Genomic DNA, 57,671 nt, shown 5'->3' on the forward strand with positions numbered 1-57,671 from the left:
CAGAAACCGACGGTAAGACTCGGACGTTACTTAAAAGAATTTCAAGCTATTAAAGATTATTCCGATAAGCATAGTGGAGCCTCTATTAGCCAGTTATGCCAATGACTTGGAGTGTCTCGATCAGGTTTATTATAAGTGACTTAATCACAAAGAGACTACATCTGAGGAGACAAAAATGGTGTACAGATGTGACTTTCTTACAGTATGGACGAGGTTGTAAAGCTTATTTAAGTGCTATTAAAGACCTTTATGATGGTTCTATCGTGGCTTACCATATCAGTAAGCATAATGACAATCCTCTTGTCATGGAGAACCTAAGAAAGGCTATGGAATCTAATCCAGATGCCACACCAATCATCCACAGCGACAGAGGAAGTCAATACACTTCACGGGAATACCGGATGGTAACGCCCCAATGTCAGATGACACGCTCTAGGTCACGAGTTGGAAAATGCATTAACAATGCGCCAATTGAGAGTTTCTTTGGTCACTTTAAGACGGAGTGTTATGACTTGAAAGCTTACAAGACATTTGAGGAATTAGTTTATGATATTGATTGACTATATCTATTTTTACAATAACGAACGATTTCAAGAGAAGCACAACGGCCTTGCCCCTCTTGAATTGAGGGACAAGGCCGTTGCTTAATCTTTTATTATTTCATTGTCCACTTGACAGGGAGCAGTTCATTATGATAGTGGTCTTTTTTTCTTTATCTGCTAACATTTTTCACAAAAGATACCATGGAATCCTCGTTTTTCTCTGCCCTTTAATTGAGATGATGAATTACGATTGGAAAGGTATTTCAAAAGATAGGCATCAAATACCTCCTGTCTATATTAATTATTCCCCTCAGTTACCCTTACGTAATGCTGATTATCAATTTAGATAGTCCTTTGCCTTATACTACACCATTTGCATCTACTTTTTAGTAGCAATCTATATTATTTACTTAATAACTGAATAAGCACACCAGTTCTTTTTTATTATTCTATTGAATCATATCACAATCTTTGGATTGTTTTAGTTTTTCACCATTTTATATTTTTAATCACATTAATAAAAGAAACTAACTACAAAGTCTTACTATAGCAAAGATAAGTTCCTCTTTCTTTAAACCCTAAAGATCTTAGCAGCTCGTATTCCTTTTCATCACTAAAAAATAATATTTGTCGAATACCTGACTGACGTGCTCCTTCTATAAGAGTATAAAGTAACTCACGAAGAATATTTTGAGAGTCATTAGCCATTTTTTCAGCAATCACATAGCCATAAATCTCCATTTGTCTATCACCGAATGGCCTTGCCCAAATAGCACCTTTATCAGCAAATAAGTATATTACCCAATGGTCCAATTCCTCTATCAACCGTTCTGGTGTCCAATAGACATTATCAGGGTTATCCTGTGGAAACAGAGATTGAAATTGTAACTGATTAGAATGGCTGACACGGATAATATTTGACTTAACAGCTCTTGGTTCACATCTTATAAACGGTTCTTCTAACAGATTGATGACTTGAGGTGCTTCTGCAATCCATCCCATATCCTTTAAAACTGATTGATAAGTCGCATTTCTCGCATCAATGCCAAAAAGTATCTGAAAATCTTTAAAATGTGATTCTAAGTGCTCAACCAACTCAGTAAGATGTATGTCAGCATGATAAGATAGATTTAACAAATCAACTTGCAAATACCTGTCATCAGGCAGGTAAAAATATCCAACAATCCCTTCTACTTGCCCTTTAAACTCTGCAATCACTAACCTACTATTCTCATTTTCTAATCGCCTCATCAACACTTTTTCAAAGTCATCCTTAGTCTTTGTCCCATCAAAATAGGCTGGGTAACCTGATGTCAATGGATTTAAACATAGTTGATAAAAAGTCTCACCATATCTTTTAATATCACTAAGATCAGCTTCTCGTAGCATAATATCTCTCCATTTCTAAGACACATTATAGCATAGGGAAAAATAAGCGTCAAAAAACCAGCCAGTTGGCTGGTTTGCATGCTAATCACAAATTAGTCTTTTGCACCAAGTGCTGCCATTGTGATGTAGTTGTATGGTTTGTTGAAATGTGGCAAGAAGAAGATATCTGTCAATGCCAATTTCTCAATAGTAACACCTTCTTGGATAGCAAGTGAGAACATGTGGATCCCCATAGAGATATCTTCACGTGCAGCCATTTGCGCACCAAGGATACGCCGTGAATCTTTATCGTAAACGATTTTAAGTGTTACTGGGAAGTTACCATGCTCAATAAATTCTGGTTTTTGATTGTCAGTGTACTCAGTTACAGCAGCATTGATACCAAGACGAGTTGCTTTTTCAAGCGTTAAACCAGTTGAAACAAGGTTAAGACCATAGATTGAGATACCGTTTGAACCTTGTACCCCAATACCTTCAAGGTCAGTTCCACAGATGTTATGAGCTGCTACGATACCTGTACGAACTGCGTTTGATGCGAGTGCGATGTAACTTGTGTCACCTGTAGCGTTGTCATAGATTGTCGCACAGTCACCGATAGCATAAACATCTGGAATTGATGTTTGTTGGCGTTTGTTTACAAGGAATGCACCATTGCGGAAGCGCTCAATACCTTCACCAGCGAAAGCAGTGTTTGGACGGAAACCAACAGCAAGGATTACCATGTCAACATCGTATTCGTTTTTATCAGTAATGATTTTTTCAACTTTACCAGCACCAGCAACTTCCTTAACAGTTTCACCGAAAGCAAGTTTGATACCATGCTCTTCCATGTTTTTCGCCATAAGATCAGACAAATCACGGTCATAGTAACCAGCAAGACAAGTATCAACAACATCGATAAGAACAACTTCCTTACCTTTGCGTTGGAAAGCCTCAGCAAGCTCAACACCGATATAACCAGCACCTACAACAGCAACACGGTTGATGTCTTTGTTCTCAAGTTTTTGAATGACGTCTGCTGAATTTTGGTACAATTTAACAAATTGAAGATTTTCAAGAGTTGCTTCGAATTCAAGTGAACCTTCTTTGATTTCAGCACCTTTAATTGGCGGCAAGATTGGTTGTGAACCTGTCGCAAAAAGCAATTTGTCGTAGCTTTCAACATGCTCTTTACCATTTACAAGAGCGGTAACAGTTTTAGCTTTATAATCAATAGCTGAAACTGGTGATTCCATATAAACAGTTGCACCGAGTGATTCAAGTTCTTCTTTATCTGAGTAGAACAATCCTTCTGGACCAGAAATTTGTTCACCGATCCAAAGAGCCATACCACATCCTAAGAATGAAATATTTGAGTTTTGATCGAAAACAACAATCTCATTAGCATCACCATAGTTTGTTAACATGGTTTTAATAGCAGCTGTACCAGCATGGTTGGCACCCACAACAACGATTTTAGACATAGTAAAATCCTCTTTCAAAAATATATTATTTTACTACTCTATTCTATCACATATTACAAGCGCTTTCCATATATTTGCTCACTATCACGTAGCAAATTAAAAAATATTTATACACTACTTAGCCCTACTAAATTATTTTACTAAAATCCACAGTAGAAAATCGAATAAAAGGTTATCTCAAAGACTATGAGCGCAAACTAGACATATTAGATAGCATTCCATGAATAGATCAGATTACAGTTTCTGTTTTTATCGTTTAATTTGGTAATTAAAATCTAAAAGAGGACCACAAAAAGCAACTATAGCTATTGCTCATTAGTTACTCAAACTAGCTTATATTCTTTTGTCTTATCAATTAACTTATTCTGAATTTTGCCAATAAAAAAGATTGTTAGAGACGAGCTAACAATCCAAAACTAAAAATTTTTCACTTATATTGTAACATAGGGAGTCCTTTTTGCACTTTTTTGAAGTTTGCGTATAAAAAGTCGTGATATCTAAGTCTTGGCTTCCCTTAGCTATTTTATTTCTAAGCTCAGAACGAAACTGTCCGCTAGACGATTTCATTCTCACATCCGTACAGTTTCAAAGGTCTGGAAGCCCTTTGGAGGTTAGAAATAAGATGAGCGACATTCATCACAGTCGATAGTATGACCGCTATGCTTGCGTGGTACTAAAATAGTCCATCGGACTATTTTTAGGTTCAAGCTTGAAAACGAACGAGTGACAATAATCCAGTCAATGTTTTAGTTGGAGACTTGAAAATGAAGAAGTGTCCAGTTTAGAACTTTCAATTAGCCACTGCGTCAAATTATTGCTACCCTAAAATTTAGAAGACTTGGCAAAAAGTCTTCTAAATGGTAAATGGCTTAGAATAACGTCGTCAAAAAACGTTGATTCTAAGCCATTTATTTTGTTCAATTTTCAATAGCAAGGCTAAATTTTGAGTTTTGTCCCAACCTCATCTTAGGATTATTTAGTTTTAATATAGTTGACACCATCTGCTTTTGGAGCGACAGCTTTTCCGAAGAAAGCAGCCAAGGCAATAACGGTAATCAAATAAGGAGCCATTTGAAGATATACCGTTGGAATATTTTGTAAACCTGGTAATTGACTTCCTATAACCGCTAAACTTTGCGAGAGACCAAAGAATAGACTTGCAAGCATTGCACCTAACGGGTTCCATTTACCAAAAATAACAGCCGCAAGAGCGATAAATCCTGAACCAACGATTGTCGTTGCCGAGAAGTTGATATTTACAGATTGAGCACTTACTGCTCCTCCAACTCCACCAAGGAATCCAGCAATCATAACACCAGCAAATCGCATCTTGTATACATTGATACCAAGAGTATCTGCCGCCTGTGGATGTTCACCTACTGAACGAAGGCGCAGACCAAAGCGAGTCTTATACATAACAAACCAAGCAATAAAGGCTGTCAAAATGGCAACATATCCCATCAAGCTGGTATTTTTGAAAAATAAGTCACCCAAAACAGGAATTTTTTCCAAGCCTGGAAATGAGAATTTACCAAACGATTGGCGAATAGAGTCTGTTTGTCCCTTACCATAAATAACTTTAACTAAAAATACCGAGAAAGCTGGAGCTAAGAGGTTTAATACGGTACCAGATACAACGTGATCTGCCCTAAAAAGCACTGTCGCAGTAGCATGAATCAACTGGAAAAGAATACCAACAAGTCCACCTACTAGAACTGCTAAAAGCGGTGTCATTGTACCAAATTGCTCAGCGAATTCGATATTGAAAACAACACCAGCAAATGCTCCAATAACCATTGTTCCTTCCAGACCAACGTTTACAATACCAGCTCGTTCAGAGAAGACCCCTCCAAGACTGGTGAAGATTAAAGGTGCAGAGTAGATTAACATCTGCGAAATCAGTAAAGCTAATAAGTTCAAACTCATACTACTTACCTCCTTTCGCAAAACGTTTTGACCTTAGCATCTGTTCAAAAATAAATTTCACACCAATGAAGAAAATAATTGATGCTGTAACAACGTTAACTAGTTCAGGTGGAATTTGAGCACGAACCATACCTGAAGAACCAACTGATAATGCACCAAACAGGAAGGCTGCAAATGGAATACCTAGTGGTGAATTTGAGGCCAGAAGGGCAACAGACATACCATTGAAACCAATATCCAAATTGGCAGATTGGATATAAACATTTTGGAAGGTGCCTAAACCTTGTACAGCTCCTCCCAACCCTGCTAGAGCACCTGAGATAATCATTGATAGAACAATAGTACGTTTGGTACTCATACCAGCATAGTCAGCTGCATTTGGATTAAGACCTGCAGCACGAATTTCAAAACCAAGTGTTGTCTTAGCAAACAAGAACCAAATAAGCACAACAGCAATAATGGCAAAGAAAATACCAATATTCATACGTGAATTATCTGTCAAAGCTCTAAGCCATTCTGTCTGATAAGAAGCATTTGCAGAAACATTAATACTTGAATCTGTATTTTTCATCAATTCATCCGAAAAAACATCACGGATAATATGGTTTGAAAAATAGAGCAAAATATAGTTCATCATGATTGTTACGATAACTTCACTTGTCCCAAGAAAAGCTCGTAAAAATCCAGGAATGGCTCCAGCAAGACCACCTGCAATCATAGCAATAACAACCGTTGCTAAAACTAATAGTGGTCTTGGCATGTCTGGATTAGCAAGAGCAAACCAGCCGGCAAAAACCCAACCAACAAGAGCTTGACCAGATAAACCAACATTAAAGAACCCTGCACGGCTAGCAACAGCAAATCCCAATGCAGTAAAAACTAGTGGAGCCACCGCTCGGAAAATTTCTCCGACACTTTTAATAGAACCAAAAGCAGTATATAGAAGCTCTTCATAACCCCAAACTGGGTCATAGCCAAAGATTAGCATAATCACTGCCCCAAGTAGCAGACCTGAAAAAACTGCCAGCAAGGGAATCAGGATACTTTCGTATTTTTTTAGCATAATGATTTCCTTTCTTACTTGAGATGATCCCCAGCCATAAGTTTACCAAGTTCTTGCTTGGTAGTCTCAGCTGGTAACACAATTCCATGAATACTTCCATCGTGAATAACTGCAATGCGGTCTGAAACATCAAGAATTTCATCTAATTCAAAACTTACAACAAGCACTGCTTTACCTTTATCACGTTCAGCAATCAATCGTTTACGAATATACTCAATTGCTCCGACATCAAGTCCACGTGTAGGTTGACTGACAATTAACAAGTCTGGATCGCGATCAATCTCACGAGCGATAACTGCTTTTTGCTGGTTACCACCAGAAAGGGACTTACCTGGGATAAGTTCTCCTGCACCACGAACATCGAATTCTTCCATTAGTTGTCGTGCTTTTTCATTAATCTTAGAATAATTTAGGATACCATTTTTAGAAATTGGCTCTTTATAATAAGTTTGCAAAGCAAAGTTCTCAGCAACTGTCATATCCAAAATCATACCATCACGATGACGATCTTCTGGAACATGACCAACACTTAGTTCTGTAATCTTACGAGGTGAATAATGTGTGACATCTTCTCCTTTTATCGTAATTTTACCTGATTTAACTTTACGTAGTCCTGTAATAGATTGAATTAACTCACTCTGCCCATTACCGTCAATACCTGCAATTCCGACTATTTCACCGGCTCTAACATCCAAGGAAAGATTTTTAACTGCTGGAATTCCACGATTTTCATTGACAACAAGATTTTCGATTGATAAGATAACTTCTTTAGGATTAGATGCAATTTTCTCAGTTTTAAAGGAAACTGAACGACCAACCATCCACTCTGCTAAATCATCATTTGTAGCACCAGCTACCTCCACAGTCTCAATAGACTTCCCACGGCGAATAACCGTAACACGATCGGCAACTGCACGAATTTCATCGAGTTTATGAGTAATCAGAATAATTGATTTTCCTTCTGAAACCAAAACTTTCATAATTTTTAAAAGTTCTGCAATTTCATCAGGAGTCAAAACAGCTGTCGGTTCGTCAAAAATGAGAAGATCTGCTCCACGATAGAGAGTTTTTAAAATTTCAACACGCTGTTGCGCACCAACTGAAATATCAGCCACTTTGGCAGTTGGATTAACTTCAAGACCATATTTCTTTGAAATTTCTGTAATTTCAGCAGTAGCCTTTTTAAGGTCAATCATACCAGCTACATTGGTTGTCTCACTACCGAGAATGATATTTTCAGTAACCGTAAAGGCATCTACCAACATAAAATGTTGGTGAACCATTCCGATACCTAGTTGCGCAGCTTTTGAAGGTGATTCAATCGTAACGGACTTACCGTTAATAATAATTTCACCACTCGTTGGTTCAAGAAGTCCTGCCAACATATTCATAAGGGTAGATTTACCTGCACCATTCTCTCCGAGAAGAGCATGAATCTCACCTTTTTTGACATTTAAATTAATCTGGTCATTTGCAACAAATTCACCAAATCGCTTCGTTATGTCTCTCATCTCGATGACATAATCTTGTGTCATAGTTTATTCCTTTCCAAACTGTCTTTTTTTTCAGCAAAACCTATCAAGAAATGATAGGCTTTACTGAGAGAAAATCTCCCAGTTCCCTAAAAAGAGCGACCGATGTCAGTCGCCTTTTCGGAAGTTTCTAATATTTAACTATTTTTCATCATCTTTTTTAGGTTTTTCTGGAACTTCAACTTTTCCATCAAGAATAGCTTTTTTAGCATCAGCAACTGCTTTAGAAGCATCTTCTGAAAGGTTTGTTTCAGCTAATTCTACACCTTTATCTTTAAGAGAGTAACGAACAATTTCACCACCAGGGAATTTGTCTTCTGATGCTTTAGTTGCAATATCTTTAACTGCAGCACCAACTTGTTTCAAAGTAGAAGCCAATACAAAGTTAGATTCTTTACCATCTTTAGAAGTGTAAACACCCTCAGCAGATTGGTCACGGTCAACACCGATTACCCAAACTTTATCAGCTTCATTACGAGTTTCATTTTCTGCTTTAGCTGCTGCAAAAACACCGTTACCTGTACCACCTGATGCATGGAAAATCACATCCGCACCTGCTGCATATTGAGCTGAGGCAATTGTTTGACCTTTAGCTGCATCACCAAATGAACCAGCATATTGAACATCAATCTTGATTGATTCATCAACTGATTTAACACCAGCTACAAATCCTGCTTCGAAACGGTCAATAACTTCACCTTCCATACCACCTACGAAACCAACTTTTTTAGTTTTTGTTGATTTTGCAGCTGCAACACCTGCAAGGTATGACGCTTCATGGTCAGCAAATCCAACGCTTGCTACGTTATCTTGATCAGCAACAACACTATCAACGATAACATAGTGTGTATCTGGATTATTTGGTGCTACTTCAGCAATTGCTGATTCCAAAGCAAAACCAATACCAAAGACAACATTATAGCCGCCAGCTACTGCTGAATCAAGGTTAGTAATGTAATCTGATTCAGAAGCTGATTGGAAGTAGTCGTAACCCTTACCTTTTGAAAGACCAGCTGCGTCACCCCATTCTTGAAGTCCTTCCCAAGCTGATTGGTTGAATGAACGGTCATCAACACCACCGATATCAGTAACGATAGCAGCTTTTAAGCCTGTTTCTTCTTTAGCTGAAGAAGCATCATCTCTTTTAGCCGTACGGCTTCCACATGCAGCTAGTGAAAGAGCTGCAACAGTAGCTAGACCAAGTCCAACAAATTTTTTGTTCATTTTCATGAACCCTCCTAAATATTTTTGTGCAACCAAGTTGCAAGAATAAGATAACCCGAAGGTTAAAGACAGATTAGGTCAAATCTGTAAAAGAGTATGGCAACAACTCACCGACCGTCGTCTCGACCGTCTGACCATTTTTAGCAATTAAGATAACTTTTGCGGTAGGTTCAAAGAACTCTACCATAACTTGACGACAAGCACCGCATGGAGAAATAGGTTCAGCAGAGGTACCATAAATCGCAATTTCTTCCAACTTTTGATGACCATCTGAGACAGCTTTAAAGATTGCAGTACGCTCACCACAATTCGTTAGGCCAAAACTAGCGTTTTCAACATTACAACCTGTATAGATAGAGCCATCAGCTGTTTTTAAAGCTGCACCAATTGGAAAATGTGAATAGGGAACATAGGCGCGTGAACTAGCCTCAATAGCTAACTCAACAAGATTAGTATCCTCCATTTACCGTTTCTCCCTTGATAATAGCAACACCTGAAGAAGTTCCTAAGCGAGTTGCCCCTGCTTCAATAAAGGCTTGTGCATCTGCCAATGAACGAGCCCCTCCTGCAGCCTTAACTCCAACATTTGGACCAACAGTTTGACGCATCAAAGCCACATCAGCTACAGTTGCTCCTCCAGTTGAAAAACCAGTAGACGTTTTCACAAAATCAGCACCAGCTTTCACTGAAAGTTGACAAGCCTTCACTTTTTCTTCTTCTGTCAATAAACAAGCCTCGATAATAACTTTGACAATCTTATCTTCAGAAGCCTCGACGACTGCTCGAATATCTTCTTCGACTAGATCAAAATTACCAGATTTCAGAGCACCAATATTGATAACCATATCAATTTCGTCAGCTCCGTTTTCAATAGCATCTTTAGTCTCAAATGCTTTAACTGCTGGCGTTGTTGCTCCAAGAGGGAAACCAATTACTGTACAAACATTGACATCAGTCTCAGCAAGAGCTTTTGCTGAGTAATTTACCCAAGTTGGGTTAACACATACACTAGCAAAATCATACTCTTTTGCTTCAGAGAGCAACTTGTCAATTTGACTTTGAGTACTTTCTGGTTTTAATAGAGTGTGATCAATATATTTATTAATAGACATCAATTTTCCCCTTTTCCTACTACTAGCTAATAATTCTTAAAATTTCTTGTGACTCAATACGTTCATCACCTATTTTAACATTTTTTTGGAATTCTGTAAGCATTTTATTACTTAAAATTTCGTTTGTATAGATTTTGGCAATTATTTCACCTGCTTTTACAGCATCTCCAACCTTTTTATCGAACACTATGCCAGTTTCATAATCTAAAGAATCGTTTTTTACTGATCTTCCTGCTCCTAGACGCATTGCAAAAAGGCCAAACTCTAATGCCGGTAATTCCGTAACATAACCATCCGTTTCTGATTTAACTTCAACAACGAATTTTGCGTTTGATGGACGATGTAAATCCACTAAATCTCCACCTTGAGCGACAATCATTTCTTCAAACTTTTGCAAGGCTTTGCCATTGACCAAAGTATCATGAATATCGTCTAAGGATTTATCAACATTCGCTAAATTCAACATAATCTGAGCTAATTCACAAATAAAATGCGTGACATCTTCACGTCCCTTACCTTGCATGATTTCAATAGCTTCAAGAACTTCCAAACGATTACCGATAGCACGACCGACAGGTTGAGTCATATTGGTAATAACAGCAATCGTTTTTCGTCCCACTTCATTTCCCAGTGCAACCATTGTTTCAGACAATTTTACTGCGTCCTCCAATGTTTTCATGAAGGCACCATCACCGACTGTAACATCAAGTAAAATACTATCAGCACCTGCTGCAATTTTTTTGGACATAACTGAGCTAGCAATCAATGGAATAATATCAACTGTAGCGGTAACATCTCGAAGCGCATAAAGCAGTTTATCAGCTTTTACCATATTATCAGATTGCCCAATAACAGATAAACCGATATCTTGTACTTGCTTGATAAATGCTTCTTGTGTGCGTTCGATTTGATAGCCTTTGATAGCTTCCAATTTATCAAGTGTCCCGCCTGTATGTCCAAGGCCTCTTCCACTCATCTTAGCTACAGGAACACCGAAAGCTGCTACTAAAGGAGCTAAAATCAAAGTCACTTTATCTCCTACCCCACCTGTAGAGTGCTTATCTGTCTTAATTCCAGGAATAGCAGACAGGTCAATCTGTTCTCCAGAAGCTACCATGCTCATGGTTAAATCACGCGTCTCACGCATGCTCATCCCACGAAAAAATACTGCCATAGCAAAGGCTGCCATCTGATAATCAGGAACGGTTCCCTTGGTATAGCCCTCAATTAACCACTGGATTTCCTCAGTTGATAGCTCTAAGCCATCTCTCTTCTTTTGAATTAAGTCAACTGTTCTCATCATATAGTTTAAGCTCTTTAACTCAACGGAATACTTTGTTTCTAGAAAAAAGCTAATCCATTCGAACTATCTTATATCTATATATAAAACTTGTTCCGTATTCAGTTCCTTTCTTTAGAGTAATTTAGGTTAGAAGTATCAGTTTTCTTTGATGCTTCTTAGAATATAATATCCCTTATCTTTTTTGACAACTTCGCAGTTCCCAAAGACATCTTCCATTTTAGCCTTTGCCGATGGAGCGCCTTGTTTCTTCTGGATGACAATCGTTAAATCGCCCCCATACACCAAATGATTGTAAGCTCCTTCTAAAACTTCGTGTACTACTGATTTACCAGCTCGAATAGGAGGATTTGAAATAATGTGGTTAAAAATTCCCCCTACCTTTTCATACAAATTTGACTGGAAAATAGATGGTGTTACATGATTTATTGTTGCATTTTTCTCTGCCAACTCTAAAGCTCTATTATTGATATCAACCATCGTTGCCTCAACTCCTTGAACCTTGCTTAGTGCAATTCCCAACGGACCGTATCCACAACCAACGTCTAGCAAAGTATCTCCTTCTTTAAAATCTAAACAATTCAAAAGAACTTGACTGCCAAAATCAATCATTTTTTTAGAAAAAACACCCGAATCAGTCATGAAGGAAAAAGATTCCCCTAAGAGTGTTACCTTCAACTCATGGAGGTCATGAGCACTATCAGGATTTTCTGCATAATACATATTAGCCATATCTTCTCCATCTAACAATAATTTATTGGAAATAACAAGTCATCTCCTTTTGGGGCTGGAAAATAATTATATCACACCTCGTAAACGGTTGCAATCTCTCAATTTTAATTTCTCTTTCAGCAATTTCCGAACTTTATCAATCAATTAATGTCAAAAAAATCATTTGAATCATAAAAGTTGTTTGTTTTCCTTTAAAAAACACCTTATAAACACAGAATAGTTAAGAAAAATGCTATAATAACTCCATGACTAATGAATTTATTAATTTTGAAAAACTTTCTAGAACTCGTTGGCAAGAGCTTCACCAGGCGACGACTCCTCCTTTAACTGAAAAAGAATTAGATAATATCAAATCTTTAAATGATAAAATCAATATTCAAGATGTTATTGATGTCTACCTTCCCTTGATTAGTCTGATTCAAATTTATAAACACCACCAGGAAAATCTAGCTTTTTCTAAAGGGATTTTTCTCCAAAAAAATGCCGGCAAACGTCCCTTTATCATTGGCGTTTCTGGTTCTGTCGCGGTCGGAAAATCAACAACAAGTCGCCTACTACAATTATTACTAGCCAGAACTTATCCCAATAGCCGTGTTGAATTGGTGACAACAGATGGTTTTTTATATCCTAATGATAGCTTGATTTCACGGAATATTTTGGATAAAAAAGGGTTCCCAGAAAGTTACAATATGGAACTTCTTATTGACTTTTTAGACGCCATGAAAAGTGGTTCTGATGCTTCTATTCCCGTTTATTCTCATGAAATTTATGATATTGTTCCAGATGAAAAACAAACCCTATTATCGCCAGATTTTTTAATCGTTGAAGGAATAAATGTTTTTCAAAATCCACAGAATGAACGTCTTTATATGACCGATTACTTTGATTTTTCAATTTATATAGATGCTAATAGTAAACATATTGAAAATTGGTATCTAGAAAGATTTCAAGCTTTGCTCTCCTTAGCTAAAAAAGATAAGACAAACTATTATCATCGCTTTACCGAATGGCCGTTTGAAGAAGCACTCGCTTTTTCTCAAAATATATGGAAAACTGTTAACCTTGTTAATTTAGAAAAATATATTGAACCAACGCGAAATCGAGCTGAGCTCATTTTACACAAGTCCAAAGATCATAAGATTGATGAAATTTATTTGAAAAAGTAATTTAGACTTGCCAAATTAATGCTTTTTCTATATAATAAGATGGTTAGTAAAAATGGAGGTAAGAATATTGGCAAACATTAAATCAGCTATCAAACGCGCTGAGAAGACAGTTCAACAAAATGCTAAGAACTCAGCTCAAAAATCAGCTATGCGTACTGCTATTAAAGCATTTGAAGCAAATCCAAGTGAAGAGCTTTTCCGTGCTGCTTCTTCAAGCATCGACAAAGCCGCTACTAAAGGTTTGATTCACGCAAATAAAGCAAGCCGTGATAAAGCACGTCTTGCTGCTAAACTTGGTTAATTTTAAAACGACCTTTCGGTCGTTTTTTTGTCCACTTTTATAAGGAAGGTCTATGAAAATTGTTATTATTGGCCATAGTGGATCAGGTAAATCAACCTTAGCTAAAAAGCTATCCTCCCATTATGACATTTCCTGTCTCCATCTAGATACGTTACAGTTTCTACCAAACTGGGAAAGTCGTACTCCTGACGATTTTATCAAGCAATTAGCCACTTTTTTATCTCTAAACACCTCTTGGGTGATTGATGGTGTTTATTCTAAGTACCTTTTTGAAGAACGGCTTACTCAAGCAGATTATATTATTTATCTTAACTTTAATCGTTGGAATACTTTTTTCCGTATTTTGAAACGCTACATCGTCTACCGTGGTAGAGATCGGTCTGATAGGGCTATCGGTTGTCCAGAAAAAATGGATTGGAACTTTTTATACTTTGCACTCTTTCATTCTCGCAGACCTAAACGGATGCAATTCTTTGAAGTAATCTGTCAAAAGTATCAAGATAAATCTATTATCCTCACTAATCAAAAAGCCATTAATCAATTTCTGAAAAGCATCACAGTTCAAAAGGTCTGAAAATAAAGCGAACAAGATTAATCACAATCGTATACTTCAGAATGAAGAGGTATTAAGTTGCAGACCTCCAATCATCTATTGCGTTAAAGGATCCTTACATTAAAATTTAAGAGGCTGAGACATAAATATCTCAACCTTCTCGTTCTAATAGTAATAACAGTTTGACGCAGTGGTTGATTGGGAGTCCTAAACCCTTGCTCCGCAATCGTTAGCGGCCATCTTAATCAACTGTGCGGAGGTGAGACGACAAAATCGAAATCGTCATTTTTTGACGATTTAACGATTTTTGTCTCACTCTCTTTTTTATTGATTTTCTTATAACTTAACTTCAAAAATAGTTCCTTTAGGACTATTATCTTTTATCATAATCTGCCCTCCAAGTGAATCTGTAATTTGTTTAGCTAAAGACAACCCCAAACCAAAGCCACCCTTTTGACGAGTCCTTGCCTTATCTACTCGATAGAATCTATCAAAAACCTTCTTTTTATCTTCATCTTTGATACCATATCCGTTATCGATTACTGTAATAAAGAAATGCTTATCCGTTGTCTTTACTTCAAATTGAATTTTTCCATCTGAATCCGTATATTTAACAGCATTATCAAATAGTATGGTCATCAACTGTTTAATTAGCGTTTTATCCGATTTGATTGGCCTGTTGACCAAATTATTCCAATTAAACTGTTTACCAGCATCCTCAGCAATTATCTGATAATTTTCAAAAATATCATCAAAAAAACTAGAAGAAATGTCAGAAATTTCTAGAAGTAAGCCGTCATCTCTGCGTGCCAGATTCAGAAGATTGGTGGTTAAAATCCTCATATTTCGAACCTCTTCCAAACTAGAAGCTATATTTTCACTATTTTCTAATACCGTTGACTCTGGCTTTCGAAAGAGGGTCTCTAAACGATTTTGTAAAACTGCTAACGGTGTACGCAACTCATGGCTTGCATTTTCAACAAAACTTTTTTGCTTTTCATAACTTTCCATAATTGGCTTTCGTGACCAATAAGATAAATAGACACTCATGCCGACAGAGACAAACCAAAATAGAATCATAACCGTAATAATAATTGTAACGGAACGTTGTGTAGACTCTTTAATTTGTTTGATGCTGACTAAAAAAGTAGCATACTTCACTTGAGGATATTGACTATTAGCAACAGCTACCGTAACTGAATGATAACTCTCGACCTGTCCATAAGGGCTAATCGTCTCCCCTTCTACAATCTTTCTCAAATGACGCCTATTGAGAATGACATTAGAAAAACTTGAAAAAGCATCTGCAGTATTAAAAAGATTGCCGTCTTCATCATAAAAAAGTGCATCCACGTTCATCAATTTTACTTTAGGTTTTTCGTTGTTAGGAAACGATTCAATAACAACACCTGTATCTATATTTTCAAAATATAATTTTCGTGTCATTGCCATATTAACATAGGTGTCTACAGAAGCTACTGCATTCTCAAGACTAGTATCTACCGAAGAATAGATACCCATTCGAATAATTTGAAGAATAATAGCTGTCATAATAACAAAAATCCCTGTAAATACAGATAAAAATCTGAAAAATGTTTTGGGATTTTCTTTATCTGTTCGCCACAAAGCTAGTGCTCTAACCATTTTTTAATATATACCCCACGCTTCGTAAGGTTTGGAGATTTTCTACAAAATCAGAACCTTTTAATTTTTTACGAATTTTCGAAACATACACTTCGACAACAGAGATGGTTGTATCACTATCAAACCCCCATAAACGATCAAATATTTGAGTCTTAGGTAAAATGACATTTTGATTTTGTAAAAAATAGATAAGTAGTTCAAATTCTTTTCCAAGTAACTCCACCTCGGAACCATCAACAAATGTCCTATTAGTTGACAACTCAACTGAGACATTCCCGTAAACAAGATTATTATCAGTTAGTTTCCCTGCACGTTTGAGCAGAGCTTGAATACGCATTTTTAGTTCTTCCAAATAAAAAGGTTTGGTCAAATAATCATCTGCTCCTAATTCGAATCCATGTCCTTTATCATCGAGGCTCTCTTTAGCAGTCATAATCAATACAGGCGTTGTAATGCCTTTGGCACGCAGTTCTTTTAATACTTGAAAACCATCTTTCTCAGGTAACATAAGATCAAGAAGAATGAGGTCGTAAATCCCTGACTCTGCCTCATAAATCCCCTCAGCACCATCAAAAATCTGCATAACGTCTGCAAATCCATCATCTAAAAAATCAAAAATTGAATTTGATAAACTCAAATCATCTTCAACAAGTAAAATTTTAATCATCAAACCACCTCTTTTTTTATTCAAGTTATTATAACATTATTGATCCTTTCGCAAAAGTGAAAGGACCAACAAACTTCTTAATTAAGTATATGTTATTTTTCTTAAAAAGAACTAAAAAGACTAGGCTATAACTTAAATAGCTCCATTGTCATATACTGTGTGAAAAGTATACGCTACTGTTCTTATAAAGGAAATCTTTTCTTATAGCAAAAAAGAGCAAAAAAAGTCGGAAATTCAAAAGGTATTCATTCAAGTTTAAATTGCAGTTCGTCAAGGACTACCTCAGTACCCAAAGTTGCGAACCGAGTACCATTGCTAAGAAATATGGCCTTCAATATAAAACGCAGATTCGTGAAGGGGTCAAAAAATATCGGGGAAATCCTCCCTTACTCCACTGAGATTTGAGAGGTTCTAGGTAAAGTAAACAAATAAATCTATCTGACTAAGATGACCATAAAAGAAAGCCATGAAACTAAACTGAATTTCATAGCTTTTTTCTATATGGTTGCTAATCTTCCTGCTTAACCGTTTGAATGTATTTATAAATGCTAACTTCTGACATACGAAAAGCCTCAGCTACTTTAGAAACAGCATCTTTCAAATCAAAAAATCCTTTCTGATAAAGAGAACGAACAATAGAAATTTTCTCTAAACGAGTCAAATTATACTTGTTAAGGTCTTTTCCCTGTGTTTCTTGTATAATGCTTGCTTCAATCAAATTCTCAGCAGTAGAATAAAAATTCTCAATGATTGGTTCCGTTTGACTCTCCGTTGATGGACTATCAATCATCAGTGCTTGGTCTAAACTCTCTATGCTAGCTACAAAGAGTTGTCTCAAGGCCAAAAGTTTAGATTTATCCGAATTGATACAAATCATACCTAGCAGTTTTTTATCCTCATCCTTGATAAAATAACTAGATGAGAATAATTCCTTTCCTGCGATTGTTTTTGTCCGATAATTAACCAGATAGTCCTTTTCTTTGTAAATTTTAGACTTAAACACATCTAAGACAAAATCTGTGGCTGGTGCACCCGCGTCACGTCCTGATAAATTATTTTTTATATAGACTACAGAATGATCTAACCCATCTGTGAAATCTTGCAATACAATTTCGGTGTCTTTTCCCAAGACTACAGCTAAAAAATCAATGAGTGGAATATAGGATTTTAATTGTAAATTCATGGCCACCTCCAACTATAGTTGTATCACATCGCTATTTTTTTATCAACTTATTGCTACGCATTCTAACATCCCTATCACTCTAGTATGTTCTACAGGTTAATTCATATAGGGCCTGTGCATACATAGCACAGGTAGCTAAAAGATGATCGACTAAAATATATTCGTTTGCTTGGTGCATGGTATCCTGGGCATCTGGAAAAAGTGCACCAAAGGCTACACCTTCTGGCATGAGACGAGCATAGGTCGCTCCTCCAATGACACGTTCGTATGCAGGTAAATCTGTTTGCTCATGATAAATCTTCAAGAGAGTTTGTACCAGAGGATGATTCCCTGGAACATAATGCGGTTCTTGGTTGTCTGTCACTTGGACTTGGATCATCGCATCTTTCTCTTTCAATTTTTGTAATAAGTAGGGATACCAAGAAGATACTTGCACCCCTCGTGGATAACGAATGTTTAGCGTAAGACTCCCTCCTGTTTCATCATTATACGTAGCCAAACCTAAATTACTAGTCAAACGCCCCATACAAGCATCCTCATAAGCAATACCTAATTTTTCACCCCAGACATCTTGGTGTAGAATCTTAGTTATAAATTCTATCCATTTATTAGCCGATGAACGATTAAACTTATAACGACTCAAAAAAAGTGCTAGGTAACTTGCAGCATTCGTTCCCACATCGGGTTTAGCACCATGAGCGGATTTCCCATGAATAGTGAGTGAAAGATTCTGTCCTTCCACCTCAGCCTGACCTTGAATTTCTGGATGAACTTGTAAGAAATCCGAAAAATCTTTGGCCAATATCAATAGTCCACGTCCACTGATACAAGCAACCGCCTTATCAGGTACCATGTTTTCTCGTAGACCAGCTTCAAAACTATCTAATACCAGCTCAGATGATTCTCTAGTGTCACTAGCAAAACGAATCACAATAGAAGCATTACCTTTTTCTCCATTAACAATAGGAAAATAGGCATCTGGGACAAAACCAGTTTTTGGCAACTTTACTTGTGTTTGATAATATTTAAGGCACTTCCATTCACTTTCTTCATCCGTTCCCACAATCATGCGAACAGTCTTATGTGGTTCAAATCCCATTTCCTTTAAAAGTTTCATGGCAAAAAATGCTGCAACGAGTGGACCCTTGTCATCCAGAGCCCCACGCGCAATCAACTTACCCTCTTGATAAGTAGGAGAAAAGGGATCACTATCCCAGCCGTCTCCTGCTGGCACCACATCAACATGACCTAAAAGTCCAAATAATTCCTCTCCTTCCCCCCAATCTACATGGGCAACTAAAGGGCCAAAGCTTTGATACGAAAAGCCATTTTCTTGGGCCATTAAGAGAAATTCATCCAAAGCAGCTTTGGGACCGGGTCCTACTGGATAAGCAGTGGTGACACAGTCATCTTCCCTAACAGAGTCAATACGTAAAAGTCGCTCAACATCTGCTAGTAATGCTTCTTTTCTTGATACTACTTCTTGATACCAATCAATTGTCATAATTCCTTCTTCTAAGAGAGTTTTTGAAGTTCTCTCAACTCATTTAAAAAAATCAGAGACAAGCCCCTAAGGAGCCTATCTCTTGAAATGATAATGGATTAAAAGTTTAAGGCTTGTTCAAAATCAGCTAATAAGTCTTCGATATTTTCAATACCACAGGACAAGCGTAAGAGCCCATCAACTATTCCTTGTTCAACTCGTTCTTCAGGTGTTAAGCAAGCATGAGACATCGTTGCTGGATGCGATAGAATAGACTCTACACCACCTAAACTTACTGCTAAAATCGGAATTTGAATCCGTTTTGTAAATGTTAATAAGTCTTCCTTTGATCCCAATTCAAAAGACAAAACAGCACCACCATTCTTCGCTTGCATCATATGAATATCATGATTAGGATGACTAGTCAATCCTGGATAATAAACATGCTTAATTTTAGGATGATGTTCCAAAAATTCTGCAAGAGTTTGAGCATTTTTGACTGCATGGTCTACACGAATTCCCATAGTTTTCATACCACGAAGAATCAGCCAAGCATCTTCTACCCCCAAAATTGCTCCAAAATTCTTTTGGAATAATTTCAGTTGGTGATAGTAGTCTTCATTATTGGTCGCCGCCAAACCAGCTACAACATCACTGTGTCCATTGATGAATTTAGTAACACTTTCTACTACAATATCCACACCTAGAGCCAAGCAATCTTGGAAAAGAGAGGTCATAAAAGTGTTATCCGCAACTGTCATAATCCCCTTTTGGTTAGCAAGAGATACCAGCGCCTTAATATCACAGACTTTCAACAATGGATTGGATGGCGTTTCCATATAAATCATACGGGTATTCGGCTGAATAGCCGTAGCCACTTCATCCACATTTGCCAGATCAACAAAACTCGTTTTTATCTGATATTTCGGCAAAATAGTAGTCGCAAATTGGCAAGTTCCTCCATATACTTCTTTAGGAAAAATGACATGGTCTCCCGCATTCAGCAACATGAGTACATTTGAAATAGCCCCCATACCAGAAGCAAAACTTACAGCATATGCTGCATTTTCTAAACAACGAAAGCCATCTTCAAGAGCATCTGTTGTTGGATTTGAAAAACGTGTATAGAGATGTTTTTGCTGCGCGCAATAGAGTTCTGAATTGTTAAAAGTAGATGTTTGATAAATCGGTACAGAAGCTGCACCAGTATATTCATCCAAAACAGTATAGCCATGGAGTAGTTTTGTATTATCTTTCATGAGAGAACCTCAGCGATTGCTTCAATTTCCACTAAAGCTCCCATCGGAAGATTCCCTACTTCAAATGCCGTCCGAGCTGGAAAACCATTTTGGAAAAAGGTCTGGTAAACACCATTAAAAGAATTAAAATCAGCGATATCGGCTAGGTAAACTGTCGTTTTAATAATCGCCTCCATGGACGATCCATTATCTTCTAAAATAGCTTTTATATTTTTCAAAGATTGCTCCACCTGCCACTCAATAGATGTTGGCTGATCAATTTTCCCAGTTTCAGCATTGATGGGTAATTGACCTGATGTAAAAATCAGGTTCCCCACCTTGCTAGCCGATGAATAACTGCCTACAGCTGCTGGAATTTTTGTACTTGTTAAACGTTCAATCATATTTTCACCTCATTTATTCAGCAGGAATTAAGTTTCCCCTCTCCCTGCCTTGTTTTTTCTATTGCGATTTTTTTTTTTTCAATCATTTGTTCCTGCGTCTGTTTACGCATGTGTTGCCAAATCATCAAGATAAATGGCAAGACAATATAACCAATCACCATTGCCACAATCGCAAAGGTATTTGGAAGTACACTTCCATCTTCAAGAACAATCGTAAATTGTTGCGTCCAGCTAAAATTGTAGAGTAAAACAACTGTTAAAATCACGGCAATTCCTGGAATAATCACATCTACAACAAAGTTTTTCTTAACATCTTGAAGGGCTTGCCCACGTTCCCGTCCAAAATAGAATACCATGACTGCTAACGGTACAACGATAAACTGGATAAAACGCGAAATAGAGCTCAATACCATGATACTTGTCATATCAAATCGGAAGGCCATTGGCAATAGAATGGCGATTCCAATTGTTATGAAGAAGGCTACCACTGGAAAATCTTTATCTGTACGTTTCGCAAAGAAAACTGGAATCTGTCCTTGAAGAGCCATCGCCTCTAAAATACGTGGAGTGTGGAAAGAAGCTGCAACATTTATACCAAACATAGACACCAAGGCTCCGAGAATAATGACACTACGGATGATCGGATTGCTAAAAACATCTGCCAAGGCAACAACTTCTGTTGTACTAATAATAGCTTGTGGATTAATCATCATAGCAACACCTACAATACCAACATAAATAGCTGCTACAATAGCAATTGCAAGTGGAATAGCACGTGGAAGATTTTTTTCCGGTTCTTCCATATCTTCTGCTCCACTTGCCACACTTTCAAAACCTGTAAAGGCATAAAATGCTGCAATTACCGCCATTACCCAACTAGAAATATCCATATTATAACCAAGTGGCACACCAGCAGCATCTGTCAAAGTGTGAATATTGCCAAATTCGTTGACCTGTGTAAAGAGGACAATTCCTAAACCAACTACAATAGTTGTAATCAAGGCACCCACCTTCCCAAGCGTTGATAGATTATTAATAATCTCAAGGAATCGAGTACCTGCTAAATTAATAGCTAATAGAATGCCCATCAAACAAATAAAACCAACTGTTACCAATAAAAGATTACTGCTATCTAACTTGAAAATGCTAAGAACCGTTTTGACAACACCCGTTCCCATAACGCCCCAGGCAATACTTGCTGCGATGTAGCGCGTAATTCCAACATAAAATCCGAGATTATCGCCAAAGGCTGCCTTAGTATAAGCATATGCAGCCCCACCTTTTGAAACATACTTGGCAGCTGCCGCAAACGTAATCGCTAATACCGCCGCAAAAATAGCTGCAAAAGAGTAAATCAATAGCGCTTTGTCGCCTGATTTGGCCACTACCGCACCAGGCGAAAGGAAAATTCCTGTCCCAATAATAGAGTTAATTGTCAATAATACAATAGAATAGAATCCTAATTTCTTTTTCATGATAAAAACCTGTACTTTCTAACTAACCAACTCAGTCGCTTTTTCAACACGAGCTACTGGTTTAACCTTTGCTTCCTCAATAAATGCTTTAAAGAGCTGATTCATTTCTAGTATACTCTTATGTAGCATCTCTGGATGCCACTGTACGCCAATCATAAAACGATAATCAGTATGTTCAATAGCTTCAACCACACCATCCATCGCGCGTGCGACAACTCGCAAGTTCTCTCCTACTTCACGTACAATCTGGTGATGGAAAGAATTAACTAACATTTTTTCCTGCCCAAAAATCTGCATCAAGAGCGAGTCCTTTTCCAGAATAATAGAATGTGTTGCTAAATCTGGATAATGCTCCTGCCAATGCTTCAAAAAAGGTTGATTGGCATAAGATAAATCTTGCCATAGAGTCCCGCCATGGTTTACATTGATAATCTGAGCTCCACGACAAATGCCTAAAATAGGAATATTTTTCTCTTTAGCTTTTTCAAGCAAAGCAAAGTCAAACTGGTCACGTGCTGGGAAAGTATCTCCCAATTTTGGACTTGGTTCTTCACCATAGTTCAACGGACAGATATCATGCCCGCCTGATAATAACAAACCGTCAATCCCTTCCATATAACCATCTAAAACTTCTCGATCAGAAGAAACCGGTAGAATCATCGGAATTCCACCATTTTGCGTAATCGAATGAACGTAGTCTTCATTAACATAGGCACGGTGGTAACCAGGAAACATCCCTCCTTGATCTACGATAATACTGGCAGAAATACCAATAATCGGTGTTTTTTTATAACACATATCCATCTCCTTTATAGATATTTATTTTTTTATAATTTTTTATAAATACATCATACTACTTTTTGTTACCGTTTGCAATATATTTTTATAATTTTTTTTAAAAATATAATTATCTATATTTTTTGATGGTTCTAAAACTAAGTTATCGACTTTAAGAGCATCAAAAAAACATCTCAGAGAGATATAATATAAGTTCACTACAAACATATTTAGAAGCTTTCTCTGAGATGAAATATCATTTATACTAGAAATCAGACACTTGACAATCACGGAACAGTATCCGATTGAATATTGGAAACGGTAAAGGAAAATCCAATTGACAAATAGGCAAATTGCTAAGGAAAGCACCGGAAAAGATTCATAATAGAATCAAACGAGGTCCCCATCATCCAACCAGTCCATAAACCGCTAACTGTACTCAGCTTATCTACAAGGGTAATAGATAGAGTTCAGTTCGCAAGTTTTATCTGAGATGTTTTATGAGTTTGAGAACATACTCCAGTCTTTTGAGAACTTGGAAACAGCGATTACAGATTACATTTTTTATGACAACAACAAACGTATTAAAACTAAAAAGACTTAGTCCTGTACAATGCAGAACTAAATCCTTTCAATAACTATTTCTCTAACTTTTCAAGTCAGTACTATGCTAATCCTTTTCATTATTTTGCTAAAAGTTGAGCTGACACAGCAGCTTTATTAGCCTCAATTAGTGCTACACGCGCTGAAATCTCTTTAATCCCCATAGAGATATTGCGACTCAAAGACATATCAGATAATTGTGGCTCAAAGAATGCTTTATATTCTGCTAAGCGTCCTTCTGTCCTAAAGATTGCTGCTGGAATGATAACAAATTTATCAAAACTCATATCTCCACCAAGAGCTCCTTTTATCCAATCCCAATCTTGACGAGCCCACGACCAAACTGCCTCTTGTGCAAATGATTTACGAAGGAAAGTCGCATACCACGTTGAGAGATCCTGAGGCTTAATAATATCTTTATTTTCAAACGCTTCAATAATTGTTTGAAGTGTCTGGATATCCTGCGTCTCAGTAAGCGCTGCTGCTAATTGACGTTGGAAGACACCATCTGTTGTTTCAGAATAAGTATTTAACAATAGTTTTGTCAATTCAGCGGTCTCAGCATGTCTCACCTGGTTAATCAAAACAAAGGAACGAACTGCTGCTGGAATATTCGCAATATTATCTTTATATTCTTCAAAAATAACTTTTGCTTTTTCAATAGCCGTAGCATTGTCTGCATAAAGCATATTTGCAATAGCATATTGACGAACAAACTCATCTTCGTCTGTCTCACCCTCTTGTTTATCAAAACCAAGACGCTCATAATTTCTATGGAAAATGCTCTCTATCATTGATTTGAAAGCAGTTTCTTCTTCACTACCTTCTTCGATAAAACGTTTTAATCCATCTAAAACATAGTTAATCGCATCTAGAACGGTATAATCTGTTTCTTCCGTCAACTCAGCTACTAATGGAATTAATTCACTGTAAGAAATAACACCACTTTCAGCTAGGAAACGACGTTCTTGAATCACTTGAAGTTTTGAAATTTTATCTAAACTTGGCCAGTTAAACATAATCCTATCAAGTAATTCTCCCTCATATTTGCTGAGGTAGTGCGCTGTATTACCGGTATTAAAGAGCAAAGCTCCTTCGTTTTGGCTAGCTAGCTCACTAAAGTTTGGTACCGTTACCGATTCTTCTGTTAACGTATCTGGTAAACCAGTCCAACTGCTATTGAGTGGCACTTGCCATAGACGACCACTTTCCTCATTTTCACCAATAAAGAATTGTTTTTGGGAAATGGTTAATGTATCATTTTCAACGGTTGCACTTACTAATGGATATCCTGGTTGTTCTAACCATGAATCCATAAAGGCTGCAACATCACGCCCTGAAGCTTCTGAAAGGGCATTCCAAAGGTCACGTCCAATAGTATTACCATACTGATGACGTTCAAAGTAAATTTTAAGCCCTGCACGGAAATCATCGTCTCCCAACCAGCGGCGAAGCATATGCATCAAACGGCTTCCCTTCGCGTAAACAATAGCTGGGTCAAATAAGGTATTAATTTCATCAGGATGGTTAACTTCAACATGTACTGATTGAACACCATCCGTTGCATCACGTTTAAGGGCTGCTGGAACTCCTGATGTCTGGAAATCTTCTAAAATATTCCAAGTTGGTTCAATCGCATCAACTGCAATATATTCCATCATATTGGCAAATGATTCATTGAGCCATAGGTCATCCCACCACTGCATTGTCACCAAGTTACCAAACCATTGGTGAGCTACTTCGTGAGCAATTACAAGAGCAACTTGTTGGCGACTTGATACTGTTGAATTGTCATCAACTAAGAGATAAACCTCACGATAAGTCACAAGTCCCCAGTTTTCCATAGCTCCAGCAGAGAAATCTGGCAAACCAACATGAAGACATTGAGGAATTGGGTATTTGACACCAAAATAATCTTCGTAGAACTCAATCACACGCACCGCAATATCCAATGAAAAATCAAGTTCACTCAATTTGTGAGCTTTCGTCGCATAAGAACCAACAAGAGTTCCATTTTTAGTATAGGCTGTTTTACCGTGTAAATCACCGAGAGCAAAGGCTAATAAATAAGATGACATGCGTGGTGTTGTATCAAAAGTCCATACGCCAGTCTCTTGACGACGCTCACTATTAGTTTCTGGCATATTTGACAAGGCAATTTCACCCTCTCCTTGGTCAAACTTCACTGAGAAATCAAAAGTAGCTTTTGCTTCTGGTTCATCAATACATGGGAAGGCTTGGCGAGCAAAGTGACTTTCAAATTGTGTTGAAATAACTTCCTTTTTCACACCATCAACCGTATAATAAGATGGGTATATACCAGACATGTTATCTGTAATGTAACCTGAAAATTCAACAACAAGTGTCAAACTCCCTGTTTCAGGTAAGTCAATATGTACTGCTTCATTGTCATCATCTATATGGAAAGTTAATTTTTCGTTATCCAACAAAACAGACGTAATCGTTAAATCTTTTTGATGCAACGACATTTGGTTATCCAAGGCTTCACCACTAATAGCAACATTACCATTAAAGGTTTTACTTGGTCGATCAATATCCAAGAAAAGATTATAATTTTCTGGAATGAATTTAGTAATCAGACGTTCTACTGACATAACATTCTCCTAAATCTAAAAAAAAATGAGTAGATTAATACTACTCATTTTACCATATTTTTTATAATTCAACAATTTTTCCTGTTTTGAGGTAGACAACCCACTCACAGATATTTTTAGCGTAGTCTCCGATACGTTCTAAGTACATTAAAACTTGGAAATATTCTTTTCCTGCAAATACCGTGTCTGGATTTTCACGAATACGTTTAACAGCAAGATTTTGAATGTCTTTGAACATGTTGTCAATTAGTTCATCTGACGCAGCTATTTCATAAGCTTTTTCATCATCACCTGACATGTAGACTTCAAGTGCTTCTTCTACCATTCGCTTAACATCTTTCCCCATTTTGCGAATTTCTTCTTCTACTTCGGCAATACGTTCTTCACCCTTGGTACGAATAGTCGCTTTGGCAATAGCTGAAGCATGGTCTCCCATACGCTCCACATCACTCGAGGCCTTCAAAACAGTGATAACAGTTCGTAAATCATGTGCCACTGGTTGCTGAAGCGCAATGATTTCAAGAGATTTTTTTTCTAAGCGTGTTTCGTAAGCATTAACAATATCATCACTTTCGATAACTTCCTTAGCCATTTCACGGTCATGCGTTACAAATGAACGAACGGCATTGTTAATTTGAGCTAAAACTTCAGTCCCCATTGCGTAAAATTGATTGTGAAGTTTAGATAATTCTTCTTCAAATTGTGCACGTAACATATATTTTTCCTTTCGTAAGTCGTAAGAGATTACCCAAATTTACCAGAAATATAGTCTTCGGTTTCTTTATTTTTAGGACTGAGGAACATTTCTTTGGTTTTATCATATTCAATGAGAGTACCATCTAAGAAGAAACCTGTACGGTCTGAAATCCTCGATGCTTGTTGCATTGATCGTGTGACAAGAAGTAATGTATACTCTTTTTTCAATCCGAAAAGAGTATCCTCAATTTTTCCAGCAGAAATCGGATCAAGAGCGGATGTAGGTTCATCCATTAACAAAATTTTCGGACTATTTGCCAAAACTCGAGCAATACAGACACGTTGTTGTTGTCCACCAGATAACCCTAGCGATGAATCATGAAGCCGATCTTTAACTTCATCCCAAATTGAAGCTCTAATTAAAGATTTTTCAACTGCTTCATCTAAGATGGACTTGTCTTTAATTCCTTTTAGACGAAGACCGTAGACAACATTCTCATAAATTGACATTGGGAAAGGATTGGGCTGCTGAAAGACCATCCCAATTTCTTTACGAAGTTCTACTGCATCCGTACTCGGGCTATAAATATTATGCCCATTATAGCTGATTGAGCCTGTTAGAGTCCATTCAGGGTTCAAATCTCCCATACGATTAATTGCACGTAGTAAAGTTGATTTCCCTGAACCAGATGGTCCGATTAGAGCCGTTATTTCATTGGGGTGAAAATCCATACTAACACTGTTTAAAGCTTTTTTCTGGCTATAGTAAACCGACAAGTCTTTCACTTGTAAAATAGGTTCTGACATGGTACCTCCTATCCAAAATGTCCTGTAACATAATCATTAGTCGACTTAAGAGTCGCATTTTGGAAGATATTTTTGGTTTTATCATATTCAATCAAATCCCCCAGATAGAAAAATGCTGTGTAGTCGCTAGCACGAGCAGCCTGTTGCATATTGTGAGTTACAATGATGATAGAGTAATTTTCTTTAAGGTCAAACATGGTTTCTTCTAACTGCATGGTTGCAATTGGATCAAGGTTTGAAGCTGGTTCATCCATCAATAAAATATCCGGTTTAACAGCAATTGCACGAGCAATACAAAGTTTTTGTTGTTGACCACCTGAAAGCGTGAAAGCAGATTTATGAAGACTATCTTTAACCTGTTCCCAAAGCGCTGCTTGTTTCAAAGACGTTTCAACGATTTCATCCAGAACTTTTTTATCTCGCATTCCTGCACGTTCATATGCAAAAGTAATGTTTTTATAAATAGATTTTGCAAATGGATTTGGACGTTGGAATACCATTCCAATATGTTTACGCATTTCATAGACATTGATTTCTGGAGCATTAATATTGATTCCCTGATAAGTAATTTCTCCAGTTACCTTAGCGATATCAATGGTGTCATTCATACGATTAAGGCTACGAAGAAAGGTTGATTTTCCACAGCCCGACGGACCAATAAGAGCCGTAATTTTATTTTTTTCGAACTGCATATCAATTCCCTTAATAGCTTCCTTTTGACCATAATAAACATGAAGGTCTTTAGTAGAAAGGATTGTTTTTTCTTCCGGGAAAGTAATAATATGACGTTCATTCCAGTTATATTCTGACATGTGGTCTCCTTATAGTAAGATACCTAGCCAGTGACCTATGTTCCACTCAAAATGAAACTGAGCAACAACAGACATCTAAATGTCTCTCATATTTTCATAGGTATGGCGGTATGACATTATTCAGCCGATGTTAATTTTGCATGGAGGATTTTTCCAAGACGACGAGCAACAAGGTTGAAAATCAAGATAAAAATCAAAAGAACAGCAGCAGATCCTGCTGACACAAAAGTTCCGTCTGGGATTGTTCCTTCACTGTTGACCTTCCAAATATGGACAGCTAATGTTTCTGCTTGACGAAAAGGTGATATAGGGCTTGAAACACTAAGTGGGTTCCAATTACTCCAATCCATTGCTGGTGCAGATTGCCCAGCAGTATAAATAAGGGCTGCCGCTTCACCAAAAATACGACCCGAAGCTAGGACGATACCAGTGACAATCCCAGGGAGAGCTTCTGGAATAACCACATGGAAAACTGTTTCCCAGCGCGAAATTCCAAGAGCTAATCCTGCTTCACGCTGAGTGTGGTGAACAGTCCGTAAACTGTCTTCTACGGTCCGCGTCATTTGAGGAAGGTTAAAGACCGTGAGCGCCAACGCACCTGAAATAATCGAAAATCCATATTCAAACTGAACAACAAAGATAAGATAACCAAAAAGGCCTACAACCACTGATGGTAGTGATGATAAAATCTCAATACAAGTACGAATGAAATTCGTTAACGGCCCCTTTTTCGCATATTCAGCCAAGTATATTCCTGCTCCTATTGATAAAGGAACTGAGATAATCAGTGTAATCACAAGTAAGAAAAAGGAATTATAAAGTTGAATTCCGATTCCCCCGCCTGCCTTATAAGAGGATGACTTCCCTGTCAAGAAATCCCAACTAATATGCGGAACACCACGAAGTAAGATATAAAGAATAAGCGACGCTAGTATTGTAACGATGATACCAGCAATAGTATAAAGGACACCTGTCGCTAATTTATCCATTTTTTTAGCGTGCATAATTTCTCTTTCTCTCTCTCGTAATAAATTTGACTAACATGTTAAAGGCAAGACTCATGAAAAGTAATACTAGGGCTAATGACCATAGCACATTATTTTGAACTGTTCCCATAACCGTATTACCAATTCCCATTGTAAGGACAGAAGTTAAAGTCGCAGCCGGTGTTGTTAATGAAGTTGGAATAACAGCTGAATTACCAACCACCATCTGGATGGCCAGAGCTTCACCAAAAGCACGAGCCATGCCAAAAATAACAGCTGTGAAGATACCCGGACGAGCCGCATTAAGAGTCACCCGCCAAATGGTTTGCCAACGCGTAGCACCCATAGCAAGACTTGCTTCACGATAATGACGAGGTACAGCACGAAGTGTATCGGTAGTCATAAAAGTGACGGTTGGTAAAATCATAACAAAGAGAACGAATACCCCTGAAAGAATACCAAAACCAGTACCACCAAAAATAGAACGTACAAATGGTACAACCACTTGAAGACCTATAAATCCATAAACAACTGATGGAATACCAACCAAAAGCTCAACTGCCGGTTGAAGAATTTTGGCACCATATTTAGGAGAAATTTCAGTCATAAAGACTGCTGCACCAATAGCAAATGGTGTGGCAATCAGAGCAGATAAAATAGTAACGATAAAAGATCCCATAATCATAGGAAGAGCACCAAATTCTCCCTGACTTGGATTCCATGTGCCACTAAATAGGAAGTTTCCAATACTTACACCGTCAACAAAGAATGTTGATAAGCCTTTTTGAGCAACAAAAATTAAAATCATTGCCACAATGAAAACAATCAAAGCAAGGCATAAGAAGGTTATTGTTTTACCGAATTTTTCTAATCTTGAATTTTTAGAAGGAGACATCAGTTTTTTAGCTAATTCTTCGTTTTTCATCTTAGTCCTCCTTCTCAGTAACCACACCGTCAGCTGATTTGGTCACTTCCATATCATTGATCGAAATATACCCCATACTTTCAACGATACCTTCTTGTACTTCTTCTGAAAGCATGTAATCTAAAAATTCTTTTGTCAAAGCAGTTGCTTTACCTTTAGTATACATGTGTTCATAAGACCAAATTGGCCAATCATTTGTTGCCACATTTTCTGGTGTTGGAGCAAAACCATTTAATTTCATCGTGTTGATAGAATCGTCAACATAAGCAAAAGCAAGGTAAGAAATCGCACCAGGAGTCTGAGCTACAATAGATTTAACCATACCATTTGAATCTTGTTCCTGACTCTGTTTAGCTGATTTTCCATCCATAACGATACTATCAAAGGTTGCACGAGAACCAGACGAAGCTGCCCGGTTAATAATAGTAATGTCTAAATCAGAACCACCAACTTCTTTCCAGTTTTTAATTTCACCAGCAAAAATTTGACGAAGTTGTTCAGTCGTTAAATTATCTACGGTTACCTTCTCATTAACGATAATAGCCAACCCAGCAACTGCTACTTGATAATCGACTAGAGCAGAAGCATCAATACCGTCTTTCTCCTCAGCAAACACATCTGAATTACCAATCTCAATAGCTCCAGACTGTACTTGAGAAAGTCCAGTACCTGACCCCCCTCCCTGAACATTAACGGATTTTCCAATGTTAATTGATCCAAATTCATCTGCTGCTGCTTCAACTAAGGGCTGTAGCGCTGTAGAGCCTACAGCAGTAATAGATTCCCCACGATCAATCCAACTAGAACATGCCGAGAGAATCATTCCTGACAAACTAATTAGGACAAGACGTTGCCACTTAGATTGTTTTTTTATAGTCATCATTTTTCCTTTTCATTTTTTCTGAAAACCATTGCGAAATACCACACTATTACATCATAACATATGAAAACTCTTGGTATCTAGGATATTTTTATAAATTGTATTCCATAACACTTAAAAATTAAATCGTAAACCTTTAGGGAAATAGTTTTTTACTGTATTGCCGACAACCTTTGCAAAACCCATGCCATTGCCTTCTACGACTATCTGGTACCAACCATTTGGTAATGACTCTGGCAAACTAATCGTATTTCCAGCAACATAAATCTCAAACTGTTCTATATCAATTTTTATAAACTGTTCTACATCATTAGGAGATAAAGCTACCCCTAAGGCAAAAGAAGGTTCAAATCGCTTTTTCTTAAAGGTTCCCAAATGTAAACCATTTCGAGCAATCTTTAACTTTTTCAAATCAGGTAAGCCATCTGGTAACAAATAGAGTTGGTCACCGAAAGTTTGCAATAAACCTGATAATTTAATTGCAAGATGCTTTTTAGCAAAATCTTGCCAAAGCGACAACTGTTCACTAGTAAGATTAGATTTTGCTGCTTTCATCTTTCTTAATTTATGCTCAGGTTGACGTGTGTCTCGCAAATGTGCCACGAACTGCCCCTCACCTTTAAAACGATGTGGGTACATGCGAGCAACCTCTGAAAACTCTATTCCCTTTACCATACCGTTAATCTTAGGAATATTGAGTAACTCTAGATTATAGGTATCAAGCAACCACTTAACAATTTCTTCATTTTCTTCAGGAGCCCAAGTGCACGTTGAATAAACTAAGCGACCTCCGGGAGCTAACATTTTCATCGCATCTTCCAAAATGGACTGCTGTAATTTAGCGCATTCTTTAGGATATTTTTCATGCCAGTATTGAGTAGCTTCATGATCTTTTCGAAACATTCCCTCACCAGAGCATGGTCCATCAAAGACAATTAAATCAAAGTAAGAGGCAAAGACTTGGGTAAGTCGATCAGCCGATTCATTCGTTACAACAACATTTCTAGCACCAAATCGCTCAATATTTTCAACCAAAATCTTACTACGTTTTGTGGATATTTCATTAGAAATTAAGACACCCGTATTTTGTAAATAGCTGAGTAGATGCGTTGATTTTCCGCCTGGGGCAGCCGCAAGATCCAAAACTCTCATTCCTTTTTTTGGAGCAGCAACTTGACCAACCATTTGAGCAGCAGGTTCTTGAGAATAAACCAAGCCTGTAACATGCTCTGCACTTTTTCCAGAGACCTTACCATAAAATCCCCAAGGAGTATTAGGAATTGGGTCAGAAAATATTTTTTGTCCAGCTTTAAGAGGATTTATCCGATACGCTGAAATTGGGTCAGACTCAAACGTTTCTAGAAACTGCTCTGCTTCTTTCCCCAAAAGATGCGTATATTTTTCAATAAATTTTTCAGGTAAATACATGTCTATATTATACTAAAATCAGTATCTTTAAGCAAAAAAAATGAAACCGAGTAACCTCAGTTTCATGATCTAAAATGTAATTCTTGAATAGTATTTTTATATTGACTAGGAAGAAAAATAACCATTTGACGATTGGTATAATCAATGTCACTACCATCAAGTGTCATCAACTCATATCCAAGAGCTTGTCCCAAAACATTAGCCGCAGCATAGTCCCAGGGATAAACATTTGAAATATAAGCCCAAAGTTGGTTATTAAGCACTCTTACTATACTTAAAGCGGCACATCCATAATTCCTCACCCCAAGTGAATGTTTTAAGAGTTCCTGTACCCCGTAACTATTTTTTAAAAGCATACCTGTGTTACAAGCAACCAGTGAGTGAGATAAGGGACGACCATCAAAAACAGGTAATTTTTCATCATTACATGTTACTGAGAACACTCCGCCACCTGAATAGAGTTTATCTTCCATGACATCATAAATCAACCCAAACTGACCACTGCCTTTTTCAAAATAAGATATCATAATCGCAAAATCAGATTTTTGAGTCACAAAATTTAGTGTCCCGTCAATGGGATCAATTACCCATACATTCCCCACTGAAATCCCATGCTGACAATTTTCCTCTTCTGCTAAAAAATGATCCTCAGGGTAATGCTCTGCAATGCTTTGAATCAAGAAGTTTTGAATAGCAATATCAATAGATGTCACTACATCATCTTGAGTGGTCTTGACAGTGACATCAAAAACATCTTTCATTTGCTCAATCACTAATTGACCAGCTTTTTTGATTAAATCTTGAGCAAAGGCAAACTTATTTTCCAAGTGAGATCACACCCTTTCCTTTGCTCTTTGCTGCTTGCACAGCACGGTAAGTTGAATAACCACTCGTTGCTTCAAATTCACGATCAATTTGTTTTTCTTGCGCTTTGCTTCTAACAATACTTTTAAAAATAGCATAGCTATTCAATAAATTTTCAGCATCAGCCTTCGCCTCATATGCTAATTCAACTTGATTCAAAAAAGAAAGCACTGAAGTAATCTCATCAGTGCTCCAAGTCAAATCAAGTGGATAAGAATAATTCTTATGCATGTCTTCCCTCAATCTCTGCTCGAATAGTTGCTTGTCGTAGTCCTTGTTTGCGATAATCACGCGGTAAAAAAGCACGGATTTCGTCCTCGTTAAAACCAACCTGCATCCGTTTCTTATCCATGATAATAGGACGACGGAGAAGGCTAGGATTTTCCGCAATTAGCTTAATTAATTCTGAAATAGACAATTCATCAACATCAATATTAAGCTTTTGAAACACCTTAGATCGTGTCGAAATAATATCTTCAGTCCCATTCTCAGTGAAAGATAGAATGTCTAGTAATTCCTCACGTGAAAGAGGACTAGTAATAATATTATGTTCGCGAAACTCAACGTCGTGCTTTAATAACCATGCCCTGGCTTTGCGACAACTGGTACAGCTAGGCGATAAAAATAGCGTAATCATGTCAAAACCGCCTTTATCCTTACATATTTACACTTTATTATACAAAAATTCAAGCTATATTTCTAGACTTTTTTCATAATTTATGCCCAATTTTTTGAAAATTGCTCATCCTTTTCCAATTGAGCGATTAAATCATCAATACCAGAAAATTTGACCATATCACGGATTTTATATAGCCAGGAAATTTCGATTTCTTCTCCGTAGATTTCTCCCATAAAATCAAAAATATGAGCTTCTAAACGTAACTCTGTTCCACCAAAGGTTACATTTTGACCAATAGAAGTCATCGCACGGTAAGTTTTACCTTTTACACAAACATCCGTCACATAGACACCATCTGAAGGCAGGTAAGTTCGATCAAGTGGTGCTACGTTTGCAGTTGGATATCCGATTGTACGACCACGCGCATCTCCATGAACCACGATTCCTCGCGTCGTAAACGTATAGCCTAATAATTGATTAGCTAATTCAATATTTCCTTTTGTGACCGCTTCACGAATACGAGTTGAAGAGATTTTTTCACCTTCAAATTGAATTTCTCCTACGGTGTGTACTTGAGCAGTTGTATTACGAGCAAGATAGTCACTGTCTGTTTTATTGTGACCAAATTGGTAGTCAAATCCTATAACGATATCCTGAGCTTGTAATTTTTCAATGTAATTTTTGATAAAATCATCCGAACTTGTTTTCGCAAATTCACTCGTAAAATTCATTAAATAAAGGTAGTCAACACCATACTCTTCAAATTTAGCATAACGTTTTTCTGGATAGGCTAGATGTAAAAGCAAATCTGGTGTAAAACGAGCAAAAGTCAATTTAGGAGACTCATGAAATGTTAATACAGTAATTGGCAATTTTTTTCGCTCTGCTATTTCCCGTGCCTTATCAAAAAGCGCCTTATGCCCTAAATGAAGCCCATCAAAATAGCCTAAAACTAAAACCGTTGCTTGTCTTTCTACCAAATCATGATAGTCGTTTATCGTTATTATGTTCATCTTAAATCAATACTTTTCTAGGTTTATAAAGGTTGTCACGTGCCTCTAAGATAGCAATCACCTTGCCATCATGAAATCCTGCTACTAGTGGTGTTATCGCATCTAAAGCGACACGACGTCCATAAGAAATCTCTGTCACCGCTTCTTCAGTCAATTCAACACGAGGGAGTTCTGAGACACCATACTCAATCGGTAGTAAAAAACCCCAATCACCTGCATTAACCTTTTCTTTAATTTGTTCTAAAGTCAAAGCAGAGCTAAGCTCTAGTCCTGCCGATGCAGTCCTTTGAAGAGCTGACATATGACTGGCGTATCCAAGTGCTGTACCTAAATCAACCGAAAGTGTTCGGACATAGGTTCCCTTACTACATACCACACGAAAGCTAAACATCGCACAATTATTGTTCAAAACAATTGGAGAGGTCCGAGAAAACTCAGTAATCGTGACTCGGCGTGATGGCCGTTCAACAACCTCACCTTGTCGGGCATACTCATAGAGCCTACGACCATTCACCTTGACTGCCGAATACATTGGTGGAACTTGAGTGATTTGACCAACAAAACGTGACATGGCCGCATCAACTGCCTCTTCGGTCAAGTCACTTACTACGGTCACATTCACTACTTCACCAGAAGCATCTTCAGTCGTAGTTGAAAACCCAATCGTAATCTCCCCTTCGTAAACTTTGCCAGCTTCTGTCATATACTCAATGATACGAGTGGATTTCCCAACAGCTATCGGAAGGACACCTGTAACATCGGGATCCAGGGTCCCACCGTGTCCAATTTTCTTTTCATTCAATATCTTTCGGAGTTTAAACACTGCATCATGGCTGGTCATACCCGCCTCTTTTTTCAAATTAATAATTCCTGAAATCATAAGCTATATTATACCAAAAAATCTCACCAGTTGGCGAGATTTTATATGGAATGAATTCTTCCCATAGTTAATAATTACAATCCCAAATCAGATTTTACAAGTACAATCAAGTATAAGTTAATCTCTAACCCTCCACCGTGCTTGCTATTCAGATAGATAATATCATTTTTAGTATGCTATTAAAATTCTAAACTATGTATAATCTTTTCTAATGTGGACTCTTGTATTGTGCTACTTTTCTTTGTCTGATTTCTTTGCACTCCTTTTATATATTTGTCGAAGTCTCCAGATAACTTGGCATAATTTATGAAACGCCGTTTGGCTTGTTCCACTGTTTGATGAAATAAGTCAGCTGCCACAGTAGGATTAAATTGTTGTAAGGAAGAAAATCGCTCTTGTTTCATCATAAAATCAATCATTTTATCAAAATTTGGGCGCTTATAATCCAAAATCATCGGATTTCTTCCTTCTTGTTCTAGCTTTGGATTGTAACGGTACAAGGACCAGTAACCAGATTCTACTGCTTGTCTTGCTTCCTGAAGACTCTCCTTCATTCCTCCTGCTATCTTGTGAGTGATACATGGGACGTAGGCAATGATAAGTGATGGTCCTGGATGTTTTTCTGCTTCTTCAAATGCTTTAATCACCTGAACTGGATTCGCACCACTTGCAACCTGAGCTACATAGACATTACCATAGGTCATTGCCATCATTCCTAAGTCTTTTTTTATTCCTCTGTTACCTGAAGCTGAAAACTTTGCAATAGCTGATGTCGGTGTGCTTTTTGAAACATGGCCACCAGTATTAGAGTATACTTCATTATCAAGTACCAGTATGTTTACATCCGCTCCGCTAGCAAGCACATGATCTAAGCCACCATAACCTATATCGTAGGCCCAACCATCTCCACCGATAATCCATTGTGAGGGTTTTACAAATAAATCACGTTTTTCGTAAAGTTTTGTCAAGAAAGGTTTTGTCTCATCCATTTCAACAAGGAGCAAGTCTATCAACTTTTTGCTTCGTGCAATTGTCCCATAGCCTTTATCAATGTTTTCAATCCAGTTATCTATCAGCTCTACCAAAACTGAACTTGCTTCCTCTTTTGCTGCGAGCATATCAGCAATCAGCGAGTGTCTCCTCGTTTGCGTAGCCATTAACATACCATATCCAAATTCAGCATTGTCTTCCAACAGAGAATTACTCCAAGCAGGACCTTGCCCAAGTGAATTGGTACTAAACGGTGTGATAGGAAACATCCCTCCCCAGATGGAAGAACAACCTGTAGCATTAGCAATCATCATCCTATTACCAAACAACTGAGTTAATAGTTTGACATACGGAGTTTCACCGCATCCTGAACATGCACCTGAAAATTCCAAGAGAGGCTGTTCAAATTGTGTATGTGCAATAGTTCCTGGCTTGGCTGGATTTTCTTTGGCACGTAAGGTCATTGAAAAGGCCCAATGAATGGCTTCTTCCTTAAACTTACCTGAAGCTTCGTCATCCACTTCAATCATCTTTAAAGCCTTGCCTTTGGCAGGACAGACCTTTACACACAGTTCACAACCAGTACAATCCTCAACAGATACCTGAATACGATACATCAGTCCATCTTTTCCCTTGTAATCTCTAACCCTGTAGCCATCAGGAGCTTGATTCAACTCATCTTGTTCAACTAGGAAAGGACGAATGGCAGCATGTGGGCAGACAAATGAACATTGATTACACTGCACACAAAATTCTGAATTCCACTCTGGTACTTCCCAAGCCGTACTGCGTTTTTCTACTGGCGCAATTCCCAAGGGAATATCTCCTGCGACGAGACCATTTTCTATCAATTGACCAACCGACACAGAATTTCCTTCCAGACGATGAACAGGTTGCTGAATCTTCTGTATATACTTCAAAGTATTGGTTGATGGGGCGTTTTGCTCCTCTCTACATAATTTCCAATCGGCTGGAATATCTATTTTTTTTATAGAAGCAAGGGTCATTTCAACAGCTCGTAGATTTTGTTCTACGACTTCCGGTGATTTATGTCTATACGCCTGAACAATCTCTTTCTTCATGGCTTCAACTGCTGCTTCTTCCGATAAAAAGTCTGTTAGTTTAAAGAAAGCCGCCTGCATGCAAATACCCGGTTTCCCATACAATCCTACTTCTTGTGTAATTTTATAGGCATTTATGGTGTAAAAGCGAATCTCGTTATCAGCCAAGTAGCGTTTGAGTTTGCTTGGAAGTAAGCGACTGAGTTTTTCATGGGACCAGGTGGTATTTAATAGAAATATTCCCCCTTTTTTTAATCCCTTTACCAAGTCTATTTTTCTTAAATATCCAGGCATGGTAACCCCAACAAAATCCGCTTCTAATATAGAATAAGAAGACTGAATTTTATCTCGACCAAATCGAAGGTTTGAAATCGTGAGACCATTCTGTTTTCTAGAATCATAATAGAAGGAACCTTGAATAGTAGAGTCAGAATGTTCACCCATAATGCGGATAATTGATTTATTGGCACTAACTGTGCCATCTCCTCCAAATCCCCAACATTTCACTTGGTAAGTTGTTTTCTTTGTCAGATCAATAGAATCTCCCACCTTTAATGAAAGGTTGGTAACATCATCTTCTATTCCTATAGTAAAATGAGGCTTTGGAGAAGCTTTCTCCAACTCAGCAAAGATAGCCATTATCTGGTTAGGTCTCACTTCTTTTGAACCCAATCCATACCTTCCCCCAATGATAAGGGGGTGTCGCTCACTTTCATAAAACGCAGTTCTTACATCTAAGAAAAGAGGTTCACCTGTGGCTCCTGCTTCTTTGGTTCTATCCAAAACAGCGATAGCTTGAACTGTCTTGGGTACTTTTTCTAAAAAATCTTTTACTGGAAAAGGTCGATAGAGATGAACCTGAATGAAGCCCACTTTTTTATTGTTATCTATCAAGTAATCAACAGTCTGACAAATTGTAGAGGATACGGATCCCATTGCTACAATAATAGTTTCTGCATCAGGATGTCCATAATATCGTATTAGGTCATAATCTGTTCCACGAAGTTGATTGATTTTTTTCATGTACTTTCGTACAACGTAGGGAAGAACTTGATAGTGTCGATTTACTGTCTCGCGCTGTTGGAAGAAAGTGTCTGGTCCTTGATTGGTTCCGGACACCGTTGGATGGTTGGGATTCATTCCTCTACCACGAAAGATGTTGAGCGCCTCTTCATGCACTAGAGGCTTGAACTCATCATATTCTAGAACAGTGATTTTTTGTAGTTCATGACTTGTCGAAAATCCATCGAAAAAATTAACGAAGGGAAGACTGGATTCTAGTGTTGCTAAATGAGCTACAAGTGACAGATCCATTACTTCTTGAACGGAACCTTCTGCCAACATTGCAAAGCCTGTCTGTCGTACAGCCATAACATCACTATGATCACCAAATATACTGAGGGCATTTGTCGTTACAGAACGTGCAGCAACATGAAAAACTGCTGGTAGTAATTCTCCTGCAATCTTGTACATGTTAGGTATCATTAGCAACAATCCTTGAGAAGAGGTACAAGTAGTCGTTAGTGCTCCAGTTTTTAATGAACCATGCACGAAGCCAGCCACTCCCGCTTCTGATTGCATTTCAACAACATTTACAGTCTGATCAAATAAGTTTTTTCTACCTTCTGCCTGCCAAGTATCAATCCATTCTCCCATTGTAGAGCTGGGTGTAATAGGGTAAATACCTGCAACATCACTAAAAGCATATGCTACGTATGCCGCAGCCATATTACCATCCATTATTTCTTGATGTGACATATTCCTTCCTCCCTACATTTTTTAATCTTTCCCCAATTCTTTGAGAAGAAATTACCTACTATTTTTAGAAAAGCTCACCCCAAACAAGATGAGCTCTTCTTCCTGAAAATTTATTTTACTTTTGGTAAAATGGTTTCTACTTCACCATGTGGACGCGGAATGACATGAACAGAGACTAACTCTCCTACACGTTGGGCTGCCGCTGCACCTGCATCAGTAGCAGCTTTTACTGCACCAACATCACCACGAACCAAAACGGTAACTAAACCACCACCTACATGTTCCTTACCAATCAAGGTAACATTAGCGGCTTTTACCATGGCATCAGCGGCCTCTATTGAACCTATCAAGCCTTTTGTTTCAATCATGCCTAGTGCTTCTGAAGTCATATTTCTTCTCCTTTACTTAATAATACGTAATTTATTGTGCGCCGTAACCCCTAAGGCATTTGCTTCTTCAGTATCTAAGTGACATTCTAACGAGAAATTACCGTTCACGCGAACAATAACATTATGGATAATGCCACCACGCTCACCAGGTATTTCCAAAGAAACAACTTGCTTGTCTTCTACACCGAAATGTTTAGCATCACTTGGGTTCATATGAATATGCCGTTTAGCGACTATACAACCTTTATTCAGCTGAATCGAGCCCACTGGACCAATGACTGTGCAACCTGGAGTATGTTCAATGTCACCGGATAAGCGTAACGGTGCGTCAATACCCAGCTTAAAACAATCGCTTCTTAATATTTCAACCTGCGTATGGCTCCGTGACGGACCTAAAATCCTAACTCTTTCAATAACTCCCTTAGGACCTGCAATGGTTACACATTCCTTGTAGGCAAATTGTCCCTTTTGCGACAATTCTTTTAGTTGATTAAAGCGGTAGCCAGGACCGAATAAACAATCTATATCTACCTGAGATAAATGAATGTGCCTATTTGATATACCTAGAGGAATGGCATTGCGACCAAAAACATCTGCTTTTGTTACAGGTTCCTTGGCTGCCACTGGCTTTTCTTCGACCAAAACCTTTTCTACATTGCTATCCCTTCCATCAAGATAGTCAACTACTTTGTAAAACAAGCTTTCTAGATCTTCTCCCACACAATCACCTCCTATCTTCTTAAAGATGACAAAATCTCTCTAACAATAGCTTCATTATCAATGTCATCTTCGGTAGACAGAGTTTGTTTCTCATTTAATTCATCAGACTGTAAGTTTTGACGTTTTTCAAAATTTTCTTGAATAGCCTGTGGCGTTTGACTCAAAAAATCTTTTTCCAATTCATGCTTGTTTTGACAATGAATGCTCGCTGAGCATACTGCATCAATCTTTGTATCGGTTTTAGATAACATAGTCAATTTTGGCAATGATTGAAAGCGACTATCTTTCGCAACAATAGTTGTAACATCTTTTATTCCGTATGCAACTGTTTTTACATTTACCAAGTGTTCTGGGGTTAGATTATCCGAAACAGAACTACCACCATCAGTACCACAACCTAGGGTAAAGGCAATTGGAAGTCCGGTGGAAATACCTGTACCACCTTGGCTTCCTCCTGTATTGATTAAGATACGAGAAGCAGGCTTACTGGAGAAACGGAAAATCATTTCTGGGTCACCTGTATGTAAACTCATCGTATGACCGATACCATTTTGTAGCAGTCGAATACTCAAAGCACAAGCTTCTTCCCAATCTTTAACAACATAAAAACCAATAACAGTCGTTAATTTTTCAAACGATAGTGGATTTCCCTGACCAACACCAACTTGAGGACCTACCAAAATCTTGGTATCTTCTGGTACTGACAGCCCTGCTGCAGCTGCAATTTTTATAGCTGGTTGTCCAACAAATTTCGGATTCATTGACGGATGGCATCCCTTAGTATTCCCTCTAAAGAGAAGCTGACAAACCCTGTCTGTCTCTTCTCGGGTCATGAGGTAGCATCCTTGCTCTTTTAATTCACGGAGCACTTTATCCTTATTGCTTTCTTCACAGATAATCGCTTGTTCAGAGGCGCAAATCGTCCCGTTATCAAATGTTTTAGAGGCAATAATAGTAGCAATTGCTTTTTTTACATCCGCTGTTTTCTCAATATAAGCTGGAGAATTACCAGCCCCAACACCAATAGCTGGTTTGCCACTACTATAAGCAGCTTTTACCATACCAGGACCGCCCGTTGCGATAATCATTGCAACTTCTTTTGAGTGCATCAATTCATTTGTTGATTCTAATGTTGGGTTCATAACACACCCTACAATATGTTCTGGCGCCCCTGCTTCAACTGCAGCTTTTCTCACTAGTTCAGCCGCTTCTATACTACACCTCTTAGCCGATGGATGTGGAGCAAACACAATTGCATTACGCGATTTAATAGAAATAATCGACTTATAAATAATTGTTGAAGTTGGGTTGGTAGAAGGTGTGATCCCCAACACCAGTCCCATTGGCTCAGCTACTCTAAAAACTTTATTATTTTCATCAAAATCTAAAATTCCCGATGTCTTATAATCCTTGATTTCATCATAAAGTAAAGTTGAGGCTGCATAATTTTTATAAGCCTTATCTTCCAATTTACCAAAGCCTGTTTCTTCGACTGCTAAGTTAGCCAAATAATAAGCATTGGCTTCGACTGATTTTACAATATTTTTTAGAATGGCATCTATCTGTTCATCTGAAAAATGCGCAATCTTCTGTGCTGCTTCTTTTCCATTTCTTGCTAAATCACGTGCTTCTTGTATAGAGCAGAGATCTACATCAATTGTCTTCATTCTGCTTTGAACCTCCTACGTTTTTTCTACTGACCGTTTGATTTTCTTAGAATAATCATCGACCAACATGGCAATCATCGTTTTCCTTACCAAGCTAGATAATTTTTCTTCTGCAATGGAAATATTCTCATTATCTGAAATCATCGTCCGTAAGTCTGCAGCCTTTGTTCTTTCTAGTTGTCGCCTGTATTCCTTAACAGTTAAGGTTACATTTACTATCGGTTCTTCGATACTATCTGTGACTTGTTCTTCTGCCTCAACGATTTTATCTGTCGCTTTTGAAGCGTTTGATAAGTGGGCAACTGCTACTTCTCTTGTTGATTCATCGTGTAAGAGGCTCATCTCAGTATTCTCATCTAAAATGGAAGAAAGTTGTTGGTCCGGTCTAGGAATGACATGCGAACTATGAAGAAATTCCGTACCAAATCTCTGAACAGCGCTAGCCCCAGCTTCCACAGCTACTTTTACTGCTCCAACATCTCCCTCGATACTGATAGTGACCAAACCTCCACGCACTTTTTCTAATTTCATCAAAGAAACATTTGCAACTTTTAGCATGACATCCGCAGCTTCAATGGCTCCGATAAACCCATACGTTTCTATCAACCCTAAAGCTCTCATTCTTTGGCCTCCCCAACTACATTAAGTCTGCCCAGTTCGATGGATACGTAGTATAAAATAGTTTTGCATTATCTGGTGAACCCCAAACCACATTTGAGCCTGAAGGGACAAATAAAACATCTCCTTCACGCGCTACAAAAGTTTGTCCATCGATTTCAACTGTTACCGTTCCCGAGATAACATAATCAATTTCTTCGTATGGTAGTTTCCATGCAAATTTGGATTGATCAATCGTTAGAAAACCTGCACTCATTTTTGATTCATGCTGGCCAACAAGTTCCTGAAAACCGACCTTGGCACCCGGTGTTCCTGTATCAAAGTCATCCATCCGAACTGTTGAACCACGTACAACTTTCATACCATTTGTATGCGAAACAAAACGGTATGGCTTGGCTTCCCTCTCTATTTTGTCATCTGTATTCATTAAAATATTCTTTAAAATATGCAGGATTTCATCAGTGCTGATACGTTGATTACTCATTTCAAATGATGTTGTACAAGTATCTTCGCAACACTCAAATGAAATACCATATTTTTTGGCTTCATCTTGTGCAGCAGGAGTAATAATTGTCCCTTTTTCAATATGACACACCATCTGCCCTGCTTCCTTACATGCAAGAACATCTTTTGCAACTATCAATTTTGCCATCTCTTCTCCTTTCTATTCCAACAATCTATTTATTTCTCCGTTTTGTTGTTTGATTTGATCGTAGTTTTCGTCAATAATTCCTATAACCGCTGCATCAACTGGCATCAAATCATTTTCCATCATACGACGGGCAGCAGAACCTGTTGCCACAATGACTCGATCACCAATTCCTGCACCGATCATATCAGCAACGACCATAATCTCTCCGGATCTACTACCACCGACTACCTTTGCCAGTAGAAATTTAGCACCATTCAAGGCATCCGATTTTCTAGTGGCCCAAATTGTATCAACTAATTCTGCAACTAACATCTTCGCCTCCTAATACATAATTTCTTGACTGCAATTCATTGCTATTCCTATCGGGGTAACAAACATCGGATTTTTCGGTTTAACAGTTCGAATACCCGTTTCTTTTTCGATAATGGCCTCAATTCCAGTTAGACAACTGGTGCCACCAACTAAGTAGATGGTATCCACATCATATCCAGCAATACTATTATTTATAATGCTGGCAATTTTTTCAACGACAGGCTTCAAAACGCTATTCAGTTCTTTATGATTGTTGTTATCTCGCTTATAGGCGTCAGCCTCTTCAAAGGTTAGGTGGTAAGCACCAGAGATTACCAAAGTAAAGTGCGTTCCCCCTGTTGCCTCATCAACTGTCTTCACTACTTCTCCATCTTTTAAGATAGAAATACCTGTTGTCCCACCACCAATATCCACAATTGCCCCATCTTTAAGTCCTACAATGGTATTAGCTGCTGTAGGTTCATCTAATAAAGCTGTCAACTCAAAGCCTGCTCCTTGAACAACATTTTTGATTACTCCACCATCTAATAAATCTGTCCCTGGCGGAAGGGCCGCAGCAGCATAGAGTAATTCCGTCTGTAATTGTCTTTCTAAACTTTCTTTTAGTTCTCGGACAATGCGAATCGCTCCAATATAATCAACAATCATTCCATCCTTGATAACATTGGCGCTGCGGTGTGCACCAGCTACAATATTTCGATTCTCATCTAGGACAACTAAGACGATGTAGGCAGTTCCTAAATCAACCCCCGTATAATAAATATGACTTTTTGTAATAACAGGTTGTTTTTCAGCCTTTTCAAATTCCTCCACATACTGATCGCATGTTTTAGGTAATTTGTTTGATATCATCGTCTACCTCCTCACATCTTTTGACACAAGATATAATCATACCTGCCAACCGATTGATAACTTCTTGCAATACTTCCGGTATTGGTTCATCAACTCTTTCAGACAAGGTCTGAAACTTAAAATATAGAGGGAATAGACGAGAGGCTACTCTCCCTTTTTTAGTTCTCAACAACAATCGCATTCTTCCTAAACTTTCGACCACAGATGGCTGACTAATTGCTTGTTCTTTAATCATTTGACGGTCTGAAATCGATGATGTTGCCATACATTGTTCTAGCATGCATAGCTCTTCAGAGATAGAAAAATCCAACTCAATCAACTCATAGGCCACTCGTAAAAGTTCACTCCGAAGTATCAGCCACTCATTTGACTGTGTGATACATGATAAACAGCTATTGGTGATTGAACTTGATTTTACTGCATTGGTTAACGGCTTTTTTTCAGTCTCATCAATGAGTCGAACCTTACGGTCCATAAGAAAAGTTTTTGCTCCTGGAGTTAATCTAGTTTGTTTTTGAATAGTGAAGGTTTCAAAAGGATTGTCACGATAAATCAGACGTAAATCATCTTCAGTTAGATATTTCATAACATCCTCCTTCCACTCAATAATATCTTTTTATATACTTATGTTAGCCATTAGTGCATTGAGCGATAGATAGCCTCAATCTGCTCCTGCGTAACGGTCCTTGGATTTGTTGGTGTACAAGCATCTGCCATTACCCTTTGTGCCATCTCTGGAATCATTTTTTCAAACTCTTTTCGATCAATTCCCAATTCTTCAAGTTTCGTTGGGATACTCATTTTTATCGATAATTGTTTAATTGCACTTGTCAGAGCTACTACTGATTGTTTAACTGTGACTTTGCCAATATTCAGCAACTCTGCAACCTCAGCGTATCGTCTAGCTACCTCTGTCTCTCCCAAACTATCCAAGGAAGCATTAAATGAAATGACGTAGGGCAATAGGTAGGCATTGATCCGACCATGCGGTACATGGAAGAAAGCACCGATAGCATGAGATAAACTGTGACAAATTCCCAACCCTGCATTATTAAAAGCAATACCTGCTATAGATGAAGCATTATGCATCTTCTCACGAGCTAATTGATTGTCACCATTTTTATAGGTTTCAAAGATGTATTGCCAAGTCAACCGGATGCCTTTTTCAGCACAGGCATCAGAAAAATCATTAGCCTGATTGGATACATAAGCTTCCAGACAATGCGTCAGCACGTCCATTCCTGCATCCGCTGTCACCGATGGTGGCAGAGTCATTGTAAAAGTAGTGTCCAAAATAGCGAGATCCGGAACCATTGAATCATCAACTAATGCAATTTTTTCATTATGCGTTGGATCTGAGATGACTGCAAAAGCGGTATTTTCACTTCCTGACCCACTTGTAGTGGGAATCGCAATCAAGTAAGGACTGTCTACTTTTTCAGATTCAGAATACACTCGGACAACTGCCTTGGCTGTATCCATCGCTGATCCTCCTCCTAAGGCAATAACAGCATCTGGTTTATACTTTCTAATTTCAGCCATACTTTCAGAAACGACTTGTACTGTCGGGTCAGGGACAACATTTGAAAAAACCTTAGTCTCTGCTCCCGAAGTAGTTAGAACCTCTAAAACTTCGTTCACAAGGTGACTTTGTTCCATGAAAGGATCACAAATAACGTAGGCTTTCGTAATTGGTAATTCTGAAATTTTTGCTGTAGCCCCTTTACCAAAAATAAAGCGTGGACCCACTTGAAATTCATGTATTTTCATTGATTACCTTCTTTTAATTGTTCTATTTTTTTACATAATTCGTGATAGGTATCAGAGTTTTCCATCTCCCATTCAATAATCTCATCAACACCAGCTTCTCGTAATTCAGCTATGCAATCAGCTGTATTTTTAATAGACTGTCCTTGATGATGAGCAATAATCCCTAAACTAGGAAGTCTAAACACTTGTGCAAAATTAGGTGAATAGACTCTATAGGCACGGCTAGAATGTAAGAGCATCAGGAGACAATAAGCATTTTGTTGCATTGCAATAATATGCTTTTTCATGCTAGGACTCCTAAGATAAGTGCTAGGAACATAAATTGTTTCACGACCGTACACGATAGATTTTATGAGGCAAATCTCCTCCTCATTTTCTAGTACTCTAATGAGTTCCTTTTTCCCAGAACCCTCTGGTCCAATAATCAGTATTCGTTTTCTCATGATTTTGTTAATGAAACAATGGAGAATCCTAAGTTAGCCTTAAAATAGTCAAGAATTCTTTGTAGGGCTGTTTCTACACTCTGTACATCTCCACTAAACATGAGAGAACCTGTGAAACGATCAATAAAACAAATGTCTATATCTGCTGCTTTTCCGGCTAAATCTGCAGCAATAACAGCTGTTTCGTATGGAGTTATAGCCAAAATTCCAATAGCTCCTTTATCTTCTACTCCCAGACTGTCATAAACCGATTGGATGGGAGCAGCAATAACATGAGCCAATGTAATTTGTTTACCCGGAACAGATTCTTGAATAATTCGATTGATTTCTCCAATTACTTCCACAAAATTCCTCCTCCCAATCCTTAGTGTTTAACAACATTTACTGGAAAATCATACGATAAGATATAGCTTTCTATCCTATCTAAGTCATATTGACTTAACGATGGATCACCTTCAATTTGATATTCCATTCCCAATTGTTTATACTTATTGACACCTAATTTATGATAGGGTAGAAGATCAATTCCCTGAAAATTTACTCTGTCTTTATACGGAAGTAAAAAGTCAATAATAGCACGAATCTCCTCTTCGCTATCATTGATTCCTTTCAACATGGGCATGCGAATCTTCACATTATAACCGGCATCTAATACAGATTTTAGATTGTTCAAAATCCGCTCGTTTCCAACACCTGTCCATTCATTGTGTTTTTTGGAATCCATATGCTTCAAGTCAAATAAGAACAGATCTGTATACTCAGCGACCTTCATCACCACCTTATTTGGGACATGACCTGCTGTTTCTACTGCGGTATTCAAACCATCTTGCTTACAAGCTTTCAACAAAGCAAGTGCCCCTTCACCCTGGGCCAAACATTCTCCACCAGACAGAGTAACACCACCACCAGACATTTCATAAAAGGCATCATCTTCATGAATAATATCCATCAGTTCTGAGATGGTTTTAGCCTCTCCTGCAATTGTTAATGCACCTTCGGGACACCCCTCAATATCTGCTCTTGTTGGACGCTTTTTCTGATAACGCCGAATATCAATTGGATGCTCTTTGTCGGAATACTCATATGGAACAGGCACTTCCTCATTAGCAAATTTAAAGCAAACACTTCCCAGCGGACAAGTTTTGGCACAAGAGTTATAGGGTTTGCATAGGGTTTCCTTATGCATGATGTTTGTCCCAAATTCTAGTCCTTCTGGATTAGCACACCACTTACAACGCATTGGACAACCTTTGAAGAAAACAATAGTACGAATGCCTGGACCATCATATAAATTATATTTTTGAACATTGAATACATTGATTCGTGTTTCATGTTTTTTTACTGTTGCCACTACAATTTTCTCCTATCCGAATAGTTACAGTAGGCCTTCTGGCTAAAGAAGACCACTGTATCCACATTATGTTTTAAATCCGTGTCAAAACTGTACGCGCAATAATTTCATCCTGAACATCTTTACATAATTCAACGAAGAAGGCACTATAACCAGCTACACGAACAATCAAATCACGATATTTTTCTGGATGTTGTTGTGCTTCTAGCAAAATTGCATTGTCAAGATAGTTAAACTGCATCTCACCATTACCAAGAATACTTGCTGTTCTAAGTAAGGTAATCAAACTTTCCTCACCTTGTGGAGTGTCAAGAAGACCTGCCATAATCTTGAAGTTATGAACCATGCCGATATTCATATTTTCATTCGCCATCTTGGAAACTGACTTAATGATCGCTGTCGGACCCTTGGTATCCATACCATGATCTGGTGAGATACCATCTGAAAGCGGTGTCCAAGCACGGCGACCAGAAGCAGAGGCTCCTGTAATTTGACCGAGAGGTGTATTATTCGAAATGGACAAGGTACCATGACTCAAAATAGAATACAAAGTCTTATACTTACGATGTTCCTCTTCTGTGAACTCGACAATATCCGAAGCAAAATAATCCACATAGTCATCGTCATTACCATATTTAGGAGCTGCTAGACAATCTGCGCGAATGTGATCATACCCTTCAAAATCGGCAATCAAAGCCTTGTTCAATTCGGCAAGTGTATACTTTTTATCTTCAAAGACAAGTTTTTTAATTGCTGCCATGGAATCTGCGTAGTTAGCAAGTCCTGACCAAACAACACCTGGACCGAAATTGTACATCGCTCCACCTGATTTAACTCCACGACCATTTTCCATCGTACCTTCATACATCATAGACATCAATGGTGCCGGTGCTAACTCACGTTGGACACGCTGAGAGATGACGGTCATAACAGAAGTCCATTTGGTAACATACTTGATTGTCTCTTTAACAGCGGCTTCAAATTGTTCAAATGTTTTGTATTGCTCAAGAGGTCCCATATCTGGAGTAACTGGTTTTCCGTACCATAATGGAATACCTTGGTTTAGCGTCGTTTCGATTAAGATTGGCCATTGAGTGTAGGCTGTTGATGTCCATTGATAGAGACGACCCGATTTTTGTGGTTCTACGCATCCCATTAAGCAGTAATCACGTGCATCCTCCATTGAAACACCTTTTGCCAACATCATTTTGATGTGAGCGTCGTCAAAGTGACACGCAGGGAAACCAATTCCTGCACGGACAACATCAACAATTTTCTTCAAGTACTTACGTGGCGATTTGTTATTGATACGAGTTGCCAAGGTTGGTTGATAAACCTTCACATGGCGAATCGCATCCATCAAAAGATAGGTCAAATCATTTGTTGCATCACGCCCTTCACGTGTTACCCCACCAACACACATGTTTACAAATGGTTGATAACCTGCAAAGAATTTAGAAGATCCCTCTGATGTTAACCACATCATTTCTGACATCTTAATAAACATACAGCCGGCTAATTCAAAAGCTTGATAATCATTCATCCGGCCAGATTCAATATCCTTTTTATAAAGTGGATACATATACTGGTCAACACGACCAATTGAAAGACCTGTCTGGTTTTCTTCACAGAGTAGTAGGTGCTGAATTGTTACAACGTATTGCATCGCTTCCCAGAAAGTCTCTGGTTTATGCGCAGGAACATTGGCATTGACGCGAGAAATCATCTCCAATTCTGCTCTGCGTTTTGGATTGGATTCTTTTGCGGCTAATTCTGCTGCGTACTCAGACATACGCTTCGCATAAATCATAACACCTTCTGCTGTTAGAATTTGCGATTTGTAGAAATAGATTTTCTCCAAATCATCTGGATTAGCATAGTCCAGTTTTGCTAGGTGGGCTTCTGCTTCAGCCTTAATATCTAGCATACCTTTTTTCATCCCTACCACATCGTATCCTGGATTTGAGTCACCGCCACCAGAACAAGCATGATAAGAACAATCAGAGACAAATGATTCGCCAGAAAGTTCCCAAGCACCCGCTTCACGGTATTGTGACTCACAGGCTTCATCTACAGAACGTCCTTCCCAATATGGGAAAATTTCTTCTCTTAGAACCTTTTTATCTTCTTCAGACAAGGCGTATGGGTCCTGCGGACGAGTTGAAATCGTATCAATTTCATCGCGAAGCCAACGCCATGAAATATCTGGAGAAAAGGCACCAAAACGTGCGCCACCATTCGGTGCACCTACCAATAATTCATTATCTTGAATGACTACTGGAGCAATTTTACAAAATTCTTTGAAAGCAGTTCCGCGTAGGATTGCTTTTGGCATACCTTCATTCTCTTTAGAAATTCGTGTCAGGTTTACCGCACGAATTAAAGAGATTGTTGGTTGCGCTTTCAAATATTGGTTTTTTAAGGCCTGCAATCGAGGTGTAATTCCCTCTGGTACATCTGTACCTTCTGACACAAGCGGTTCTACATTTGCAAAACTAATTTCTGGCTTTGTAATATCATCAGAAACACTTTGGAAAATTTTTACCAGTGATGCACGTTCTTCCGCACTTAGTTTCTTCGTAGCTTCTTCCAGCTTAGCTGTAAATTCCTTCATATCCATATTGAATATTTCCTCTCTTTCGAACAATCAATTCATGACTTATTATTAACTTCAAAACCAACCTGACGGGTATAAGTCAAATGTTTCGGTGTGATATTTTCCGAGCTATATCCTTTACCAGTTGTGATACCTCCCAATATCAATGATGTCGGGAAGTTAGAAACAATACCTGTAGCGACACAAACTGTAGGTGCATTTACCACAATTCTCCCAACCTTTTTGACTAGGGCAAACTCTCTGATGATTTTCCAATCTTTGGAATGTATGGTTAGCGTATGTCCCATTTTTAACTCATCTAGCAAGTTCATACATTTAACACAAGCTAAGGTCCAATCCGGCTCCAAGTAGACTACAATCACTGGACAGAGTAATTTTCGACTAAAAAAATCCTCTTCATTCATGTAATCTTGGACAGATACAAGAACCTTTGTTTCTGCCGGAACAGATATGCCGGATTGTTCTGCCAACCAAATAGCTGACTTCCCAATATAATTTTCCTTAATATTCTTCTCTGAAGCTGTTAGAAATGCAATCAGTTTCCTAGTCTCTGACTCCGTCAGCAAATGAGCTCCATTCTTTTCTAGGCTATCTTTGATTTGATCTGCAATAACATTTTCAGTAACTAGAAATTGCTCTGCACCGGGTAAGATACCATTTTGAAAACTTCTCGAATGAATGACATCACTAACAGCTTTCTCGATGTTTGCGGTTCTTTCTACAAATACTGGTCCAGATGAATCCCCACCATATAATAAAGGTATATTGGTGACAAACTTATTTGAAATGTATTCTGGGCAGCCAATATTGATGAGTAGAGAAACCTTATCACTGGCCAACAATTCCAGTATTCCTGCATCGCTAATTGTCTCACCTAGGCTGATACCATCTTCAGGATAACCAGACTCTTCGGCAAGCATAATTAGTTTTTTCAAACTATGAAGAGTTGACCTTGTTGACTGCCGATTAGCAATGAATACCAGAGAATTTCCTGTTTTCATCGCTAGTAAACAGACATTAACCAATAAGGTAAAGGTTGGGCGAGCTGGTAACAAAACCGCAACAACCCCCAACGGCGCTCCAATTTCGATAACTTTTTCTGTAGAATTTCCACCGATGATACCGATATATGACTCCTTCTGAAGAGTTTCCTCGAAACGTTTCAGAAAATGTGTACATAAAAAATGCTCATCCTCTTCCACACCGTAATCATTACCAGTCACAAACTCGTGGACATAGTCGCTTGTTTTGTCCAGCAAAGTTTTGATAAAGATAGAAGTCACGACATCCAAATCACTTTGACTGTACTTCTGCAAGTGAACAAAAGACATTTGACCATTCAGAAGCAAATTTCTTATTTCTTGAATTGATTCCAAATCTTTGTCAATATATCTCATTTCGTTCACACTTTCCTACTCTGTTACTTCTTCTGGGAACATCATTTCTAATGAGTAACGATCAATGATTTTCTTTAAATCTTCATGTGGTCCTGGAATGACAACACTACTATATACCTCAGTCCCCATTTTTTCTACTGCACTAACTCCCGCATCAACAGCTGTCTTGCAGGCAGCCGTTTCACCTTGGACAATAACTGCAATATAACCTGATGCAGTGTTGACATAAGCAATTACTTCAACATCTGAAGCCTTTACCATTGCATCTGCCGCCTCAAGTGCATAAACAAGACCAAATGTCTCCACAGCACCAATTGCTTGATATCTTTCCATTATTTCCTCCTTTATTAATTATCAACATCATGTACAGAAACCATGTCTCCAACAGAAGAAATCGGCCTAGGCATTACATTATGAGCAGTCAATTTACCAATTGCATCTGCTGCACGTGCCCCTGCTTCAACAGCAGCCTCAACAGCAGCTACATCACCAACTACCATGATTGTAACCAATGTAGAACCAACATTTTCATAGGAAATCAATTTGACATTGCTGGCTTTTAGCATCTTATCACATGCTTCCAAAGCTGGCACCAAACCAACTGTTTCCACAAGACCTAATGCCTGCCCACCATGATATCTCATATCGCTCCTCCTTTTACATTTCGAAATTCTTTTGCAATATATTTTTCAACTGCGTATTTTCCATCATCATTTATCTGATAACGGATTCTAAGTTTTCCGTTTTCGTCTAAATTAAATCCTGACTGAACAAGATAACCATTGCACTCTAACGACATCAAATGTTCTAAAAACAAGTCCTCTCTGAACTGTTTTTCACTGCCAAATAAAGGTTCCAAGGCTGACATAACTTGAAATACATCCGCCTCTTCCACTGTGCTCATATAATTTAGCACCGCTGTTCTTGCTGGTAATAATTTCATGAACTATACCTCATCTTTTCTGAAAAAATCTAGTGGATTCGTCGTTACTAGAATGGCACCTGTGATAATCACCAACGAACCAACGACAATAGTTGTTGTAATTGCTTGTCCAAGGAATAAAACACTAAGCAGGACACCCCAGAAAGCATAGGTAATATTTAAGGACATACCAATCGCAGTACCAACCATAGCATTTGAACGATACCATTCCATATATGAAATACCGACCAATGTACCGGAAATTAGTAAGAGAAATACTAAAAACGGTGAAGTTAAGGTTGCTGTAAATAGACCAGTAGCTCCAATAATTGGGACAATGATAACCATTTGAATTAAACCAGAAACCAATTGACGTAGGGTTACAGTGACTTCTGAGTCAAGCATTGCACCACCAAAACTTGAAATCGTTCCTTCCAATCCCCAGCATATTGCAGCCACTACAGCTAAGATAATTCCTAATGTAAAATTAGGAGCTCCCTCAGGTTTTACCAGATTGATAACAACCGCACCAGCCACACACATCAACATCCCAGAAACAACTCGCATGTTTAATTTTTGTTTCAAGAAAATAGCTGAGAAAAGTGCACCAAACGCAGCTGTTGTCGCTGAAATTGGAATAGCAAAAGCTCCCGCTAAATAAAGACCAACTAGGTAAGCACCATTTGCTACTGGGCCGCCCAAAATATAGCCAAGCAACATAATTTTCCCTGGTTTAGTAGCTAATGTACGGCCCAATTCTTTAAATTTCCCATTTCTTATCGCTGCAAGCAAGAGCACACAACCACCCAAAAAATCATTTATCGCCCCCATTACAAAGGGAGCTGCTAAAATGCCCACCGCTGACTTAATCGGATCAAATCTCTGAAGAATCATAATAACAAAGGAGTACAATCCATAAAATAAGCCAGAAATAATTCCACTTCGAATACCTGCAATACGGAATTTTTTGGTCGTTTCATTCATTTTTTGTTGTGCAATAGTACTTGTCATTTGTCCCATAAAAATACCTCCTAATATCTTAAAAATAGCGAGCCATTATTTAGAGCTGGGCAAAATTGTCTCTACTTCCCCGTGCGGACGTGGAATAACATGAACAGAGACCAGCTCACCGATTCGTTGTGCAGCAGCAGCACCAGCATCTGTCGCTGCCTTAACTGCTCCGACATCTCCTCGAACAAGGACAGTTACTAAACCACCACCAACATGTTCTTTCCCGATTAAAGTAACATTTGCTGCTTTAACCATTGCATCTGCCGCCTCTATTGAGCCGACTAATCCTTTAGTTTCAATCATTCCTAATGCTTCGGAATTCATGTCACTACCTCCTTTATATATTTTTATATACTTATATTTAACACACAAGCACATATAAATTTTATTTTTGATACAATTATAAAAAATTCACATACTCCTATACAACAACATTGTAAACCCTTCCACAAAGTCAAGGTCAATTATTTTTTTTATTTTTTCAAAATTATTTTTAGTTTTTCGAAAATATATAACTATTTACACTATTTTTCTATGGCATAACAGTACTCTCACTCAGGTATTTTAAAGGAAAAATAGATTAGAGAGTTCCAATAAATAAGCACATTATCTTTATTTTTGCAAGAAATATGCTCACAAAACTTTATCCTAAGGGTAAAGTTTTGTGAACTAAACAATTATTTATCAATCAAACATCATGACATCTCCCCTAATTAACTGATTCACTAACTGAAAAATATAAAAACGGCCTGAAGATGCTCCTTACATTCTTCAAACCGTCCATCTATTAACTATTTTATTGATAAAGCTCATCCTGCGTGACAACAGGAATAATAATCTCTGTTACAAATTCATTCTGGTCTTGAGTCACCCAATAATCAATGACATGGCGCTCATAGCATTCATCTTTTAAGCTATATTTATGCTTCTCTGCGTAGTGCAGTAAGTATCTATATGTCCTATCAATGCCTTCCAGTGGACCAATATGATAGCATGTTAATGCCATAAATCCACCAAACTTTGAAAAAGTTTCTGACTCTGGAAAACAGTGCTGCAAGATGGTTGCAAATTTACTTTCCCCATTCATCTTTTTTAGGTAAGAGTTATATCGCAAAATAACTGGCCCTGAAACTTCTAAATGATGTAACTGTAAATGCCTAATCCACTCTAAATTAATAATTGACTCTTTGTAATTGTAGCTATATGGCTGTTCCAAATAACAATAACTAGCCTGCTCAGAATAATATTTTACACTAATCATCCGTTCTATATTCGCTCCAAAATGATGTTTTCTATTTTGCAGGCACATCTCCCCCTCAACAATCAATTCTAACCAATCATCTACAGATGATAGAGCGATAGATAGCTCTTCACGCTCGGCATTGATCTCGTCACGCCTTTTCTTGAGATGATAATAATGAGTAGAGCATCCAGCTACATGAATCAGCTCTTTGATTCTTTTTAAACTTAGCCCAACTTGTTGATAATATTTGATTAATGGTATCAATAGTAGAGCATCTTTATCATAATAGCGATAACCATTTTCACTGGAAATATGCTTAGGATGAATTAAACCTAAACTTTCGTAATAGCGTAATGTTTTTGTTGAAACACCACTCATGGCAGCTGCTCTACCAATTGAAAATAGATTATCTACTCCCATCCTGTCCCCCTCACTATTCTATATTTGTAATCTCATCACACAAATCATCTTAATATACAATTTCTTAATTGTCAACGTTTTCACAAACAATATTTTTCATTGAATAAAGAGAGTAAAGCATAAATTTATTGTCTAGACATCACATTGTGGATACTTAATTTTATTTGATATCACGCATAACATCTCCATCTAATTCAAAAAAGTCTTGAATTTCTTGAACATATTCGAGAACTCCTTGAAATTCTCCTCTATCATCACGTACTGCCGCATAGGTAACATGGACAAATTTACCAAGTTTTTCCGACTTGAACCACATAACGACCTTATCTTTTTGTCCAGTTCGCAATAATTGAAAAATTTTCTTAACCTTATCAAGGACTTTAGGGGGATGACAGAGCTCTACATGCCGTCCTACTTGTGATGGGGTACGTTTGAATATCATCTCTTCTGCTGGCACACTGTCATTATAATATTGGAAAATGTCATCCTTATTGACAAAAGTAATTTCTAAAGGTAAATGATTGAGAATCAGATTTGCCTGCTCAACAGATAGGTAGCCATTCCCAAAGATTTGAGGAGTCGTTCTGTCTATAACTTCTTCTCTTTCCTTAGGGACAAAAGTAAGAGTAAAAGTTCCTTCTGGAGTATCAATGGTACGTGTAGTCGTTTTGTCCTCTGAGCCCTCTCTTAATTTTTCTTTATCAGTATTTTTTTCTTCAAAAGACTCACGGTGTGGAAGCCATTGAGCGGTCGGTTTTATAATAGCATAGCCATAAGTATCACTCTCTCTAGCAATTGAAAGCCAATCATCTTGATTAAAGGTTTCTAATAAAATCATGAGTAGTATGGCTTCTTCTTTGAAAATCATTTCTTCAAATTCTTTTGCAAAAATTTCAAAAAGGTATGAAACATCATTGATATCATATGGAGGTAATTGTTCAACTGAATTTTTGAAATTTTTAAAGAGCTCACGAATCTCATCATCTACTCCCCACATGACCTTTGGAGGCGCATCATGTCCATAACGTTCCATAATCGGGAAGAAGAGTTTTTCTTTACGCGTGTAATGATGATGAAATTGGCCCAATAATCCAACTTGATGAGTAAGTCCCTTTATCAACTCATCTCGAAATTCTATGCTATCAGGTTGGGATAAGTTGTCTATAATTCTACGGA

The 57,671-nt window shown here is 37.9% G+C and carries 56 protein-coding genes and 2 pseudogenes (1 of these 58 running past the window's edge); 5 read left to right on the top strand and 53 right to left on the bottom strand.

Going from position 1 to position 57,671, the window contains the following annotated elements; genetic code table 11:
* Positions 1-648 (top strand): annotated as a pseudogene (locus GZ996_RS04475) (IS3 family transposase); the annotation flags it as partial.
* A gap of 425 nt (positions 649-1,073) precedes the next feature.
* Here the strand turns inward: GZ996_RS04475 and GZ996_RS04480 are convergent.
* From GZ996_RS04480 to GZ996_RS04525, 10 genes are all read right to left on the bottom strand, one after another.
* Positions 1,074-1,931, bottom strand: coding sequence for a hypothetical protein (locus GZ996_RS04480; RefSeq protein WP_162011434.1), 858 nt, complete (start codon positions 1,929-1,931; stop codon positions 1,074-1,076).
* Between the two features lie 92 nt (positions 1,932-2,023).
* Complete coding sequence (nox, locus tag GZ996_RS04485) at positions 2,024-3,394, bottom strand: H2O-forming NADH oxidase (RefSeq protein WP_156805167.1); 1,371 nt, start codon at positions 3,392-3,394, stop codon at positions 2,024-2,026.
* A gap of 972 nt (positions 3,395-4,366) precedes the next feature.
* A complete protein-coding gene (locus tag GZ996_RS04490) occupies positions 4,367-5,320 on the bottom strand; it encodes an ABC transporter permease (protein ID WP_156805166.1) in 954 nt (317 codons plus the stop codon).
* A gap of 1 nt (position 5,321) precedes the next feature.
* The gene (locus GZ996_RS04495; protein ID WP_156805165.1) at positions 5,322-6,383 is read right to left on the bottom strand and encodes an ABC transporter permease; all 1,062 of its coding nucleotides are present in this window, start codon (positions 6,381-6,383) and stop codon (positions 5,322-5,324) included.
* Between the two features lie 14 nt (positions 6,384-6,397).
* Positions 6,398-7,918 (bottom strand): ABC transporter ATP-binding protein, encoded by a 1,521-nt coding sequence (locus GZ996_RS04500; protein WP_161979139.1) that lies wholly within the window; start codon positions 7,916-7,918, stop codon positions 6,398-6,400.
* Positions 7,919-8,056: 138 nt separating this feature from the next.
* Positions 8,057-9,139, bottom strand: a complete 1,083-nt coding sequence (locus tag GZ996_RS04505; protein WP_156805163.1) for a BMP family lipoprotein — start codon at positions 9,137-9,139, stop codon at positions 8,057-8,059.
* Between the two features lie 73 nt (positions 9,140-9,212).
* Complete coding sequence (locus GZ996_RS04510) at positions 9,213-9,602, bottom strand: cytidine deaminase (RefSeq protein WP_156805162.1); 390 nt, start codon at positions 9,600-9,602, stop codon at positions 9,213-9,215.
* Positions 9,589-10,251 (bottom strand): deoxyribose-phosphate aldolase, encoded by a 663-nt coding sequence (deoC, locus tag GZ996_RS04515; RefSeq protein ID WP_161980997.1) that lies wholly within the window; start codon positions 10,249-10,251, stop codon positions 9,589-9,591. Before deoC ends, GZ996_RS04510 begins: the two co-directional genes overlap by 14 nt.
* A 22-nt stretch (positions 10,252-10,273) precedes the next feature.
* Positions 10,274-11,551: a pyrimidine-nucleoside phosphorylase gene (locus tag GZ996_RS04520; RefSeq protein ID WP_161979176.1), complete on the bottom strand. Its 1,278-nt coding sequence runs from the start codon at positions 11,549-11,551 to the stop codon at positions 10,274-10,276.
* A gap of 138 nt (positions 11,552-11,689) precedes the next feature.
* Positions 11,690-12,283 (bottom strand): class I SAM-dependent methyltransferase, encoded by a 594-nt coding sequence (locus GZ996_RS04525; protein ID WP_156805160.1) that lies wholly within the window; start codon positions 12,281-12,283, stop codon positions 11,690-11,692.
* Between the two features lie 245 nt (positions 12,284-12,528).
* Between GZ996_RS04525 and coaA the strand changes: the two genes are divergently transcribed.
* The 3 genes from coaA to GZ996_RS04540 are packed head-to-tail and all read left to right on the top strand — an operon-like array spanning position 12,529 to position 14,324.
* Positions 12,529-13,449 (top strand): type I pantothenate kinase, encoded by a 921-nt coding sequence (gene coaA / locus GZ996_RS04530; RefSeq protein WP_161980697.1) that lies wholly within the window; start codon positions 12,529-12,531, stop codon positions 13,447-13,449.
* A 52-nt stretch (positions 13,450-13,501) separates the two neighbouring features.
* Complete coding sequence (gene rpsT, locus GZ996_RS04535) at positions 13,502-13,750, top strand: 30S ribosomal protein S20 (protein WP_156805158.1); 249 nt, start codon at positions 13,502-13,504, stop codon at positions 13,748-13,750.
* A gap of 52 nt (positions 13,751-13,802) precedes the next feature.
* The gene (locus GZ996_RS04540; protein WP_161980698.1) at positions 13,803-14,324 is read left to right on the top strand and encodes a topology modulation protein; all 522 of its coding nucleotides are present in this window, start codon (positions 13,803-13,805) and stop codon (positions 14,322-14,324) included.
* A gap of 315 nt (positions 14,325-14,639) precedes the next feature.
* Here GZ996_RS04540 and GZ996_RS04545 read toward each other — a convergent pair whose 3' ends face one another.
* From GZ996_RS04545 to GZ996_RS04580, 8 genes are all read right to left on the bottom strand, one after another.
* The gene (locus tag GZ996_RS04545; protein WP_161980699.1) at positions 14,640-15,947 is read right to left on the bottom strand and encodes a sensor histidine kinase; all 1,308 of its coding nucleotides are present in this window, start codon (positions 15,945-15,947) and stop codon (positions 14,640-14,642) included.
* A complete protein-coding gene (locus tag GZ996_RS04550) occupies positions 15,940-16,614 on the bottom strand; it encodes a response regulator transcription factor (RefSeq protein WP_161980700.1) in 675 nt (224 codons plus the stop codon). Before GZ996_RS04550 ends, GZ996_RS04545 begins: the two co-directional genes overlap by 8 nt.
* Positions 16,615-17,122: 508 nt before the next feature.
* Positions 17,123-17,797: a helix-turn-helix transcriptional regulator gene (locus tag GZ996_RS04555; RefSeq protein ID WP_162011435.1), complete on the bottom strand. Its 675-nt coding sequence runs from the start codon at positions 17,795-17,797 to the stop codon at positions 17,123-17,125.
* A gap of 79 nt (positions 17,798-17,876) precedes the next feature.
* Entirely contained in the window at positions 17,877-19,301 is a 1,425-nt protein-coding gene (pepV, locus tag GZ996_RS04560; protein WP_162011436.1) for a dipeptidase PepV, read from the bottom strand.
* 98 nt (positions 19,302-19,399) lie between these two features.
* Positions 19,400-20,539: a trans-sulfuration enzyme family protein gene (locus tag GZ996_RS04565; RefSeq protein WP_162011437.1), complete on the bottom strand. Its 1,140-nt coding sequence runs from the start codon at positions 20,537-20,539 to the stop codon at positions 19,400-19,402.
* Complete coding sequence (locus tag GZ996_RS04570) at positions 20,536-20,922, bottom strand: RidA family protein (RefSeq protein ID WP_156805151.1); 387 nt, start codon at positions 20,920-20,922, stop codon at positions 20,536-20,538. The genes GZ996_RS04565 and GZ996_RS04570 overlap by 4 nt, the downstream gene beginning before the upstream one ends.
* Before the next feature lie 17 nt (positions 20,923-20,939).
* Positions 20,940-22,397: an APC family permease gene (locus GZ996_RS04575; protein ID WP_162011438.1), complete on the bottom strand. Its 1,458-nt coding sequence runs from the start codon at positions 22,395-22,397 to the stop codon at positions 20,940-20,942.
* An 18-nt stretch (positions 22,398-22,415) separates the two neighbouring features.
* The gene (locus GZ996_RS04580) at positions 22,416-23,195 is read right to left on the bottom strand and encodes a gamma-glutamyl-gamma-aminobutyrate hydrolase family protein (RefSeq protein ID WP_161980704.1); all 780 of its coding nucleotides are present in this window, start codon (positions 23,193-23,195) and stop codon (positions 22,416-22,418) included.
* A 466-nt stretch (positions 23,196-23,661) separates the two neighbouring features.
* Between GZ996_RS04580 and GZ996_RS04585 the strand changes: the two are divergent.
* A pseudogene (locus GZ996_RS04585) lies at positions 23,662-23,812 on the top strand (IS3 family transposase); the annotation flags it as partial.
* 45 nt (positions 23,813-23,857) lie between these two features.
* On the opposite strand, the gene GZ996_RS04590 reads toward GZ996_RS04585, so the two are convergent.
* From GZ996_RS04590 to GZ996_RS04760, 35 genes are all read right to left on the bottom strand, one after another.
* The gene (locus tag GZ996_RS04590; RefSeq protein ID WP_162011439.1) at positions 23,858-26,392 is read right to left on the bottom strand and encodes a M1 family metallopeptidase; all 2,535 of its coding nucleotides are present in this window, start codon (positions 26,390-26,392) and stop codon (positions 23,858-23,860) included.
* A 61-nt stretch (positions 26,393-26,453) separates the two neighbouring features.
* Complete coding sequence (gene phoU / locus GZ996_RS04595; protein ID WP_156805147.1) at positions 26,454-27,107, bottom strand: phosphate signaling complex protein PhoU; 654 nt, start codon at positions 27,105-27,107, stop codon at positions 26,454-26,456.
* Positions 27,108-27,136: 29 nt separating this feature from the next.
* Positions 27,137-27,895 (bottom strand): phosphate ABC transporter ATP-binding protein PstB, encoded by a 759-nt coding sequence (gene pstB, locus GZ996_RS04600; protein WP_162011440.1) that lies wholly within the window; start codon positions 27,893-27,895, stop codon positions 27,137-27,139.
* A gap of 8 nt (positions 27,896-27,903) precedes the next feature.
* On the bottom strand, positions 27,904-28,707 hold the full coding sequence (pstB, locus tag GZ996_RS04605; protein WP_156805145.1) for a phosphate ABC transporter ATP-binding protein PstB: 804 nt from the start codon (positions 28,705-28,707) through the stop codon (positions 27,904-27,906).
* Positions 28,708-28,823: 116 nt separating this feature from the next.
* Positions 28,824-29,711, bottom strand: a complete 888-nt coding sequence (gene pstA, locus GZ996_RS04610) for a phosphate ABC transporter permease PstA (protein ID WP_161980706.1) — start codon at positions 29,709-29,711, stop codon at positions 28,824-28,826.
* Positions 29,701-30,618, bottom strand: coding sequence for a phosphate ABC transporter permease subunit PstC (pstC, locus tag GZ996_RS04615; RefSeq protein WP_156805143.1), 918 nt, complete (start codon positions 30,616-30,618; stop codon positions 29,701-29,703). The genes pstA and pstC overlap by 11 nt, the downstream gene beginning before the upstream one ends.
* A 1-nt stretch (position 30,619) precedes the next feature.
* The gene (locus GZ996_RS04620; protein WP_162011441.1) at positions 30,620-31,498 is read right to left on the bottom strand and encodes a phosphate ABC transporter substrate-binding protein PstS family protein; all 879 of its coding nucleotides are present in this window, start codon (positions 31,496-31,498) and stop codon (positions 30,620-30,622) included.
* A gap of 114 nt (positions 31,499-31,612) precedes the next feature.
* Positions 31,613-32,926 carry an RsmF rRNA methyltransferase first C-terminal domain-containing protein gene (locus GZ996_RS04625; protein WP_161980707.1) on the bottom strand — a complete coding sequence of 438 codons (1,314 nt, stop codon included), beginning with the start codon at positions 32,924-32,926 and terminating at the stop codon, positions 31,613-31,615.
* Between the two features lie 62 nt (positions 32,927-32,988).
* Positions 32,989-33,753 (bottom strand): inositol monophosphatase family protein, encoded by a 765-nt coding sequence (locus GZ996_RS04630; RefSeq protein ID WP_162011442.1) that lies wholly within the window; start codon positions 33,751-33,753, stop codon positions 32,989-32,991.
* Positions 33,743-34,021 carry a UPF0223 family protein gene (locus GZ996_RS04635; RefSeq protein WP_156805139.1) on the bottom strand — a complete coding sequence of 93 codons (279 nt, stop codon included), beginning with the start codon at positions 34,019-34,021 and terminating at the stop codon, positions 33,743-33,745. The genes GZ996_RS04630 and GZ996_RS04635 overlap by 11 nt, the downstream gene beginning before the upstream one ends.
* On the bottom strand, positions 34,014-34,427 hold the full coding sequence (locus tag GZ996_RS04640) for a Spx/MgsR family RNA polymerase-binding regulatory protein (RefSeq protein WP_156805138.1): 414 nt from the start codon (positions 34,425-34,427) through the stop codon (positions 34,014-34,016). The genes GZ996_RS04635 and GZ996_RS04640 overlap by 8 nt, the downstream gene beginning before the upstream one ends.
* An 80-nt stretch (positions 34,428-34,507) precedes the next feature.
* Positions 34,508-35,422 (bottom strand): bifunctional riboflavin kinase/FAD synthetase, encoded by a 915-nt coding sequence (locus tag GZ996_RS04645; RefSeq protein ID WP_162011443.1) that lies wholly within the window; start codon positions 35,420-35,422, stop codon positions 34,508-34,510.
* Position 35,423: 1 nt separating this feature from the next.
* On the bottom strand, positions 35,424-36,302 hold the full coding sequence (truB, locus tag GZ996_RS04650; RefSeq protein WP_161979155.1) for a tRNA pseudouridine(55) synthase TruB: 879 nt from the start codon (positions 36,300-36,302) through the stop codon (positions 35,424-35,426).
* Between the two features lie 179 nt (positions 36,303-36,481).
* On the bottom strand, positions 36,482-40,111 hold the full coding sequence (gene nifJ / locus GZ996_RS04655; protein WP_162011444.1) for a pyruvate:ferredoxin (flavodoxin) oxidoreductase: 3,630 nt from the start codon (positions 40,109-40,111) through the stop codon (positions 36,482-36,484).
* 110 nt (positions 40,112-40,221) lie between these two features.
* The gene (eutM, locus tag GZ996_RS04660; RefSeq protein WP_120171622.1) at positions 40,222-40,500 is read right to left on the bottom strand and encodes an ethanolamine utilization microcompartment protein EutM; all 279 of its coding nucleotides are present in this window, start codon (positions 40,498-40,500) and stop codon (positions 40,222-40,224) included.
* A 12-nt stretch (positions 40,501-40,512) separates the two neighbouring features.
* On the bottom strand, positions 40,513-41,220 hold the full coding sequence (pduL, locus tag GZ996_RS04665; protein WP_161981093.1) for a phosphate propanoyltransferase: 708 nt from the start codon (positions 41,218-41,220) through the stop codon (positions 40,513-40,515).
* 11 nt (positions 41,221-41,231) lie between these two features.
* Positions 41,232-42,887: an acetaldehyde dehydrogenase (acetylating) gene (locus GZ996_RS04670; protein WP_162011445.1), complete on the bottom strand. Its 1,656-nt coding sequence runs from the start codon at positions 42,885-42,887 to the stop codon at positions 41,232-41,234.
* 15 nt (positions 42,888-42,902) lie between these two features.
* Positions 42,903-43,508, bottom strand: coding sequence for a BMC domain-containing protein (locus tag GZ996_RS12080; RefSeq protein ID WP_162011446.1), 606 nt, complete (start codon positions 43,506-43,508; stop codon positions 42,903-42,905).
* A 16-nt stretch (positions 43,509-43,524) separates the two neighbouring features.
* Positions 43,525-44,157: a cupin domain-containing protein gene (locus GZ996_RS04680; RefSeq protein ID WP_024532905.1), complete on the bottom strand. Its 633-nt coding sequence runs from the start codon at positions 44,155-44,157 to the stop codon at positions 43,525-43,527.
* Positions 44,158-44,169: 12 nt separating this feature from the next.
* Complete coding sequence (locus tag GZ996_RS04685) at positions 44,170-44,469, bottom strand: EutN/CcmL family microcompartment protein (RefSeq protein ID WP_024532904.1); 300 nt, start codon at positions 44,467-44,469, stop codon at positions 44,170-44,172.
* Between the two features lie 9 nt (positions 44,470-44,478).
* Entirely contained in the window at positions 44,479-45,321 is an 843-nt protein-coding gene (eutJ, locus tag GZ996_RS04690) for an ethanolamine utilization protein EutJ (RefSeq protein ID WP_162011447.1), read from the bottom strand.
* Positions 45,299-45,907, bottom strand: a complete 609-nt coding sequence (locus GZ996_RS04695) for a hypothetical protein (RefSeq protein WP_156805130.1) — start codon at positions 45,905-45,907, stop codon at positions 45,299-45,301. The genes eutJ and GZ996_RS04695 overlap by 23 nt, the downstream gene beginning before the upstream one ends.
* 50 nt (positions 45,908-45,957) lie before the next feature.
* Positions 45,958-47,091, bottom strand: a complete 1,134-nt coding sequence (locus GZ996_RS04700) for a 1-propanol dehydrogenase PduQ (RefSeq protein WP_162011448.1) — start codon at positions 47,089-47,091, stop codon at positions 45,958-45,960.
* Positions 47,088-47,534: a EutP/PduV family microcompartment system protein gene (locus tag GZ996_RS04705; RefSeq protein ID WP_162011449.1), complete on the bottom strand. Its 447-nt coding sequence runs from the start codon at positions 47,532-47,534 to the stop codon at positions 47,088-47,090. The genes GZ996_RS04700 and GZ996_RS04705 overlap by 4 nt, the downstream gene beginning before the upstream one ends.
* Positions 47,531-47,878 (bottom strand): BMC domain-containing protein, encoded by a 348-nt coding sequence (locus GZ996_RS04710; RefSeq protein ID WP_156805127.1) that lies wholly within the window; start codon positions 47,876-47,878, stop codon positions 47,531-47,533. Before GZ996_RS04710 ends, GZ996_RS04705 begins: the two co-directional genes overlap by 4 nt.
* A 20-nt stretch (positions 47,879-47,898) precedes the next feature.
* A complete protein-coding gene (gene cutD / locus GZ996_RS04715; protein ID WP_024532898.1) occupies positions 47,899-48,891 on the bottom strand; it encodes a choline TMA-lyase-activating enzyme in 993 nt (330 codons plus the stop codon).
* A gap of 67 nt (positions 48,892-48,958) precedes the next feature.
* Positions 48,959-51,505: a choline trimethylamine-lyase gene (gene cutC, locus GZ996_RS04720; RefSeq protein ID WP_156805126.1), complete on the bottom strand. Its 2,547-nt coding sequence runs from the start codon at positions 51,503-51,505 to the stop codon at positions 48,959-48,961.
* A 32-nt stretch (positions 51,506-51,537) separates the two neighbouring features.
* Positions 51,538-52,899, bottom strand: a complete 1,362-nt coding sequence (locus GZ996_RS04725) for an aldehyde dehydrogenase (protein ID WP_161979165.1) — start codon at positions 52,897-52,899, stop codon at positions 51,538-51,540.
* A 15-nt stretch (positions 52,900-52,914) separates the two neighbouring features.
* Positions 52,915-53,232, bottom strand: coding sequence for a BMC domain-containing protein (locus GZ996_RS04730; RefSeq protein ID WP_161980846.1), 318 nt, complete (start codon positions 53,230-53,232; stop codon positions 52,915-52,917).
* A 14-nt stretch (positions 53,233-53,246) separates the two neighbouring features.
* Positions 53,247-53,543, bottom strand: coding sequence for a BMC domain-containing protein (locus GZ996_RS04735; protein ID WP_156805124.1), 297 nt, complete (start codon positions 53,541-53,543; stop codon positions 53,247-53,249).
* Positions 53,540-53,842, bottom strand: a complete 303-nt coding sequence (locus GZ996_RS04740; RefSeq protein WP_156805123.1) for a hypothetical protein — start codon at positions 53,840-53,842, stop codon at positions 53,540-53,542. The genes GZ996_RS04735 and GZ996_RS04740 overlap by 4 nt, the downstream gene beginning before the upstream one ends.
* A 3-nt stretch (positions 53,843-53,845) precedes the next feature.
* Positions 53,846-54,841, bottom strand: a complete 996-nt coding sequence (locus GZ996_RS04745) for a DMT family transporter (RefSeq protein ID WP_161979167.1) — start codon at positions 54,839-54,841, stop codon at positions 53,846-53,848.
* 36 nt (positions 54,842-54,877) lie between these two features.
* Positions 54,878-55,156, bottom strand: coding sequence for an ethanolamine utilization microcompartment protein EutM (gene eutM, locus GZ996_RS04750; protein ID WP_156805121.1), 279 nt, complete (start codon positions 55,154-55,156; stop codon positions 54,878-54,880).
* Positions 55,157-55,628: 472 nt separating this feature from the next.
* Positions 55,629-56,495 carry a MerR family transcriptional regulator gene (locus GZ996_RS04755; RefSeq protein ID WP_156805120.1) on the bottom strand — a complete coding sequence of 289 codons (867 nt, stop codon included), beginning with the start codon at positions 56,493-56,495 and terminating at the stop codon, positions 55,629-55,631.
* A 160-nt stretch (positions 56,496-56,655) separates the two neighbouring features.
* Positions 56,656-57,671: the 3' portion of a DUF438 domain-containing protein gene (locus tag GZ996_RS04760; protein WP_161979169.1), read on the bottom strand. 319 nt of this gene lie beyond the right edge of the window; only the last 1,016 of its 1,335 coding nucleotides appear in the window; its start codon lies beyond the right edge, outside the window; the stop codon is at positions 56,656-56,658.

Origin of the sequence: Streptococcus sp. S784/96/1, assembly GCF_902729355.1 — a bacterium.
Taxonomy (GTDB): domain Bacteria; phylum Bacillota; class Bacilli; order Lactobacillales; family Streptococcaceae; genus Streptococcus; species Streptococcus caledonicus.

Coding starts and splice junctions, on each gene's coding strand:
- GZ996_RS04480 (WP_162011434.1), bottom strand. CDS start 1,931: ATGCTACGAGAAGCTGATCTTAGTGATATTAAAAGATATGGTGAGACT.
- nox (WP_156805167.1), bottom strand. CDS start 3,394: ATGTCTAAAATCGTTGTTGTGGGTGCCAACCATGCTGGTACAGCTGCT.
- GZ996_RS04490 (WP_156805166.1), bottom strand. CDS start 5,320: ATGAGTTTGAACTTATTAGCTTTACTGATTTCGCAGATGTTAATCTAC.
- GZ996_RS04495 (WP_156805165.1), bottom strand. CDS start 6,383: ATGCTAAAAAAATACGAAAGTATCCTGATTCCCTTGCTGGCAGTTTTT.
- GZ996_RS04500 (WP_161979139.1), bottom strand. CDS start 7,918: ATGACACAAGATTATGTCATCGAGATGAGAGACATAACGAAGCGATTT.
- GZ996_RS04505 (WP_156805163.1), bottom strand. CDS start 9,139: ATGAACAAAAAATTTGTTGGACTTGGTCTAGCTACTGTTGCAGCTCTT.
- GZ996_RS04510 (WP_156805162.1), bottom strand. CDS start 9,602: ATGGAGGATACTAATCTTGTTGAGTTAGCTATTGAGGCTAGTTCACGC.
- deoC (WP_161980997.1), bottom strand. CDS start 10,251: ATGTCTATTAATAAATATATTGATCACACTCTATTAAAACCAGAAAGT.
- GZ996_RS04520 (WP_161979176.1), bottom strand. CDS start 11,551: ATGAGAACAGTTGACTTAATTCAAAAGAAGAGAGATGGCTTAGAGCTA.
- GZ996_RS04525 (WP_156805160.1), bottom strand. CDS start 12,283: ATGGCTAATATGTATTATGCAGAAAATCCTGATAGTGCTCATGACCTC.
- coaA (WP_161980697.1), top strand. CDS start 12,529: ATGACTAATGAATTTATTAATTTTGAAAAACTTTCTAGAACTCGTTGG.
- rpsT (WP_156805158.1), top strand. CDS start 13,502: ATGGAGGTAAGAATATTGGCAAACATTAAATCAGCTATCAAACGCGCT.
- GZ996_RS04540 (WP_161980698.1), top strand. CDS start 13,803: ATGAAAATTGTTATTATTGGCCATAGTGGATCAGGTAAATCAACCTTA.
- GZ996_RS04545 (WP_161980699.1), bottom strand. CDS start 15,947: ATGGTTAGAGCACTAGCTTTGTGGCGAACAGATAAAGAAAATCCCAAA.
- GZ996_RS04550 (WP_161980700.1), bottom strand. CDS start 16,614: ATGATTAAAATTTTACTTGTTGAAGATGATTTGAGTTTATCAAATTCA.
- GZ996_RS04555 (WP_162011435.1), bottom strand. CDS start 17,797: ATGAATTTACAATTAAAATCCTATATTCCACTCATTGATTTTTTAGCT.
- pepV (WP_162011436.1), bottom strand. CDS start 19,301: ATGACAATTGATTGGTATCAAGAAGTAGTATCAAGAAAAGAAGCATTA.
- GZ996_RS04565 (WP_162011437.1), bottom strand. CDS start 20,539: ATGAAAGATAATACAAAACTACTCCATGGCTATACTGTTTTGGATGAA.
- GZ996_RS04570 (WP_156805151.1), bottom strand. CDS start 20,922: ATGATTGAACGTTTAACAAGTACAAAAATTCCAGCAGCTGTAGGCAGT.
- GZ996_RS04575 (WP_162011438.1), bottom strand. CDS start 22,397: ATGAAAAAGAAATTAGGATTCTATTCTATTGTATTATTGACAATTAAC.
- GZ996_RS04580 (WP_161980704.1), bottom strand. CDS start 23,195: ATGTGTTATAAAAAAACACCGATTATTGGTATTTCTGCCAGTATTATC.
- GZ996_RS04590 (WP_162011439.1), bottom strand. CDS start 26,392: ATGTCAGTAGAACGTCTGATTACTAAATTCATTCCAGAAAATTATAAT.
- phoU (WP_156805147.1), bottom strand. CDS start 27,107: ATGTTACGTGCACAATTTGAAGAAGAATTATCTAAACTTCACAATCAA.
- pstB (WP_162011440.1), bottom strand. CDS start 27,895: ATGTCAGAACCTATTTTACAAGTGAAAGACTTGTCGGTTTACTATAGC.
- pstB (WP_156805145.1), bottom strand. CDS start 28,707: ATGTCAGAATATAACTGGAATGAACGTCATATTATTACTTTCCCGGAA.
- pstA (WP_161980706.1), bottom strand. CDS start 29,711: ATGCACGCTAAAAAAATGGATAAATTAGCGACAGGTGTCCTTTATACT.
- pstC (WP_156805143.1), bottom strand. CDS start 30,618: ATGAAAAACGAAGAATTAGCTAAAAAACTGATGTCTCCTTCTAAAAAT.
- GZ996_RS04620 (WP_162011441.1), bottom strand. CDS start 31,498: ATGACTATAAAAAAACAATCTAAGTGGCAACGTCTTGTCCTAATTAGT.
- GZ996_RS04625 (WP_161980707.1), bottom strand. CDS start 32,926: ATGTATTTACCTGAAAAATTTATTGAAAAATATACGCATCTTTTGGGG.
- GZ996_RS04635 (WP_156805139.1), bottom strand. CDS start 34,021: ATGCATAAGAATTATTCTTATCCACTTGATTTGACTTGGAGCACTGAT.
- GZ996_RS04640 (WP_156805138.1), bottom strand. CDS start 34,427: ATGATTACGCTATTTTTATCGCCTAGCTGTACCAGTTGTCGCAAAGCC.
- GZ996_RS04645 (WP_162011443.1), bottom strand. CDS start 35,422: ATGAACATAATAACGATAAACGACTATCATGATTTGGTAGAAAGACAA.
- truB (WP_161979155.1), bottom strand. CDS start 36,302: ATGATTTCAGGAATTATTAATTTGAAAAAAGAGGCGGGTATGACCAGC.
- nifJ (WP_162011444.1), bottom strand. CDS start 40,111: ATGTCACATCAAGAAATAATGGATGGTAATATGGCTGCGGCATACGTA.
- eutM (WP_120171622.1), bottom strand. CDS start 40,500: ATGACTTCAGAAGCACTAGGCATGATTGAAACAAAAGGCTTGATAGGT.
- GZ996_RS04670 (WP_162011445.1), bottom strand. CDS start 42,887: ATGAAGACAATTGATGTAGATCTCTGCTCTATACAAGAAGCACGTGAT.
- GZ996_RS12080 (WP_162011446.1), bottom strand. CDS start 43,508: ATGAGAGCTTTAGGGTTGATAGAAACGTATGGGTTTATCGGAGCCATT.
- GZ996_RS04680 (WP_024532905.1), bottom strand. CDS start 44,157: ATGGCAAAATTGATAGTTGCAAAAGATGTTCTTGCATGTAAGGAAGCA.
- GZ996_RS04685 (WP_024532904.1), bottom strand. CDS start 44,469: ATGTTAGTTGCAGAATTAGTTGATACAATTTGGGCCACTAGAAAATCG.
- eutJ (WP_162011447.1), bottom strand. CDS start 45,321: ATGATATCAAACAAATTACCTAAAACATGCGATCAGTATGTGGAGGAA.
- GZ996_RS04695 (WP_156805130.1), bottom strand. CDS start 45,907: ATGAAATATCTAACTGAAGATGATTTACGTCTGATTTATCGTGACAAT.
- GZ996_RS04700 (WP_162011448.1), bottom strand. CDS start 47,091: ATGAAAATACATGAATTTCAAGTGGGTCCACGCTTTATTTTTGGTAAA.
- GZ996_RS04705 (WP_162011449.1), bottom strand. CDS start 47,534: ATGAGAAAACGAATACTGATTATTGGACCAGAGGGTTCTGGGAAAAAG.
- cutC (WP_156805126.1), bottom strand. CDS start 51,505: ATGGATATGAAGGAATTTACAGCTAAGCTGGAAGAAGCTACGAAGAAA.
- GZ996_RS04725 (WP_161979165.1), bottom strand. CDS start 52,899: ATGAGATATATTGACAAAGATTTGGAATCAATTCAAGAAATAAGAAAT.
- GZ996_RS04730 (WP_161980846.1), bottom strand. CDS start 53,232: ATGGAAAGATATCAAGCAATTGGTGCTGTGGAGACATTTGGTCTTGTT.
- GZ996_RS04735 (WP_156805124.1), bottom strand. CDS start 53,543: ATGAGATATCATGGTGGGCAGGCATTAGGTCTTGTGGAAACAGTTGGT.
- GZ996_RS04740 (WP_156805123.1), bottom strand. CDS start 53,842: ATGAAATTATTACCAGCAAGAACAGCGGTGCTAAATTATATGAGCACA.
- GZ996_RS04745 (WP_161979167.1), bottom strand. CDS start 54,841: ATGGGACAAATGACAAGTACTATTGCACAACAAAAAATGAATGAAACG.
- eutM (WP_156805121.1), bottom strand. CDS start 55,156: ATGAATTCCGAAGCATTAGGAATGATTGAAACTAAAGGATTAGTCGGC.
- GZ996_RS04755 (WP_156805120.1), bottom strand. CDS start 56,495: ATGGGAGTAGATAATCTATTTTCAATTGGTAGAGCAGCTGCCATGAGT.